Below are 57,671 nucleotides of genomic sequence, written 5' to 3' on the forward strand. Positions count from 1 at the left end.
GGAACGCGCCAAGGCGTCACGACGTCCGCCGGACGACCACGCACCGATTTTCACGCACACAGGGTGTCGCCGTCAGGCGACCGGATTACTGACCCACCACGAAAGACGACGGCGGCCCCCATCTCACGCCAATGAATCGGGGCCGCCGCCTGTCCACCTGCCAACAAACAGACCTGTGGAGGTCTCCCAGCATGACCCAACCAACCGACATCCAGCGAGACCGGCACCGGCCGTTACTACTGGACCTGTTCTCCTGCGCCGGCGGTGCTGCATGAGCGAGCACCTGCGCACCGCGCTCGAACTCGCGGCCTCTCAGATCCCGGTCCTGCCGCTACGGGCGGGCAAGGTCCCGTTCGGTAACTGCCGCCGCTGCGTGGACAACGCGTGCGGCGGTCGGCCGAACATGAAGAATCCTGGGCCGTGCACATGCCCCGGCCCCTGCCATGCGTGGGCCGCCGCCACCACCGACCCGGACGTCATCAGCTCCGGTGTCTGGCGCCGTGCATGGGTGCGGGCGACTGCAGTCGCCTACCACCCGGGCGGGGCCGGATTGACGGTCGTGGACCTGGACAACACCGACGCGATCACGTGGGCACGCGCGCACCTGCCGGCCACGCAGACCGTGCCCACCACACGTGGTGAGCACTGGCTCTACCTCGGTGCGATGCAGTCCGCCAACGCGGTCCGGCCCGGCGTGGACATCAAGTCCACCATGTCCTACGCCCGGTGGCTCGGTCCCGGCACCGGCACCGCAGCCATGCTGCCGACGCTCGTGCGCGCCCTGGTCGTGAAGGAGCCCTCCACGGTCCGGCCCGCGCCACAGGCCCTCACCGCGCCCTCGCCGTCCGGGGGCGGAGAGTGCCGTCACCGCACGCCCGCCTACCTGGAGCGTGGCATCGCCATGGCGGAGCAGCGCATCACCGAGGCCCGCAGCCAGGTACACACCACCGTCTACCGCACCTTCCTCGCGGTTCTCTCCGCCCACGGCCGGTGCGGCTGCCTCACCGACACCCACGTCGCGCGACTGTTCACCGCCGCGCACGCCAAGGGCGAAACCGTCCGTCACTGCACCGAAGCGTGGACCAACGCCCGCACCAGGTTGGGACTGTGACCATGGCCGACGACGAGAAAACCCCCGCCCGCCAGGTCATCACCGACTACGCACAGGCGCACTTCCGCTACTTCCGCACCCCCGACGGCACCGTGTACGCGCAGAGGAAAGGCCACCCCGTGGCCCGCCCGATCCGCTCCCAGGGCACCACGGGCAGCCACCGCCAGGAACTCATGGTCGGCCTGTTCAAGGACGGGCGCGGCGTGTTCAACGGGACCGCGCTCAAGGAGGCGTTGGACTTGATCGAAGCGCTCGCGCTGTCCGAGGACGTGCAGCCCGTCCACATCCGCGTCGCGCCGGGGTTCGACGGAGCGACGTGGCTGGACCTGGGCCGCGATGACGGGCAGTCCGTCCGCATCCACCCCACCGGGTGGGACATCGCCGTCCCCGACCCGCGCGAGGTGTGCTGGCGCCGCACCCAGCTCACCGGGGAACTGCCCCTGCCGGCCAAGGACACCGACGGCAAGGGCATCGACCTGCTGCTCAGGCTCTGCAACTTCGCCACCGCGGAAACCGAATGCCTGGCCATCGCCTGGCTCATCGGCTGCCTCGGGCCGTCCGTACCGGTCCCCGCGCCGTTCCTCACCGGGCCGCAGGGCGCGGGCAAGTCCACCGGTGGACGGATGCTCGTGCGGATCATCGAGGGCATGAGCGGGGACCTGCGGCGGGCCCCGAAGGATGAGGAGAACTTGATCGCGGCGGTTTCCGCCGGGTGGGTCACTGCCCTGGACAATCTCTCCCACATGACCCCGGACCTGTCCGACGCCATGTGCTGCATCGTGACCGGCGCCGAGAACGTAAAGCGCGCCCTGTTCACCGACGGGGACGTGTTCCGCGTCGGCTACCGCCGCCCTCTGCTCCTGACCGGCATCGGCGTGGGAGTCATCCGACCCGACCTCGCAGAACGGCTCCTGCCCCTGCGGCTGGAACGCCCCAAGGTCCGGCGCACCGAAGCGGAACTGTGGGCCGAGTACGCGGAAGTCCTGCCCCTCGTTCTCGGGTCTCTCCTGGACCTCACCGTGAAGGTCCGCGCGGTGGAGGCGGAGACTCCCACTGATCTGCGGATGGCGGACTTCGCGCACCTGTGCGCGCAGCTCGACGCCGCGACCGGTCTCGGAGCTCTCACCGCCTACCGGGCCAGTCTGGACGACCTGAACGACGACGTCATCGAGGGCGACCTCCTCGCGCAGACCGTGCTCAGGCACGCCGACACGATCGGCCCGGGCGCGGCGCAGCGGATGACCTCCACCGAGTGGCTGCACCTCCTCAGCGGCCTCTTCAGCAGCGACGAGCCGCGTCCCTTGCCCAAGGGCTGGCCGACCACGGGCAAGGTCCTCTCCGACCGGCTCAAGCGCCTCCAGCCGACCCTTGCCGCACGGGGTGTCCTCATCGACTCGGGGCGCACCAGCGCGGGCCGCTACCTCGAAATGACCCGCCTGGCTGGCCCGCCCCCACACGAGCAGAAGCGGGTGTTCTGACCCGCGACCACGCTCACCCGGACAAGCAAGAGGAGCACCACCGGCCAGGCGTGCTCCTCTTGCTGTTCGGCGGAACGCCGCCCGATGGTCGCGCCGCGAAGCGGCTCCTTCTTCACGCTGTACGGCGCACCGCACTACAACAGACACCCCCTCTCTTTGTCCTAAGAGGAAAGACGCTGCGTCATCTGCGTCATCCAAGCGGAGAAATGGCCCCTGACCTGCGGCTACAGCCATGACGCAGACTCCGATCCCTGCGTCATCCTGCGTCATCCTGCGTCACCCGATGACACAGCCCATGCCGCACCGATGACGCAACCCCTGACCACTGCGTCAAGCAAAACCGCAGTTCAGAAGCCCAAATGACGCTCATGACGCAATGACGCAGAAATCCGAACCTCGGACACACGCGGGCTAGCGCCCGAGCCCAACTCCCCGAAGGCAAAGACGAACTGCCCAGGAGGCACCCCGGATGAGCACCGCGATTGCCGCCCCCATCTACCGACTGCTCTACAAGCCCGAGGAGGCGGCCGAAGCGCTCGCCATCGGCCGCTCCACCGTCTACGAGCTGATGGCCGAAGGAGTCCTGAAGTACATCAAGTTGGGCCGCACACGCCGGATTCGACGGGCGGACCTTGAGGCGTACGTGGAGAGCCTCGCCCCACTGCCCAACTGACCAGAGCCCGCACCGAGGCGCCCCGAGCACTCTGCTCGGGGCGCCTCTCGCATGGAGGAGCACATGAGCCCCCGCAAGCCCAACATGGAGTCGTCCATCTACTTCGGCGCCGACGGCTGGTGGCACGGCCGCGTCACGATGGGCGTGAAGAGCAACGGCGGCCCTGATCGCCGGCACCGCCGCGCCAAGACCGAGAACGAAATCAAGCGCAAGGTCAGGGAGCTGGAGCGCCAGCGAGACCAGGGGCGCGCCCCGGCCGCAGGCCGCAAGCCGACGGTCGAGCAGTGGATGGAGACCTACCTCACCGACATCGCAAGTCTGAAGCTCAAGCCGCGCTCCCTGGATGACTACTGGTCCAAGACCCGCAACGACATCGTCCCGGGCGTCGGCAAGCATCGCATCGACAAGCTCCAGCCCGAGCACCTGGAGCGCATGTACCGGGCGCTGCTCGATGCCGGGCGCGCCCCGTCCCACGTGGTGAAGGTTCACCGCATCTTGTCCCGCGCCCTCAAGATTGCCCACCGCCGGCGCATCATCGGCGAGAACGTTGCGACGCTCGTGGACCCACCGAGCATCGACGAGACCGAGGCGAACCCCTTCACCAAGCAAGAGGCAAAGGCGTTCCTCGAAGCAGCTGCGAAGCGGCCCACCTTCATGCGGTGGATCGTGGGCGTCGGCATGGGGTTCCGGCAGGGCGAGACGCTCGGTCTGCGGTGGCCGTACGTCGACCTGGACGCGGAGCTGTTCCGCCCGGAGTGGCAACTTCAGCGCCTCACGTGGCGCCACGGCTGTGACGACCCTCGTGCCTGCGGCGCCCGCCTCCACCGCTTCGAGCCGTGCCCGCCCGACTGCACCACGCACAGGAACTACAAGCGAGGCTGCCCGAAGCCCTGCACCAAGACATGTGCCAAGCACGCGAGCGCCTGCCCGCAGCGCAAGGAGGGCGGACTCACCTTCACCCGGCCCAAGACCAAGAAGAGCCGGAACGCCGTCCCGATCCCGCCCGTCTTCATCCCGTTCCTGCGCGACCACAAGGCACAGCAGGAGGAGATGCGAGCTGCGGCCGAGGAGCTGTGGGAGGAACACCAGGTGGTGTTCTCACGGCCGGACGGGCGCCCGCTCGACCCACGGCAGGACTACGAGGAATTCAAGGAGCTGCTCGCCGAGGCCGGGATCGATGACCGCCGCCTGTACGACGGGAGCCGCCACACGGCGGGCACGATCCTGAACGAGTTGGGCGTGGACATGCCCACGATCATGGAGATCCTGCGGCACACGCAGATCAGTCAGACGAGGAGGTACGTAAAGGGCCGGTCACACCTGTCGAAGGACGCGATGCGGCGCATGGGCGAGTTCTTCGTACCCGCTCCCCCGGCGCCCGATCCGGGCCCCACTGAGACCAGAACTGAGACCCTCGACAGCCGCGCGGCCCGCTCCCGCCGCCGTCGCCGCATCCGCTGAACGAGAAAACCCCAGGTCGGAGTGGATCCGATCTGGGGTTTCAGGTGAGCCGCCTTCGGGATTCGAACCCGAGACCTACGCATTACGAGTGCGTTGCTCTGGCCAACTGAGCTAAGGCGGCAAGCTGCGGATATACCCGTTCCCGCAGGAGCAGGCTCGCATCAGCAGCGGCGCTAAGTCTACAGGGTTAATCGGGGTGCCCCTGACCGGCCCGGCGATCAGGGGCGGGGGCGGTCATCGGTCATGTGCAGCGCTTGTCGGCCGGGGGCGGCGTGCCCTCGAGGAGGTAGGTGTTGATCGCCGTGTCGATGCAGTCGCTGCCACGGCCGTACGCCGTGTGGCCGTCGCCGTCGTACGTGAGCAGCGTGCCGGAGGACAGCTGGTCCGCCAGGGACTGCGCCCACTTGTACGGGGTGGCCGGGTCGCGGGTCGTGCCGACGACCAGGATCGGGGCGGCGTCCTTCGCCTCGATGCGGTGAGGGGAGCCGGTGGCCGGGGTGGGCCAGTAGGCGCAGTTCAGGGAGGCCCAGGCGAAGCCCTTGCCGAAGACCGGGGACGCCTTCTCGAAGTCGGCGACGGCCGCATCGACCTCGTCCGGGGCCTCGAAGGCGGGCGGTGCGTCGAGGCAGTTCACGGCCGCGTTGGCGTACATCAGGTTGGTGTACGCCCCGTCGGGCTCCCGCTCGTAGTACGAGTCGGACAGCGCCAGCAGCCCGGCCCCGTTGCCGGCCATCGCCTGGGACAGGGCCTCGCGGAGCTGAGGCCAGGCGCCCTCGTCGTACATCGCGGCGATCACGCCCGTCGTGGCCAGCGACTCCGTGAGTTTGCGGCCCTCGCCGGTCGGGATCGGGTGGGCGTCGGCCTTTGCGAAGAAGGCCTTCAGCCTGTTCGCCGCGTCCTCGGTGGAGGTGGTGCCGAGCGGGCAGAGCGTCCGCTGCACGCAGTCGGCGGCGAAGGATTTGAAGGCGGTCTCGAAGCCCGCCGTCTGGTCACGGTTCACCTCGCGGGCCGGGAGCGAGGGGTCCATCGCCCCGTCCAGGACGAGCCGGCCCACGCGGTCGGGGAAGAGATCGGCGTACGTCGCGCCCAGGAACGTGCCGTACGAAGCCCCGACGTACGACAGTTTCTCGTCGCCCAGCACGGCCCGCAGGATGTCCATGTCGCGGGCCGCGTCCACGGTGGAGACGTGTGGCAGGACCGAGGCGGACCGGTTCTTGCAGCCCGCCGCGAAGCCCTTGTACGCCTTGCTCAGCTTGGTGATCTCGGCCTGGTCGTCGGGGGTCTGGTCGGTCTGCGTGTAGCTGTCCATCTGCTTGTCGTCGAGGCACTCGACGGGCTCGCTGCGGGCGACGCCGCGCGGGTCGATGGCCACCATGTCGTACCGGGCCCGGACCGGGGCGGGGTAGCCCAGGCCCGCGTACCCCTGGAGGTAGCTGACCGCCGAGCCGCCCGGCCCTCCCGGGTTGACCAGCAGCGAGCCGATCCGCTTCCCCGGCCCCGTCGCCTTCACCCGGGCGACGGCCAGGTCGACCGAGGGACCGTCCGGCTTCGCGTAGTCCAGCGGGGCCTTGAGCGTGGCGCACTGGAAGCCGGGCACACCGCAGTCCCGCCAGCGCAGCCGCTGTGTGTAGTAGGGCTTCAGGTCGTCTGCCGACGCCGTGGCCGGTGAGGACGCGACCGAGGACCCGGACGGCGCGGACGCCTCCGAGAATGAACTGCCGCTGCTACAACCCGAGATGAGCATCCCGACGGCCGCGGCGCACACGAGGGCGGAGGTCCGGAGGCGTTGCCTGGTGTCCATTCTGGGAGCCTAACCGCCGAGCGCGGATTCGTGCCCCTTAGCACCCGTATGGGCGGTTCCAGAATTCGTATGCGGTCCTTTCCCGAGCTCAGGGCCCCGGACCCGGACTCCCGGCGACTCCCGGCCCCAGGCCCCGGGCGCCGGATTCAGCCCGTGCGGAGCGCCATCGTCATCGCCTCCACCGCCAGCAGCGGTGCCACGTTCGCGTCCAGGGCCTCACGGCAGGCCAGGACCGCCTGTATCCGGCGCAGCGTCCGCTCCGGGCCTGAGCTTCGCGCGATCCGGTCGAGCGCGTCCCGCACGTCCTCGTTCGCCAGGGCGATCCCGGAGCCCAGCTGCAGCGCGAGCACATCGCGGTAGAACCCGGTCAGGTCGGTGAGCGCGAGGTCGAGGCTGTCCCGCTGGGTGCGGGTTTTGCGCCGCTTCTGCCGGTCCTCCAGCTCCTTCATCGCCCCTGCCGTGCCGCGCGGCATCCGGCCGCCCGCCGAAGCGCCCAGCGCGGCCTTGAGGTCCTCGGTCTCCTTGACGTCGACCTCCTCCGACACCTCCTTGGCGTCCTCCGCGGCGGCGTCGACCAGTTCCTGCGCGGCCTTGAGGCAGCCACCGATGTCCTCGACCCGGAGTGGGAGCTTGAGGACAGCCGCACGACGGGCGCGGGCCCGCTCGTCCGTGGCGAGCCTGCGGGCCCGGCCGATATGGCCCTGGGTGGCGCGGGCGGCGGCCGTCGCCGCCTCGGGCTCGATGCCGTCCCGCCTGATCAGGACATCCGCGACAGCGGCGACCGGCGGGGTGCGCAGGGTGAGGTGCCGGCAGCGGGAGCGGATCGTCGGGAGCACGTCCTCCAGGGACGGCGCGCACAGCAGCCAGACCGTGCGCGGGGCGGGCTCCTCGACGGCCTTCAGCAGGACGTTGCCCGCGCCCTCGGTCAGCCGGTCGGCGTCCTCCAGGACGATGACCTGCCAGCGCCCGACCGCCGGCGACAGCTGGGCACGGCGGACCAGGTCCCGGGTCTCCTTCACACCGATGGAGAGCAGATCGGTGCGGACCACCTCGACGTCCGCGTGCGTGCCGATCAAGCTGGTGTGGCAGCCGTCGCAGAATCCGCAGCCCGGCGCACCGCCCAGCGCCCGGTCCGGGCTCGTGCACTGGAGGGCGGCGGCGAACGCCCGCGCGGCGGTGGAGCGCCCCGAGCCGGGCGGGCCCGTGAACAGCCAGGCGTGCGTCATCTTGGACGCCTCGGGCAGCTGCTCCCCGGCAGCCGCCGCCGTGACCAGCGCGTCGGCGTCCCGGGCAGCGGCGGCGAGCTGCTCCTGGACACGCTCCTGGCCGACCAGGTCGTCCCACACGGCCATGCAGCCGTCACCGCCTTCCGACGTCGTCGTACGAGGTGTTGCACCGGGTTCCCATTGTGGGGCAGGGGTCCGACAGCCCCTGACCCCTGTGGACAACCCCGACTCGGCCGGGCCCGTCGGCTAACGCCTCTTCCCGTACCGGCGGCCGTCCTCGTCGTCGTCGTGCGGGCCGAGCAGTTCGTCCGCCAGAGTCGGCAGGTCGTCCAGCGGGGTCTCCTCGGCCCAGTCCGAGCGGCGCCGCAGGCGGCCCTGCTCGTCGACCTGCGGCAGCTCGCGCGTGCGGTCGTCCGCGCCCGCGGGCTGCTCGTCCCGGAAGATGCCCGGGGGCACGCGATCCGCGGGACCGCCGTCCGGACGCACCGGCGGCAGTACGGCCGTCTCGTCAGCGGCCGCCCCCGCCCTCTCGTCCCGTACCGGGGGCAGGACCGTCGTCTCCGCGGCGTCCGGAACCTGCGGGAGCACCGTCGTCTCCGCGGCGTCCGGAACCTGCGGCAGGACCGTCGTCTCGTCGTCCTGCTTCGTCATGGCGATGCGCGGGCGCGGCGTCTCCACCGTCTGCGTCACCTCGTTCGCACCCGGAGCATCCGCGCCAGGCACGTCGGTCCCGGGAACATCCGCCCCTTGCGCATCCGCCCTGGGCTCATCCGCTCCCCGCGCGTCCGCTTCCGGCGCGACCACAGGCGTGGGCACGGTCGCCTCGGCGGAGGCAGCGGCAGCCGCCGCCTCCGCAGCCCTCCGCGCCTCCTCGGCCCGCAGCAGGGCCTCCTCCGCCTTGCGCTGCTTCTCGCGGCGCCGCTCCTCGGCCTCCGCGCGCAGCCGGGCCTCTTCCTCCGCCTGGCGGCGACGGCGTTCCGCCTCCTCCTGGCGCACCTTCTCCTCGGCCTCGCGCCGACGGCGCTCCTCCTCGGCCAGCCGACGCGCCTCCTCGGCGCGCTGCCGTGCCTCCTCCGCCTGCCGTTCGGCCTCGCGCTGCCGCGCCTCCTCGAGCTCGCGGCGCTTGCGCTCCTCCTCCTCGGCACGCAGCCTGGCGAGCTGCTCCTGGCGCTCGCGCTCCAGGCGCTCCTCCTCCGCCTTCCGCGCGGCCTCTTCCTCGGCCTTGCGGCGGGCGGCCTCCTCGGCGGCCTTCCGCGCCTCCTTCTGGGCCTTCACCTCGGCCTCGGAGAGAGGCAGCATCTGGTCGAGCCGGTGCCGTACGACCGTGGCCACGGCCTCGGGGTCCTGGCCGGCGTCCACCACCAGATAGCGGGTGGGGTCGGCGGCGGCCAGGGTCAGGAACCCGGCACGCACCCGCTGATGGAACTCCGCCGGCTCGGACTCCAGCCGGTCCGGCGCCTCCGTGAAGCGCTCGCGCGCGGTCTCGGGGGAGACGTCCAGCAGCACCGTCAGATGCGGAACGAGTCCGCCCGTCGCCCATCGCGAGATACGGGCGATCTCCGTCGGAGACAGATCACGCCCGGCACCCTGATACGCGACCGACGAGTCGATGTAGCGGTCGGAGATGACGATCGCGCCACGCTCCAGCGCCGGACGTACGACCGTGTCGACGTGCTCGGCGCGGTCGGCGGCGTACAGCAGCGCCTCCGCGCGGTGGGACAGACCGGCCGACGAGACGTCGAGCAGGATGGACCGGAGCCGCTTGCCGACGGGCGTGGCACCGGGCTCGCGCGTGACGACGACCTCGTGGCCCTTGGCCCTGATCCAGTCCGCGAGCGCCTCCACCTGCGTGGACTTGCCGGCCCCGTCGCCGCCCTCGACGACGATGAAGAATCCGGTCGCGGACGACGCCTGCGCCGGGTCCGCGCCGCGGCGCACCGCGTCGGCGAGATCGCGGCGCAGCGGGACGCCGGAGCGGTCGTCCGTCTTGGCGAGGACGATCACCGCGACGGGCAGCAGCAGCGCGCCGACCAGCATGAGGGTGAAGGCGGCGCCGCCGTGCGCGAAGACGAAGTCGCCGTTGGCGAGGCGGTGCGGGCCGATGGCGGCGGCGAGCAGCGGGGCGGCGATCGCGCCGAGCGCGATGGCGACACGGACGACGGCCTGCAGATGCTCGGTGACCCGCGGCCGGCGGTACTCCTCGGTCTCCAGGTCGATCAGCGCGTGCCCGGTGTGCGCGGCGACACCGGCCGCGACTCCCGCGACGACTGCGATGAACAGCACGGTCGCCGTGTCCGGCACGAGCCCGAGCGCCAGCAGCGCGATCCCGGTGACGGCGATCGCGAGGGCGAGGAGCCGGCGGCGCGACAGCGCGGGCAGCACGGCCTGTGCTTTGCGGATCCCGAGCCCGGTGCCGCCGGTGAGCGCGAGCACGAGCAGCGCGAAGGTGGCCGGACCGCCGCCCAGGTCACGGCCGTGCAGCACGGCGACGGCCGCGGCGGCGGCGATGGCCCCGGCGACCGATGCGCAGGCCAGGACCAGCAGCGGCACCGCACCCGTACGCCCCTTGTCGAGACCGCTGCCCGTGGACGGGCGGCGCAGGCCCTCCAGCGGGGAGCGCGGGCGCGGAGTCTGCGCGTCCGGCAGCTCGACGGCGTACAGGACGGACATCGACGCGGCGAAGAGACCCGCCGCGACATACGAGCCGAGGGCGGCCTGGTGCAGTGAGAACCACTCGATGCCGGAGCCGAGCAGATTGCCGATCAGGGTGGCGACGAGCAGGGCGGCGGCCCCCGCCGGAACCACCGCGAAGGCCGTACGGAGGGAGAGCCTGCGCAGCGCGTCCTGGTGATCCGGAAGGGGGCGAACCGCAGCGCCCTCGAGGGGCGGCGGCGGCAGCAGCGCGGGCGCGGCGCTCTCGCGGGCGACCGTCCAGAACCGCTCGGCGACACCAGTGACGAAGACAGTGGCCAGGAGGTACACCAGCGCGGTGTCCGGGGTCCAGTCGATCCACAGGGGGGCGATGACGAGCAGCGCCACGCGGACACCGTCCGCACCGATCATCGTCCAGCGGCGGTCGAGGGGGCCGCTGGGCGCGGTCAGCGCGGTGAGCGCGCCGAGGAGCACGGCCCCGAAGAGCAACGTGGCGAGGACGCGGGCGCCGAACACGGCGGCGACGGCGAACGCCGCGCCCCGGTATCCCCCGCCGAAGGCCCCCTCCGTGACCGCGGCCTGCAGTGCCAGCAGGACCAGCACCAGCAACGCCAGGGCATCACCGATGCCGCCGACGAGCTGCGCTTCCCACAGGCGCCTCAGCGCGGGGACGCGCAGAAGTGACCGTACGGCGCGCTCGCGTGAGTCCGCGGCAAGGCCGTCGGGGGGTGAGGTGGGGCTCGGGGCCGTTGGCTGCTCGGCTCGCGTCATCCGCCCAGCCTATCCGGAGCGGGTGACTCCCCGGAGGCCGAGCCCGAACAAATGGGCGGCGAGAAACGAGGAGGAGGGGCCGCCTCGCGGGGCCCCTCCTCCTTCTGCTCTTCAGACGCCCGACAACTCGTCCTGCTCGTCGGGCGCGGTCCTACTCGTCCGGCGTCGCCGTCCTCTTCGCGGCAGCCGTCGCGGCGGTCTTCTTCGCAGCCGTCTTCTTGGCTGCCGCCGTCGTCGTCTTCTTCGCGGCGGTCTTCTTGGCCGTCGTCGTCTTCTTCGCAGCCGTCTTCTTGGCCGCCGTCTTCTTCGCGGGAGCCTTCTTGGCGGCCTTCTTCGCCGGACCCTTGGCACGCTTCTCGGCGAGCAGCTCGTAGCCGCGCTCCGGCGTGATCTCCTCCACGCTGTCGCCCGTCCGCAGGGTCGCGTTGGTCTCGCCGTCGGTGACGTACGGACCGAAGCGGCCGTCCTTCACCACGACCGGACGCTCGCTCACCGGGTCCGTGCCGAGCTCCTTCAGCGGCGGCTTGGCGGCGGCCCGCCCGCGCTGCTTCGGCTGGGCGTAGATCGCCAGGGCCTGTTCCAGCGTGATGGTGAAGAGCTGCTCCTCGTTCTCCAGCGAGCGCGAGTCGGTGCCCTTCTTCAGATACGGGCCGTAGCGGCCGTTCTGCGCGGTGATCTCGACGCCTTCGGCGTCCTTGCCGACGACGCGCGGCAGGGACATCAGCTTGAGCGCGTCCTCCAGGGTCACCGTGTCGAGCGACATCGACTTGAAGAGCGATGCGGTCCGCGGCTTCACGGCGTTCTTGCCGGTCTTCGGCGTGCCCTCGGGCAGGATCTCGGTCACGTACGGGCCGTAGCGGCCGTCCTTCGCGACGATCTCGTTCCCGGTGACCGGGTCCTTGCCCAGCTCGAAGTCACCGCTCGGCTTGGCCAGCAGCTCCTCCGCCAGCTCGACGGTCAGCTCGTCGGGCGCGAGGTCGGCGGGGACGTCGGCGCGCTGGTGGCCCTCCGACTCCTTCTCGCCGCGCTCCACGTACGGGCCGTAGCGGCCGACGCGCAGCACGATGTCGTTGCCGACGGGGAAGGACGAGATCTCGCGTGCGTCGATCGCACCGAGGTCGGTGACGAGCTCCTTGAGGCCACCGAGGTGGTCGCCGTCGCCGTTCCCGGCCTCGGCGGCGCCGCCCGCTCCCGTGCCCTCACCGAAGTAGAACCGCTTCAGCCACGGCACCGCCTGGGCCTCGCCCCGCGCGATGCGGTCGAGGTCGTCCTCCATCTTGGCGGTGAAGTCGTAGTCGACGAGCCGGCCGAAGTGCTTCTCCAGCAGGTTGACCACGGCGAAGGAGAGGAACGACGGGACGAGGGCGGTGCCCTTCTTGAAGACATAGCCCCGGTCGAGGATGGTCCCGATGATCGACGCGTACGTCGACGGGCGGCCGATCTCGCGCTCTTCCAGCTCCTTGACCAGCGTCGCCTCGGTGTAGCGGGCCGGCGGCTTGGTCGCGTGGCCGTCCGCCGTGATCTCCTCGGCGGTGAGCCGGTTGCCCTCGGAGACCTGCGGGAGGCGGCGCTCGCGGTCGTCGAGCTCGGCGTTCGGGTCGTCCGCGCCCTCGACGTAGGCCTTCATGAAGCCGTGGAATGTGATCGTCTTGCCGGACGCGCTGAACTCGACGTCCCGGCCGTCGGAGCCGAGGCCACCGATCTTGACGGTAACGGAGTTGCCGACCGCGTCCTTCATCTGGGAGGCGACGGTCCGCTTCCAGATCAGTTCATACAGACGGAACTGGTCGCCGGTCAGCCCGGTCTCGGCCGGCGTGCGGAAACGATCACCCGAGGGGCGGATCGCCTCGTGCGCCTCCTGCGCGTTCTTGACCTTCCCGGCGTACGTACGCGGCTTCTCCGGCAGGTAGTCGGCACCGTACAGCTGCGTAACCTGCGCCCGGGCCGCCGCGACGGCGGTCTCGGAGAGCGTGGTCGAGTCCGTACGCATATAGGTGATGAAGCCGTTCTCGTACAGCTTCTGCGCGACCTGCATCGTGGCCTTGGCCCCGAAGCCGAGCTTGCGCGAGGCCTCCTGCTGGAGGGTCGTCGTGCGGAACGGGGCGTACGGCGAGCGACGGTACGGCTTCGACTCGACCGAGCGGACCGAGAACGACGCGTTCTCGAGGGCGGCCTTGAGGGCGCGCGCCTTCTCCTCGTCGAGGTGGAGCACCTGGGCGGACTTGAGCCGGCCGTCCGGGCCGAAGTCGCGACCCTGGGCGACGCGCTTCCCGTCGACCGTGGTCAGGCGGGCGGTGAAGGCGGACGGGTCGGACGCGTCACCGGCGCGGCCGGTGGAGAACGTGCCGGTCAGGTCCCAGTACTCGGCGGAGCGGAAGGCGATGCGCTCGCGCTCGCGCTCGACGACGAGACGGGTGGCCACGGACTGGACACGGCCGGCCGACAGCCGGGGCATGACCTTCTTCCAGAGGACCGGCGAGACCTCGTAGCCGTAGAGACGGTCGAGGATGCGGCGGGTCTCCTGGGCGTCGACCATGCGCTTGTTCAGCTCGCGCGGGTTGGCGACGGCCTCGCGGATCGCGTCCTTGGTGATCTCGTGGAAGACCATCCGGTGGACGGGGACCTTGGGCTTGAGGACTTCGAGGAGGTGCCAGGCGATGGCCTCGCCCTCGCGGTCCTCATCGGTGGCGAGGTAGAGCTCGTCGGACTCGGCGAGCTGCTCCTTGAGCTTTCTGACCTGGGCCCTCTTGTCGGCATTGACGACATAGATGGGCTGGAAGTCGTGCTCGACGTCCACGCCGAGGCGACGGACCTCGCCGGTGTACTTCTCGGGGACCTCGGCGGCCCCGTTCGGGAGGTCGCGGATGTGCCCGACGCTCGCCTCGACGACATAGCCGGGGCCGAGATAGCCCTTGATCGTCTTCGCCTTGGCAGGCGACTCGACGATGACGAGTCGGCGGCCGCCCTGTGCGGTCTCGCTGGTCGGGGACAACTTCGCTCTTCTCTCCGGTCGGCGCTCGGTGGGCACATACGCGCACGGCATACGGCGTATGGGCCGCACTGCCACTGCTGTCGCTGCGGAGTGTGACGGTACAACCCGCCCCCGTGTCAAACGGCAAAAGCTCGCAACGGCCACTCGAACGGTAACCCGACTCCAGGCATTCCTGCCGCCCGGACTCCCACGCCGGTCTCAGGGCGTGCCGGTCGGAGTGTGGCCGGTTCGCGACGGCTGCGGCGGCCCGGGCGCTCCTCGGGCGGTCGTCGTCTGCTCGTCAGACGCGGCTGAAACACCAGACGCCGGCGGCGAGGAAAACGGCACCGAAGATCGCGGTGAGAGTGGCGGCAGCGGCGGGATTCACTCCCTGCGCGACCGGTGCGCGGTGCAGGACGCGTACCCCGGTCCATACCAGCAGTGCCGCTCCGAACAGCGCGAATGCCGTTCCCGCGAAGATCGCCGGCCCGCTCTCCATGCGCGTCTCCCACTCCTCGGCCTGGTCCCGGGATGCCCCCAGGGACGAGGCTGACACCTCCCGGCGTCACCCACGCGAATTCCGGGTGAACGCGACGAGGGTTCACCCGGGCGGCGCCGATGCCCGCACCCTCCGCATGTGCGGCGTGCACCACAGCGCACCGCCCTGCACGGCCCTGCATCGCAGTACGAACAATGGCCAGATTCACACAGGAAGTCTTGGCCAAGGCTTCTCCGCAAGTGCCAAGGACACGACACGAGCTGTCGGCGGACCGCACGAGCCGCGAGCGGAGGACTGTCCGCGAGCCGCCTTGGACTGCCCGCGGTCCGCCGTCGGACTGGCCGCGGTCCGCCGACGGACTGTCCGGGGCTGCCCGCGGACTAGCCGCGAGCCGACACCGGCTCCAGGAAGCCTTCCTCCACGAGGAGCCTGATCGCCTGCGGCGTACGGTCGCGCAGCAGCACCGGATCCTCCGCGACGAGCTGGGCGATCGCGTCCAGGATCCGCCCGGCACTCAGCGTGCCGTCACACACCCCGGCGAAGCCCGCGCCGACATGATCGACCTTCGTGGCGCGGCGCATCCCGCGGTTCTGCCGCAGCACGACGTGCTCGGGGTCCTCCGCGCCCGGCAGGCCGACCTGCTCCTGCATGACCTCCGGGGCGAGCACGAAGGCCTCGGCGAGCAGTGCCGCATCATCGTGCGTACGCAGATAGTCCTGACGCTCGAAGTGGGCCCGCACGGTCTCGCCGAGGGGCTGCTCGACGGGGTGCGGCCACTCCTCCACGACGATCGACGGCTCCTCCGCCCCGGACTTCCGGAGCGTGATCCAGCCGAAGCCGACCGCCTTGGTCCCGCGCGCCTCGAACTCGTCCAGCCACGCGTCGTACTGCGCCGCGTACTCCTCGGGAGCGGTGCGGTGGTCACCGCTGTCCCGGAGCCACAGCTCGGCGTACTGCGTCACGTCCTGCACCTCGCGCTGCACGATCCAGGCGTCACAGCCGCGCGGCACCCAGGAGCGCACCCGCTCCTGCCAGTCCTCCCCTTCCACGTGCTGCCAGTTGGCGAGGAACTGCGCGAACCCCCCTTCGTTCAGCCGCTCCCCCGACTGCTGAACGAGCGAGCGGCAGAGATCGTCCCCGCCCATCCCGCCGTCCCGGTACGTCAGCCGGGCGCCGGGAGAGATGACGAAGGGCGGATTGGAGACGATCAGGTCGTACGTCTCCGACTCCACCGGCGCGAAGAGCGAGCCCTCCCGCAGATCGGCCTCGGGCGCCCCCGACAGCGCGAGCGTGAGGCGGGTGAACGCCAGGGCCCGGGGATTCAGATCGGTCGCCGTGACGCGGGTCGCGTGCTGGGTGGCGTGCAGCGCCTGGATCCCGGAGCCCGTGCCGACGTCGAGGGCCGAGGACACCGGCGTACGGACGGTGATGCCGGCGAGCGTGGTGGATGCGCCGCCGACGCCGAGCACCACGCCCTCTTCGCGGCCGCTCGCCCCGCCGGCGCCGCCGACGGCGCAGCCCAGATCGGAGACGATGAACCAGTCCTGGCCCTCGGGCCCGCCGTACGGCCGGACGTCCACCGTCGCGCGTACGCCGTCGCCGTCCTTGACCACCCAGCCGTCGGCGAGCGCCTCGTCCAGCGGCAGGGCCGCGCTGGCGCGCTCGTACGGCACGGTCTGCTGTAGGAGGAACAGCCGTACGAGCGTCTCCAGCGGGGAGTCCCCGCGGGTCGCACGCAGTGCGGGGACGGTCTCGCTGCGGGCGAGCGCCGCGTAGGCGGGCGCGCCGAGCAGGTCGAGCAGTCCGTCGGCGGTGAACTCGGCGGCGAGCAGGGCGTCGCGGAGCCGGGCGGACTGGTCGGGTGCGGGGAGGCCTGCGGCAGGGCTGGTCGTACTCACGGCCCCATTCTCACCCGCGGGATACGGCGTCGGCTCCTGCCGCGCGGGGGCGGCCCCCGGGGCCTGGGCACAAGGTCACCCGGGCCACCCGGGCCGGATGCGGCCCCGGGTGACCGTGAGCGGTGAGCGTGGTCCGTGGACTGCCGGTGACTGGGGACTACTCGCCGGAGGACTTCGACGAACCGGCGGACTTGGACGGTCCGGTGGCGTTCGACGGCTCGGTCGCCGGCTTCGACGCGCCCGAGCCCGGGTTCGCGGTCGCCGTCCCGGACGGCTTCACCTTCTGGCAGCCGGGCTCCTTGGCCATCGCCTGCCCCAGCTCGCCGGACTGCAGCTTGGCCAGCGAGTCCTGGTCCATCTTCTCGATCTTGGCCAGACCGTCCGCGACCTCCTGCAGACCGTCGGCGAACTTCTGCTGGTCCTTCGGGTTGAGCGCGTCGACCTGCTTCTTCAGCGCGAGATAGGCCGCGGAGGTGGCGTTGAGTTCCTTGACGGCGTCCTGCTGCAGCTTCGCCCCGGCGTCGACCGGCGGCGTACCGGCCTTCTGCACCGCCGCGGCCAGGGCCTTGTTGGCGTCGGCGATGTCCTGGAAGGCCTTGGAGTCGGCGGCCTGGATGTCCGCGGGCTTGCCGTCGGCGGCGGTCGAGATGATCGTCTGCTGGGCGTCGGCCCTCTTCTGGATCTGCGGCTGTGCCTGGTCGCAGACCGTCTTGGCCCAGGCGTTCACCTTGTCGTCGCTGTCGTCGGCGGTGCAGCCCGACAGCGCGAGTACCAGTACAGCGCCGCCGGACAGCGCGGCCGCAAGCTTCTTGTTCACCTTCACCGGATCGGTCCCTTCCAAGGCTCTCGGCCCCGGAACATACACGCCAAGTGGACGACAATCGCATGACAGACGTCCTGTATGTAGGGTATTGCAGCCATTTGCACCAAGAGAGAGAAGGCTCTCATCACGGGCTCTCTCCGAGGTGGCGCGGACACGCGAACGGGCGGACAGCGCGTCAATCCGCTCCGCCCGCCCGTGCTTTGAGCAGGTGTTTCGCTCAGGCGTGCCGTACTCCTACGAAACGACCGCCGGGTCCGGTGACTTCGCCGTACGCTCGGCGGCGTTGCCTTCGTCACCCATGGCGATGGAACGCCGCTTCGACACGTACACGGCGCCGATGATGACCAGGATCGCGAGCGCCGCGATCACAGCCCGTACGGCCACGTTGGCATCGTCCCCGTAGCTGAACTGCACGACCGCGGGCGCGATCAGCAGGGCAACGAGGTTCATCACCTTCAGCAGCGGGTTGATCGCGGGGCCCGCGGTGTCCTTGAACGGGTCGCCGACCGTGTCGCCGATGACCGTCGCGGCGTGCGCCTCGCTGCCCTTGCCGCCGTGGTGCCCGTCCTCGACGAGCTTCTTGGCGTTGTCCCATGCGCCGCCGGAGTTGGCGAGGAAGACGGCCATCAGGGTTCCGGTGGCGATGGCGCCCGCCAGGTACGAGCCCAGCGCGCCGACGCCGAAGGTGAAGCCGACGGCGATCGGGGCCAGCACGGCGAGGAGACCGGGCGTGGCCAGTTCGCGCAGCGCGTCCTTGGTGCAGATGTCGACGACGCGTCCGTACTCCGGCTTCTCGCTGTAGTCCATGATCCCGGGGTGCTCGCGGAACTGCCGCCGCACCTCGTAGACCACCGAACCGGCCGACCGGGACACCGCGTTGATCGCCAGTCCCGAGAAGAGGAAGACGACCGCGGCACCGAGGACCAGGCCCACCAGGTTGTTGGGCTGGGAGATGTCCAGACTGAGGTTCATCTCCGCGGCCTTGGCCCCCACCTCCGCGACGGAGGTGGCGATCGCGTCGCGGTACGAGCCGAAGAGCGCGGCCGCGGCGAGAACGGCGGTGGCGATGGCGATGCCCTTGGTGATCGCCTTGGTGGTGTTGCCGACGGCGTCGAGGTCGGTGAGGACCTGCGCCCCCGCGCCCGTGACGTCGCCGGACATCTCGGCGATGCCCTGGGCGTTGTCGGAGACCGGGCCGAAGGTGTCCATGGCGACGATGACGCCGACGGTGGTGAGCAGGCCGGTGCCGGCCAGCGCCACCGCGAACAGCGCGAGCATGATCGACGTACCGCCGAGCAGGAACGCCCCGTACACACCGAGGCCGATCAACAGCGCCGTGTAGACGGCCGATTCCAGTCCGACGGAGATACCGGCGAGTACGACGGTGGCCGGGCCGGTCAGCGACGATTTGCCGATGTCGCGGACGGGCCGGCGGGTCGTCTCGGTGAAGTACCCGGTCAGCTGCTGGATCAGGGCGGCCAGCACGATGCCGATGGCGACGGCCACGAGCGCGAGGATGCGCGGGTCACCGCCGTGGGACAGGATCGCGGCCTCCGTGACACCGTCCAGCTCCGCGTACGACGACGGCAGGTACACGAACACGGCCACGGCCACCAGGGCCAGCGAGATCACCGCGGAGATGAAGAAACCGCGGTTGATGGCGGTCATCCCGCTGCGGTCGGCGCGCCGCGGGGCGACCGCGAAGATGCCGATCATCGCGGTGACCACGCCGATCGCCGGAACGATCAGCGGGAAGGCCAGGCCCAGATCTCCGAAGGCGGCCTTGCCGAGGATGAGTGCCGCGACGAGCGTGACGGCGTACGACTCGAAGAGGTCGGCGGCCATGCCCGCGCAGTCGCCGACGTTGTCACCGACGTTGTCGGCAATGGTGGCGGCGTTGCGCGGGTCGTCCTCGGGGATGCCCTGCTCGACCTTGCCGACGAGGTCGGCGCCGACGTCGGCGGCCTTGGTGAAGATGCCGCCGCCGACACGCATGAACATGGCGATGAGCGCGGCGCCGAGACCGAAGCCCTCCAGGACCTTGGGGGCGTCCGCTGCGTAGACGAGGACCACGCAGGAGGCACCGAGCAGGCCGAGGCCCACCGTGAACATGCCGACCACGCCTCCCGTTCGGAAAGCGATCTTCATGGCCTTGTGCGAGACGGTCGTCAGATCCTTTGCCGGCTCGCCCTCCGCCGGTGTCGCCTCACGCGCGGCCGCGGCCACACGCACATTGGCCCGTACGGCAAGACGCATGCCGATGTATCCGGTGGCCGCCGAGAACAGCGCACCCACCAGGAAGAACGCCGAACGTCCTGCACGCTGGGACCAGTTGTCGGCCGGCAACAACATCAACAGGAAGAACACGACGACGGCAAAAATGCCGAGTGTCCGCAACTGCCGTGCCAGGTAGGCATTTGCGCCTTCCTGTACGGCTGCCGCGATCTTCTTCATGGAATCGGTGCCCTCACCGGCCGCCAGGACCTGGCGTACCAGCAACTGGGCGACGATCAACGCGGCGAGTGCGACGCCCGCGATGACAATGACGATCATCCGGTTGTCATCGGTGAGTACCGCGGCAGCGGGTGAAGTGGGGTGGTCGGTCAGGTGTGGGTTGAAGAGCCCCGCCATTCGTCCTCCTTGACGTTCAAGCTCAAGATGTGGACGGATTGTAGGGAGCGGAACCTGATCAAAACAGGGCGCGACAAATGCAATTGACCTTCACTTGCTCCTCAGCAATAGATCGCGCCCCAGGATTCACCCCGAAAGAGGTAATGGGTCAAAAGCATTGACGCTTGATCGGTGATCTAGGGAAATGAAAAAAGGCCCTGCTCAGCAGGGCCTGTCGTATGAGCAGACGAGCACATCGGCGTCAGCGTGATGCGCCGGACCGGTCAAGCGGTCATGGGGCGATCGTGGCCGGATTCTTGGGCCAGCTCATCCGGATCACACCGCCGTCCTCGCGGGAGATGACCTCGACGTCGTCGACGAGCCCGCTGATCACCGCGAGACCCATCTGGTCCTCGCCGCCGTCACTGTCCGTGTCCTCGAGTGTCTCCGCGGTACCGGAACCGGACGCCTGTGTGTCCCCGGCCGACGAACCTCCCGGAGAAGGCACCTCGTCGCCGACCTCGATCGAGAAGGTCTTCTCCTCCTCGGTGAGCACGACCCGTACGGGGGCGGTGATGCCGTTGCTCTGGTGCAGCCCTACAGCCCGGCTGCAGGCCTCACCGACGGCGAGTCTGACCTCGTCCAGCACGGCCTCGTCCACACCGGCCCGGCGTGCCACGGCGGCGGCCACGAGACGGGCCGTCCTGACATGCTCGGGCTGGGCGCTGAAGCGCAGTTCAACGGTGGCCATGCGTCCCCCTCGGACGTACGAGCGAGCGTGCAACTCCCGGGCCCGGGCCCTGTACGCCCGGTACCCCTGCCCTTCCTCAAGGACTCTCCGGATCGCCCCGGAGCCCCCGGAGGCCTCCGGACCCTTCGAAACGGTCCGGAGCCCCTCCGGGGCCTTCCGGTCGACTCAGTCGGTCGCCGCGACGGCCTCGTCGACCGTCGTGTGGATGGGGAACACCTTGGTCAGACCAGTGATCCGGAAGATCTTGAGAATGCGCTCCTGGTTGCAGACCAGACGCAGCGAGCCTTCGTGCGCACGCACACGCTTGAGGCCGCCCACCAGGACGCCGAGGCCGGTCGAGTCGAGGAAGTCCACACCCTCCATGTCGACAACCAGGTGGTAGCTGCCGTCGTTCACCAACTCGACCAACTGCTCGCGCAGCTTGGGCGCGGTATACACATCAATCTCGCCACCGACCTCGACGACCGTACGGTCGCCACCAGGGCCGGACACATTGCGAGTCGACAGGGACAGGTCCACGGATCCTCCAGCACCTTGCTATCGAGCGGTCGCCCCTCGGGTCTCCCCGACGGAGCCAGGGGACGGATCGCCAGCCGCGATGGCATTCAATCACTTACCAGCAGCCATGCACGACGCCTTGGGACCATTGTCCGTCAGCCCAGTGACACACTCGGTGCCGATGGCCATGAATCACCGTCCCAGACGACCGCCCGAGAGCGGGGAAACCCGCCCCTCCCCCGGTACGGTCCTTGACCGGCTCACCGCGGGGGCGGGCCGGGCTGCGCGCATCACTCATACGGAGCACTTGCCCCCCAGGCCGGGCCGCCATGCAGTCTGGCCCCACCGCATCCGTGCGGAAGTGATCAACGCCATCCAGCAGGCCGGCATCCAGCACCCCTGGGCCCACCAGGCAGCCGCCGCCGAGCACGCCCTGGACGGCGAATCGGTCGTGATCGCCACGGGGACGGCCTCCGGCAAGTCGCTGGCGTATCTCGCGCCGGTGCTCAGCACGCTGCTCGACGGCTCCGAGGCGGCGAACGGGCGCGGCGCCACAGCCCTCTATCTCGCCCCGACCAAGGCCCTCGCCGCCGACCAGCGCCGCGCCGTGAAGGAGCTCGCCGCTCCGCTGGGCAACCGGGTGCGACCGGCCGTGTACGACGGGGACACGCCCGTGGAGGAGCGGGAGTGGGTCCGCCAGTACGCGAACTACGTGCTCACCAATCCGGACATGCTCCACCGCGGGATACTTCCCTCGCACCCCCGCTGGTCCTCCTTCCTGCGCACGCTGCGCTATGTCGTCATCGACGAGTGCCACACCTACCGGGGCGTTTTCGGCTCGCACGTCGCCCAGGTCCTGCGCCGCCTCCGCCGCGTCTGCGCCCGCTACGGGGCGAACCCCGTCTTCCTCCTCGCCTCCGCCACCGCCGCGGAACCCGCCGTCGCCGCCCGCCGCCTCACCGGCCTGCCCGTCACCGAGGTCTCCGACGACGCCTCGCCCCGCGGCGAGCTCGTCTTCGCCCTCTGGGAGCCGCCCCTCACGGAGCTGCACGGCGAGAAGGGCGCCCCCGTACGCCGCACCGCCACTGCCGAGACCGCCGACCTCCTCACCGATCTGACCGTCCAGGGCGTCCGTACGGTCGCGTTCGTACGCTCCCGGCGCGGCGCCGAGCTGATCTCCGTCATCGCGCAGGAGCGCCTGGCAGAGGTCGACCGCTCCCTGGCCCGCAGGGTCGCCGCCTACCGGGGCGGCTACCTGCCGGAGGAGCGTCGCGCCCTGGAGCAGGCCCTGCACTCCGGCGAGCTGCTCGGCTTGGCCGCCACCACGGCCCTGGAGCTCGGTGTGGACGTCTCCGGCCTGGACGCGGTCGTGATCGCCGGCTATCCGGGCACCCGGGCGTCGCTGTGGCAGCAGGCCGGCCGGGCCGGGCGCTCGGGGCAGGGCGCCCTCGCCGTCCTGGTCGCCCGCGACGACCCGCTGGACACCTTCCTCGTCCACCACCCCGAGGCGCTCTTCCGGCAGCCGGTCGAGTCCACCGTCCTCGACCCCGACAATCCGTACGTCCTCGCCCCGCACCTGTGCGCGGCCGCCGCTGAGCTGCCCCTGACGGAGGACGACCTGGCCCTCTTCGGCCCCGCCGTACCGGAGCTGCTGCCCCAGCTGGAGAACGCCGGACTGCTGCGCAGGCGCACCACAGGCTGGTACTGGACCCGCCGGGAGCGGGCCGCCGACCTCACCGACATCCGGGGCGAGGGCGGCCGGCCGGTGCAGATCGTCGAGGCCGCGACCGGCCGGCTGCTCGGCACGGTCGACGAGCCTGCCTCGCACGCCGCCGTCCACGAAGGCGCCGTCCACCTCCACCAGGGCCGTACGTACCTGGTGAAGCAGCTGGACCTGGAGGACTCCGTCGCCCTCGTCGAGGAGGCGAACCCGCCGTACTCCACCACCGCCCGCGACACCACCTCCATCTCCATCCTGGACACCGACACGGAGATCCCGTGGGGTGCCGGCCGCCTCTGCTACGGCTCCGTCGAGGTCACCAACCAGGTCGTCTCCTTCCTCCGCCGGAAGCTGATCACCGGCGAAGTGCTCGGCGAGACCAAGCTCGATCTGCCGCCGCGCACCCTGCGCACCCGGGCCGTGTGGTGGACGGTCACCGAGGACCAGCTGGAGGCCGCACGGGTGAACCCGGAGCAGCTGGGCGGCGCTCTCCACGCCGCCGAGCACGCCTCCATCGGGATGCTCCCGCTCTTCGCCACCTGCGATCGCTGGGACATCGGCGGGGTGTCCGTCCCACTGCACCCGGACACCCTGCTGCCCACCGTCTTCGTCTACGACGGCCACCCGGGCGGCGCGGGCTTCGCCGAGCGGGCCTTCCACACCGCCCGCGAGTGGCTGACCGCGACCCGCGAGGCCATCGCCTCCTGCGAGTGCGAGGCGGGCTGTCCGTCCTGCATCCAGTCCCCCAAGTGCGGCAACGGCAACGACCCGCTGCACAAGCGCGCCGCCGTGCGCCTGCTCACCGTCCTCCTCCGGGAGGCCCCGGGCCCGGCCCCGGCGGCCACGGCCCCTGGGACCAGCCCCGGCTCGGAAGCCCCGGACTCGGCACTCCCGGGCCCGGAGGCCACCCGGTGGGGCCCGGAGGCCACCCCGTCGGGCCCGGAGGCAGCTGGGAGTGCGCTGCCCGAATCTTCTGAGGGGGCACTGGGCCATCCGGAGGACCGGCCCGGGATCTGACCTCCGGCCTGTACGGGCCGAGCGCGGCGCCGGCCGTCACATCGGCGATCTCCCCGGTCACCGCACACCGCACCAGCGCCGTCCCCTGAGCGCGGGCCACCCGCGCCGCCGCATCGCACGCCGGCCCCGCACCCTCCAGCGCCCGGTCCGCCGCGGCGAGCGCCGCCAGGTCGGCCGCTGCGCCCGCGCGGTGGCGTGCGACGACCACCTGGCCCATGGCGAGCACCACGGCGAGGACCGCACACATCGCGCACGCGGCTATAGCCACCCATACGGTCGCCGAACCCCGGTCGCGGCTTCTGGTCATGGCGCACCGCTCCCCACCGTGTCCTCCGCGAGCGCGGCGGCTTCCGCGGTCAGGGTCAGCGCCAGCCCTCCCGGGCCGGGTGTCGGGGCCTCCACCCGGACCCGCCACAGGTCGCCTTCCCGGCCCACCGAGATCCGGGCGTCGCCCGGGGCCGCCGACCGGGCGGCGGCGAGCACGGCGTCCTCCGGCTCCGATCGTGCGGCCGCACGCGCCCCGGCCCTGGCGGCGTCCACACACTGGATCTGCGCGGACGCCGCCATCAGAGCCCACACCAGCGCCATCGTGAACACCACCAGCGCCGGAACGGCCACCGCCGCCTCCGCCGTCACGGACCCCCTGTCCAGCGGCGCCGATGTGTCCGCCGCCGCGGCCGAGGTGTCAGAACTGGGCATTGAGCGCCTTCCCGATGACCGACTCGAGCGCCGTCGCCACCGTCCCGCTCGTCACCACCTTGTAGAGGACCGCGGCGAAGGCACAGGCCGCGATCGTTCCCATCGCGTACTCCGACGTCGTCATCCCCGCGTCGCGACGCGCCCGTGTCCTGCCCAGCCAGGCCCGCGCATTCGCCTCCGCACGAGTCGCCCGGTCCTTCAGCCGCTCCAAGAACTTCATCTCAACCTCCTGAATCCGTTGGTCAATTGCTGTGTCGGTCGTCGTCTCAGTCGCCTCAGTCGCCGTGCAGCAGTCCGCTCGCCAGGCCGATCACCACCGGGGCCACCCCGATCGCCAGGAACGCGGGCAGAAAGCAGAGCCCCACCGGTGCCGTGATCAGGACCTGGGCGCGCTGGGCCCGGGCCGCGGCGCTCCTGGCACGCTCCGCCCGGAGACCTGCGGCCAGCCGGGAGACCGGCTCCGCCGCCGGCGCCCCCGAGGAACCGGCCCGCTCCAGACAGCGGGCCAGCCCGGCAGCACCCGCTATCTCGCCGAACCTCCCCCACGCCTGCGCCGGTTCGCTGCCGAGGCGCAGTTCGGCCGCGGTCTTCGCCAGGCGTGCGCCGACCGGGCCGCCCAACGACTCCCCGACCGCTTCTGCCGCCTCACGTGGTCCGGCCCCGGCCGAGACACAGGCGGCCAGCAGATCGGCGGCGAGGGGCAGTTGCTCCGCCGAGTGGTCCTCGCCCGCGGCCCTGTCCCGCGCGCGCCCCTGCCGCCACTTCCTGAGGCCGTACGCCCCCGCCGCCCCCAGCAGGCATCCCGTCACTCCGCCCGCGAGGACCCAGCCGGTGATCAACGCCCCCGCCGGAAGAGCCCACTCCCGCGCCCAGGTTCCCGCCCCGGCCACGGTCCCGGTGCCGGACTCGGCCGGCCACTTTTGACGCCGCTGCCCGTACTCCACCGCCAGCAGGGCCGCGATCCGCCCGCGCACCCGTCGCTCGCGCCGCCAGCCCGCCGCCAGGCAGCACAGCCAGGCCACGGCGGCCACCACCGGGACCGCCGCCCCCAGCCTGTGGACGAACTCACCGATCATGGCCGCTCCCCCGTCCGCACGATCCGCGCCGCCCAGCACAGCCCGGCGGCCTCCAGCAGCACGCCCACCACCAGGCATCCCACCCCGATGGGGGTGTGCAGCAGCACCCTCAGCGGACCGGCTCCCAGCGCCGAGCCGAGGCCCAGTCCGACTACCGGGAGCAGCGCCAGCACGACGACCGTCGACCACGCGCCGGCCAACTGCGCGCGCAACCCCTCCCGTTGGTCCCTCTCGGCCCGGAGCGCTGCCTCCAGCCGATCGAGACCGGAGGCCAGCCCCGCCCCGCCGTCCACCGACACCCGCCAGCAGGCCGCGAGTCCGGCCAGCCCTTCCGCGCCCGGCTCACGGGCCGCCCGTCGCAGCTCCGCGGGCACATCGCCGCCGAACCGTGCGGCAGCCAGCACCGCGGCCTCCGCCCCGCCGAGCGCCCCCGTGGCGCGGCCCGCGGTCAGCAGCGCCTGTCCGGGCTGGCGCCCCGCCCGTAGCTCACCCGCGATCCCACCGCAGAGCGCGACCACCGCATCGGCTCTGCGTTCCTGCGCCCGCCTCCGCTCCCCGGCCCGCAGCCGCCGCCCCACCAGCGGCACCGCGATCACGCCCGCGACCAGCGGCAGCACGGACTCCCCGAGCACAGCGAGCACCAACGCCGCCGGCAGACACAGCCACTCCCGCCGCAGCCGCCGCACGGCCCGCATCCACCGTGCCCGGTCCCACCGCGGGGCCAAGTCCATGGCGCCCCCACCCGCGAGCACCAGCCCGGCCCGCCGCGTCCCCTGGTGGTCCCCACCGGCCGTCATCCATGCCGCGGCGCCCGCACAGACCGCCGCACACATCGCCACCGTCGTCACCACGCCCCCCCGATCAGCGACCGCAGCCGCTCCCAGCCCCGCTCCCGCGCGAAGCCCGCCGAGCCCCACCGCAGCGCCGGTACGGTCACCACCAGTCCCGTCGGGTCCCGCTCCAGGACATGCACCTCGGCGATCCGACGCCGTCCGTCCCGGTCACGTACGAGATGGACCACCACCGTCAGCGCGGCCGCCAACTGGCTGTGCAGCGCGGCCCGGTCGAGCCCGGCCGCAGTGCCCAGAGCCTCCAGCCGGGCCGGCACATCGGTGGCCGTGTTGGCGTGGACGGTCCCGCAGCCACCGTCATGGCCCGTGTTCAACGCGGCCAGCAGATCGGTGACTTCGGCGCCGCGCACCTCGCCCACGACGAGCCGGTCGGGCCGCATCCGCAGGGCCTGGCGCACCAGGTCCCGCAGGGTGACCCGGCCCGCGCCCTCCTGGTTCGCCGGGCGGGACTCCAGCCGCACCACATGCGGGTGGTCGGGCCGCAGCTCCGCCGAGTCCTCGGCCAGCACGATCCGCTCGCGCTCACCGACGAGGCCCAGCAGTGTCGACAACAGGGTGGTCTTGCCCGAGCCCGTGCCGCCGCTGACCAGATACGAGACCCTGGCCTCGATCAGCGCCCCGAGCAGCTGGTCCCCGCCCGGCGGGACCGTCCCCGCGGCGACGAGCTCGCTCAGCGAGAAGGCGCGGGGGCGCACCACCCGCAGCGACAGACAGGTCGAGCCGACCGCGACCGGGGGCAGCACCGCATGCATACGGGTGCCGTCCGGGAGTCTGGCGTCCACCCAGGGGCGGGCGTCGTCCAGCCGCCGCCCGGCGACCGCCGCGAGGCGCTGGGCCAGTCTGCGCACCGCGGCCGTGTCGGAGAAGGTGACGTCTGTGAGCTGGAGCCCGCCGCCCCGGTCCACCCACACCCGGTCCGGTGCCGACACCAGGACGTCCGTCACTTCGGGGTCGGCGAGGAGCGGCTCCAGCGGCCCCGTCCCCACCAGCTCGCACCGCAATTCCTCCGCGGCGCCCAGCACTTCGGCGTCCCCGAGCAGCCGGCCCTGCGCGCGCAGAGCGGCCGCCACCCTGGCCGGGGTCGGCTCGGCACCGCTCTCGGCGAGCCGCTGCCGTACGGCCTCGAGCAGTGGTGCGGTCATGAGACCCCACCGCCCGCGAGTGCCTGCTCCCAGAAGGCCGAACAGAACGTGGCCAGTGGTCCGCGCGCGCCGGCACCGGGTGGAATGCCCCCGTCCAGATCGGCGGACAGCCCCGTGTCCACGGGCAGTTCGCCTGCCAGCGGCAGCCCGAGCGCGTCGGCCACCCACTGCTCGTCCAGCCCCGATGCGTACGGCCCGCGCACCACGACCCGTAGATCGCCGAGCACCATGCCCACCGTCGACGCGACACGCCTCGCCGCGGCTACCGCACGCAGCTCGCCCGGAACCACCAGCAGCCCGAGATCCAGCTGGGCCAGCGCCTCCGCCACACCCTCATCGACCCGGCGGGGCAGATCCACGACCACCACTCCGCCACGCCTGCGGGCCGCGGCCAGCACCGAGCGCATGGACTCGGGAGGCACCACCACCGAATCGCCGCGGTCCCAGCTCAGCACCCGAAGCCCATGCACCGACGGCAGGGACTCCTCGAGGGCGCCGCCCGCCACCCTGCCCTTCGACGCCGCGAAGTCCGGCCAGCGTCTGCCCTCGGCCTGCTCCCCGCCGAGGAGCACATCGAGACCACCGCCCAGCGGGTCGCCGTCCACGAGCATCGTGCGCTGCCCCGCCCGGGCAGCCGTCACGGCCAGCGCCCCGGCCAGCGTCGAGGCACCCGCGCCGCCCCTGCCGCCGATCACGCCGACCGTCAGAGCGGGCCGGCCGACGCCTTCCGCCACATCGGCGATCCGGTCGACGAGCCAGCTCTCGGCGTCGGGCAGCCGCAGCACACAGTCGGCACCGATCTCCACGGCCCGCCGCCACACCTGTGGATCGTCCTGATCCCTGCCGACGAGCAGCACCCCGGCTCTGCGCGTGGCCCCACGGCAACGGGCGGCCGCGTCGTCCCCGACCAGGACCAGCGGCGCGCTCTCCCAACTCGCCCTCTCCTCGGGCACCGCATGGTGCACCTGCGGATCGGCGCCCGCCGCGGCACACAGCCGCAGCAGATCGTCGAGCAGCTCCAGGTCCTCCGTGATGATCAGAGGCCCGCCCCGCCGCTCACCGACGGGCGAGCGCGCGCCGACCCCCGACCACCCGTCGGAGACGCCCGACGAGCCGAACCCTCCCGACGAGCCCGATGCTTCGGATGTGCCCGACGCACCGGATGTGCCCGACGTACCAGATGTGAGGAAACCCGACACGATTTCTCCCCCTCTCACCCCACTGGCGCAGTGGAGTGCCGCGAGGCCGGCGCACCGGCCCAGAACAGTGATTCCTTCGGCCCGCAAAGTTCGCGGACGGAATCACCGTGCAGCGCGCCCGAAAATCGTGTGGATCTTGCTTCAAAACTGTGGACAACTCACCACTTGTGAATATCCCGGTAGCCCATACCGGTGACTTCCCGAACGACTTCCGGAGTGCAGTCCAACGGCTACACAGAGTGACGACCCTGGGTCGCCCGCGGACAGGGCCACAGAGGCCGGAAGGAGAGGGAAACGATCATCCGGGAGGGGCGAAAACGCGTCCGGACATGCGACGACCCCCGCCGGGGGGGAGAGCGGGGGTCGTCCCCACGGCCGACTCGGGGGGGGAGGAGTCGGACCGGGTTAGCACGGTCGCGAACGATCCGTGACTTCCATGGTGTACCCGAGAGCCTTCTCAGGCAAACCCACGCGCCCCAGCTTACGCCGAATGGTGGGCGCCTATGCTCGGCGTCGTGGAAAACCACTCCTTGCCGCGCACAGCAGCCTTCTTTGACCTGGACAAGACGGTCATTGCGAAGTCGTCCACGCTGACCTTCAGCAAGTCCTTCTACCAAGGCGGACTGATCAACCGTCGCGCCGTACTGCGCACCGCGTACTCCCAGTTCGTCTTCCTCGCGGGCGGTGCGGACCACGACCAGATGGAGCGGATGCGCCAGTACCTGTCCGCCCTCTGCAAAGGCTGGAACGTCAACCAGGTCAAGGAGATCGTCGCCGAGACCCTCCACGACCTGATCGACCCGATCATCTACGACGAGGCCGCCTCCCTCATCGAGGAGCACCACGCGGCCGGGCGGGACGTCGTGATCGTCTCCACCTCCGGCGCGGAGGTCGTCGAGCCGATCGGCGAACTGCTGGGCGCCGACCGTGTCGTCGCGACCCGCATGGTCGTCGGCGACGACGGCTGCTACACGGGAGAGATCGAGTACTACGCCTACGGGCCGACCAAGGCCGAGGCGATCAAGGGGCTCGCGCAGTCCGAGGGGTACGACCTGTCGCGCTGTTACGCGTACAGCGACTCCGTCACCGACATCCCCATGCTCCAGTCCGTCGGTCATCCGTACGCGGTCAACCCCGACCGAGCGCTGCGCCGCGAGGCGGCGTCACGCGATTGGCCGATTCTCGTCTTCGACCGGCCGGTACGACTGAAGCAGCGGATCCCCGCGTTCACGATGCCGGCACGTCCTGCGCTGGTCGCGGCGGCCGCGGTGGGTGCGGCGGTCGCCACCGCCGGGCTCGTCTGGTACGCCAGCCGCCGCCGTGGCGCGAACTTTGCCCGTATTTGAGGTTAAAAGTAAAGAAGTGTAGCCAGGGGTTCCGCTCGACCGGCCGCTGGAGTACAAAGGACTTAAGGCCCGCGAGACCTGGGATATCCGAGAGGATCACCAATCACGCAAGAAAAGGCCCACGGACCTAAGTATGGACGCCGAGCACCCACGCGACGTCGACCCGTCGATTACGGGCCAGCCGCACCAGGTGACGGGCAAAGTTCCCGACCTGATGGGCAACATATCGAGGACGCTTGGTAACTGGGCGGACATGCCAGCGGCGGTACCAATTCTGGTACCGCCGCAACCCTTTGTGCGGGCACCCCTCGGTACGAGCCCCGTCTCCCGGCCATGCCTCCCGAGAGTCTCCCGGTCATGCCACACGAGAGCTTGGCCGTGCCCGGCCCGGACCCTACGCCGCACCCCGCTGCAAGGCCTCGCAGACCGCGGTCGATTCCCGTACGCCGAGTTCGACCGCGCGGCCGCAGTGGGCGATCCAAGCCGCCATCCCCTCCGGAGTTCCGGACAGATAGCCGTCGAGAGCGGTGACGTACGCCGCGCGACCGAGCTCCGCATGGCCGACTTCGGCCGGGCAGATCGACTTGGGGTCGAGTCCGCTGCCCACCAGGACGATGCGCTCGGCGGCCCGGGCCACCAGCCCGTTGGCCGAGGAGAACGGGCGCAGGGCGAGCAGTTCACCGTGCACGACCGAGGCCATCACCAGCGCAGGGGCCGAACTGCCCGCGATGATCAGCCCGGAGAGCCCCTCCAGCCGCCCGGCCACCTCGTCCGCGTCCGGCAGGGGCGCCTCGATCAGCGACTCGTCGACCTTCTCGTCCGCGAGCCGGGGACGGCCGACCGTGTCGTCCGGCGCCGCGCCGCCCGCGGCCACCAGATGCAGCCGGGCCAGCACCCGCAGCGGCGACTGCCGCCAGATGGACAGCAGCTGGCCGGACTCGGCGGTCAGCCTCAGGGCCGCACCGACGGTACGGGCCTCGTCCTCGCCGCCGAAGTCGCTGCGCCGGCGCACCTCTTCCAGCGCCCAGTCGGCACCCGAGAGCGCCGCGGAAGCACGGGCTCCGCGCAGAGCCGCCTCGGATGCGACCTCGTTGCTGCGGCGGCGCATGACCCGGTGGCCGTAGACCCGGTCGACGGCCTTGCGTACAGAGTCCACGGCATCCGCGACCCCGGGCAGGGCGCCCAGTGCGGCGAGAGGGTCAGAGGCGTTCGTACTCATAAGTAGCGAGGCTACGCGCCCCGAGGGCCGGGCCCCACGTTGGAGTGGTCTTCTTCACGCACTCCGACCACTGCACGCGTACGAGCCGCTACCTTAGGTGAACATGAAGATCGCTTTCGTAGGGAAGGGCGGCAGCGGCAAGACCACGCTGTCCTCGCTCTTCATCCGCCACCTCGCCGCACAGCAGGCCCACGTCGTCGCGGTGGACGCCGACATCAACCAGCACCTGGGCGTGGCGCTCGGTCTCGACGACGACGAGGCCGCGGCGCTTCCCGCGATGGGCGCGCACCTCACGCTCATCAAGGACTATCTGCGCGGCACGAATCCGCGGATCGCGTCCGCCGAGACAATGATCAAGACCACGCCTCCGGGCGAGGGTTCACGGCTGCTGCGGGTACGGGAGGACAATCCGGTCTACGACGCCTGCGCGCGAACCGTCCGGCTGGACGATGGCGAGATCCGGCTGATGGCGACCGGACCGTTCACCGAGGCCGATCTCGGGGTGGCCTGTTACCACTCCAAGGTCGGGGCGGTGGAGCTGTGCCTCAACCATCTCGTCGACGGCCCGGACGAGTACGTCGTGGTCGACATGACGGCCGGTTCGGACTCCTTCGCCTCCGGGATGTTCACCCGCTTCGACATGACGTTCCTCGTCGCAGAGCCGACCCGGAAGGGCGTTTCCGTCTACCGGCAGTACAAGGAGTACGCCCGGGACTTCGGCGTCTCGCTCAAGGTCGTCGGCAACAAGGTGCAGGGGCAGGACGATCTGGACTTCCTGCGCGAGCAGGTGGGCGACGACCTGCTCGTCGCGGTCGGGCACTCGGAGTGGGTGCGGGCGATGGAGAAGGGCCGTCCGGCCCGCTTCGGGCAGTTGGAGGAGCACAACCGGGCGGCGCTGCGCGCGCTGCAGGCCGAGGCCGACGCGTCGTACGGCCGCCGCGACTGGGAGCGCTACACGCGCCAGATGGTGCACTTCCATCTGAAGAACGCGCAGAGCTGGGGCAACGCGAAGACGGGCGCCGACCTGGCCTCGCAGGTCGACCCCGCCTTCGTCCTCGGGGAACCGGCCGCTGAGGTCAGCGCTCCCCAGCCGGCCTGACGCGCTCCCCCGCCGGGCCGAACGTCCCGCTCTGCGGCGGCCACACCAGGCCGGGCCACCTCGGCCCGGAGATTCCCGCAGCTGAGATCCCGGCGCCAGGCATTCCCGCAATGGCACCGCCCAGGGCGGATTTCGCCGACGCGGCGGACCCCGCGGACCCGGCGGACCCGGCGGACCCGGCGGACCCAGCAGGCTTGTCCGACTCGGCAGACTTCGCGAGCTTGGCGAGCTTGGCGGGCTTCGCGGGCTTCGCGGGCTGGGGGGTCATGAAGGCCTCCCAGCCCTGCTTCGGCGACCGGCCGACATCGAGAGTGCGCAGCTTCGCCAGGATCTGCGGGTCCTGTGCGTCGAGCCAGTCGGCGAGCTGCCGGAACGAGACGCACCGAACGTTCCGCTTCACACACACCGTCGCGATGGCCTCCTCGACGGCGCGCATGTACGTGCCGCCGTTCCAGGACTCGAAGTGGTTGCCGATGATCAGCGGGGCGCGGTTGCCTTCGTACGCCCGGTCGAAGGCCTGGACCAGGCCGTCGCGCATCTGGTCGCCCCAGTACCTGTGCATATGGGGGGCACCCTCGGTCTTCCCCGACTGGTTGATCATGAAGTTGTAGTCCATGGCGAGCGCCTCGAAGGCGCGGCCCGGGAGCGGGACCCGCTGGAGGGAGAGATCCCACAGGCCGCGCTCCTTCCTGGGCCAGACCTGGTCGCCGATACCGCTGGTGTCGTAGCGGAAGCCCAGCCGCCGCGCGGCCTTCATGAAGTTCTCGCGCCCTTCCAGGCAGGGGGTGCGGGCGCCGATGAGCTCCTTCTCGTAGTCGAAGGGAAGCGGCAGCTCCTTCTTCAGCCCTGAGTTCGTCTTCCAGTTCCTCACAAAGGACTTGGCCTGGTTGATCTCGCTCTCCCACTCCTTGACCGACCAGTTCCCGACGCCGGACTCCGGGCCGCAGAAGTGGCCGTTGAAGTGGGTGCCGATCTCGTTGCCCTCGAGCCAGGCGCCGCGCAGTTCGTGCAGGGTGTCCCTGATGCCCCGCCTGTTGTTGAAGCCGATGTCGGAGCGGCCCCGTGCGTGCTGTGGCGGGTCGTACATCGTGGCCTTCCCCTCGGGCAGCAGATACACGCCGCTGAGGAAGTAGGTCATCGTCGCGCCGTACTTCCTGCCCGCCTCGCGGAAGCGGGAGAAGAGCTTCTGGCTGTCCTCACCGGCGCCGTCCCAGGAGAACACCACGAACTGCGGGGGCTTCTGACCGGGCTTCAGACGCTCGGGCTTGGTCACCCCGGGCTGTCTTCCTGTGTAGGCGGTCGAGCCGTCACCGATGAGGCGGATCACGCGAACGGAGGCAGCGGCACCCTCCGCACCCGGTGCGCCCGGCCCGGAACCGTCGGCGGAGCAGCCGCCGAAGCCGATGACCAGCGCTGCGGCAGCGGCACCGAACGCGAACTTCCTTGTGTCGGGCTGCATCCGGCCACCCTCTTCCCTCATTTGCAGTGATTGTCTGCTTATCAGCCGATAAGACTGCAACCGCCAAATTCACACCGGTTGGGAAAGGGGGAGGGGCGACAGGCCGAGCCGAAGTGATTAATCACCGAAACGGGTGAACAGTTGCCCCATTTGCCCCGAAATTCATGCCGCAGTCTTTACTCTGCATTACGATCCATTTACCGAGAGTTGAGACTCCGCCGAGGCCGCCACAGGCGCGGCGGACCGAGGCTCCGTGCTCGACCATCCCGCCGCTGTACGCCGTGACCCACGGCCGCGACCCCCACATTCCGCGACCGCGCTGCCCCGGAGGAGACGGGAACCATGTCCGCTTGCGTCCCCTTTCGCATGAACGGCCACGACCGCGACAAGCCCGAAGATCGCGGTACGGCCTCGGCCCAGGCCGCCCCCACACCGGCCGCCCCCACCCCTGCCAGTACGACCCGCTTCCAGCGCCCGCACAGTCCGCCGGGGCAGGCACCCGAGCAGGCACCCGAGGGCCACCGACCCGACGACGACCGACCCGAGGACGACCGACCCGACGACGACCGCCCCGAAGACCAACGGCCTGAGGACCGCCGGTCCGGAGGCAGGCGCCCCGAGAGGCAGCGGCCCCGCTTCCGGATCTCCGGCGCCGATCTGTCCGCCTCGATCAGCGTCTTCCTGATCGCCCTGCCGCTGTCCCTCGGCATCGCCCTGGCCACCGGCGCACCCCTCCAGGCGGGCCTCGTGGCCGCCGCCGTCGGCGGTGTCGTCGCCGGGCTGCTCGGCGGAGCCCCGCTGCAGGTCAGCGGGCCCGCTGCCGGGCTCACCGTGGTCACGGCCGACCTGATCCAGCGATACGGCTGGCGCACCACGTGCGCCATCACCGTCCTCGCCGGCCTCGCCCAACTCGCGCTGTCCGCGCTGCGGGTGGCCCGGTCCGCCCTCGCCGTAAGCCCGGCGATCGTGCACGGCATGCTGGCCGGTATCGGTGCCACGATCGCCCTCGCACAACTCCACATCGTGCTCGGCGGCACTCCGCAGAGCTCCGCGGTCGACAACGCTCTCGGACTGCCCGGCCAGTTGGCCGACCTCCATTCCGCCGCGCTCTCCGTCAGCGTCCTGACCGTCGCCGTACTGCTCGCCTGGCCGCGTATCCCTGGGCGCACCGGCCGGCTCCTGCGGAAGACCCCGGCCGCGCTCGCCGCCGTGGGCACAGCGACCGCCCTGGCCGTGGCCGCCGGCCTCAGCCTGCCCCGTGTCGATCTCCCGTCCTGGCGCAGCCACGCCCTGCCCGAGGTACCCGAAGGGCCGGTGCTCGGCATCGCCGCCGCCGTCCTCACCATCACCCTGGTCGGCAGCGTCGAGTCCCTGCTGTCCGCGGTCGCCGTCGACAAGCTCGTCGCGGGCCGCAAGAAGCCCGCCGTCCGCATCCCACGCGCCGACCTCGACCGGGAGCTGACCGGGCAGGGCGCGGCGAACGTGGTCTCGGGCGCGCTCGGCGGGCTGCCGATCACCGGCGTCGCCGTGCGCAGCGCAGCCAATGTGTCGGCGGGCAGCGTGAGCCGTCACTCGACGATGCTGCACGGGCTCTGGATCGCGGTCGCCGCACTGCTGCTGGTGCCCGTCCTCGATCTGATCCCACTGGCCGCCCTGGCCGCGCTGGTGATGGTCGTCGGCGTCCAGATGGTCAGCATCACGCATCTGCGCAGCGTGCGACGCAACCGCGAAATGCTGGTGTACGCGGCGACCATGAGCGCCGTGGTGTTGACCGGGGTGCTGGAGGGTGTGGCCATCGGGATCGCCGTGGCGGTCGCGGTCGCGCTGCACCGGCTGACCAGGACCCGCATCACCGTGGAAGAGCGCGAGGGTGGCCACCGGATCCGGGTGCGGGGTCAGTTGACGTTTCTGGCCGTGCCACGGCTGAGCCGGGTGCTGGGGCAGGTGCCCCATGACGCCGATGCCGTCGTGGAGCTGGACGGCTCCTTCATGGACCACGCGGCCTTCGAGGCGCTGCACGACTGGCAGGCGGCCCATGAGGCGCAGGGCGGGACGGTCGCCTTCACCGGCCGGTCCGGAGGCCGGATCGCCGAGCCGGCCTCCGAGTCGCACGCCTGCTGCCGGCCCTGGACGCCCTGGCGGAACCACCACTGCGGAGAGCACCCCGCCGCTGCCGCGCCCGAGCAGTCGCCGGTGCCGCCCAAGCACCAACTGGCCAGCGGGCTCAGTTCCTTCCAGCGCAACACCGCCCCGCTGGTGCGGGACGAGCTCGCGCGGCTGGCACGCGAGGGCCAGCGCCCCTCCCAGCTGTTCCTCACCTGCGCCGACTCCCGCCTCGTCACGAGCATGATCACGGCGAGCGGTCCGGGCGATCTGTTCACCGTGCGGAACGTGGGCAATCTCGTGCCCCTGCCGAGCAAGGAGCGCGGGGACGACTCGGTCGCGGCGGCGATCGAGTACGCCGTGGACGTGCTGCAGGTGGACTCGATCACCGTCTGCGGCCACTCCGGCTGCGGGGCGATGCAGGCCCTGATGGCCGGTCCGCCGGACGGTGCGGGCGCGCGGACGCCGCTGTGGCGCTGGCTACGGCACGGGCGGCCCAGCCTCGAGCGGATGACGTCGCGGCACCACTCCTGGGCCAGGATCTCCGGCCGACTGCCCGCCGATGCGGTGGAGCAGCTGTGCCTCACCAATGTGGTCCAGCAGCTGGAGCATCTGCGCGCGCACGAGGCCGTGGCGCGGCGGCTCGCCGAGGGCACGCTGCAGCTGCACGGGATGTACTTCCACGTGGGGGAGGCCCAGGCCTATCTGCTGGCGGGCGGCGAGGAGACCGACCGTATCGACGAGGTCTTCGACCGGGTAACCGCCGTACCGCCGGCGCTGGAGGACACGCACGCCTGACCGGGCGCGCCCTGAACCATTCGGGCGCGGCATACGTGAGAACGTGTGGCCCCTCCTCCCCACCGCCCGGGGACGAGGGGCCATCCGTTCCAGATAGGTCTAAACCAATTTCCGGAAGGCTCTTGTCACCCGGGCATCTGGCTGATGAGCTATGGCCTGGGACACATAGGCACATAGGACGCCCTGGGAAAGGGAGATGTCGTGAGCAACGAAAGCCTGGCCAACCTGCTCAAGGAGGAGCGGCGGTTCGCGCCGCCTGCCGAGCTGGCCGCGAACGCCAACGTGACGGCCGAGGCGTACGAGCAGGCCGAGGCGGACAGGCTTGGCTTCTGGGCCGAGCAGGCTCGGCGGCTCACCTGGGCCACCGAGCCGACCGAGACACTCGACTGGTCGAACCCGCCCTTCGCCAAGTGGTTCGCCGACGGCAAGCTCAACGTGGCGTACAACTGCGTGGATCGTCACGTCGAGGCGGGCCACGGCGACCGCGTCGCGATCCACTTCGAGGGCGAGCCGGGCGACCACCGGGCCCTCACCTACGCCGAGCTCAAGGACGAGGTCTCCAAGGCGGCCAACGCCCTCACCGAGCTGGGCGTCACCAAGGGCGACCGGGTGGCCGTGTATCTGCCCATGATCCCCGAGGCCGTCATTTCGATGCTCGCCTGCGCCCGGATCGGCGCCGCGCACTCGGTGGTCTTCGGCGGCTTCTCCGCGGACGCCATCGCCACCCGCATCGCGGACGCCGACGCCAAGCTCGTCATCACTGCGGACGGCGGCTACCGGCGCGGCAAGCCGGCCGCCCTCAAGCCGGCCGTCGACGAGGCCATCAACCGCGTGGACCGCGTGCAGCACGTGCTGGTCGTGCGCCGCACCGGCCAGGACGTGGCGTGGACCGAGGGACGTGACGTGTGGTGGGACGACATCGTCTCCCGCCAGTCGGCCGAGCACACGCCGGAGGCGTTCGACGCGGAGCACCCGCTCTTCATCCTCTACACGTCCGGTACGACGGGTAAGCCGAAGGGCATCCTCCACACCTCGGGCGGCTATCTCACCCAGGCGGCCTACACCCACCAAGCCGTCTTCGACCTCAAGCCCGAGACCGACGTCTACTGGTGCACCGCCGACATCGGCTGGGTGACCGGCCACTCGTACATCACGTACGGACCGCTGGCCAACGGCGCGACGCAGGTGATGTACGAGGGCACGCCCGACACCCCGCACCAGGGCCGGTTCTGGGAGATCGTGCAGAAGTACGGCGTCACGATCCTCTACACCGCGCCGACCGCGATCCGTACGTTCATGAAGTGGGGAGACGACATCCCCGCCAAGTTCGACCTCTCCAGCCTGCGCATCCTCGGCTCGGTCGGTGAGCCGATCAACCCGGAGGCCTGGATCTGGTACCGGGAGCACATCGGAGCCGGGAAGACCCCGATCGTCGACACCTGGTGGCAGACCGAGACCGGGGCGATGATGATCTCCCCGCTGCCGGGCGTCACCGAGACCAAGCCGGGCTCCGCCCAGCGCCCCCTGCCCGGTATCTCCGCGACCGTCGTCGACGACGAGGCCCGGGAGGTGCCGAACGGCGGCGGTGGCTATCTGGTCCTGACCGAGCCGTGGCCGTCGATGCTGCGCACCATCTGGGGCGACGACCAGCGCTTCATCGACACCTACTGGTCCCGCTTCGAGGGGAAGTACTTCGCGGGCGACGGCGCCAAGAAGGACGACGACGGCGACATCTGGCTGCTGGGCCGGGTCGACGACGTCATGCTCGTCTCCGGGCACAACATCTCGACCACCGAGGTCGAGTCCGCGCTCGTCTCCCACCCGAAGGTCGCCGAGGCCGCGGTCGTCGGCGCGGCGGACGAGACGACCGGCCAGGCGATCGTGGCGTTCGTGATCCTGCGCGGCACGGCGAGCGAGGACGAGGGGCTCGTCGCGGAGCTGCGCAACCACGTGGGCGCAACGCTCGGCCCGATCGCCAAGCCCAAGCGGATCCTGCCGGTGGCCGAGCTGCCGAAGACCCGCTCCGGCAAGATCATGCGCCGGCTGCTGCGCGATGTCGCGGAGAACCGTCAGCTCGGCGATGTCACCACCCTCACCGACTCCTCGGTGATGGACCTCATCCAGTCCAAGCTGCCGACCGCGGCCTCGGAGGACTGACTGGCCCCCCGGTCCCACCGGCCTGAGGTCCCGGCTCCGGCCGACCCCGGGCCGGCCAGGCACCGGTCCTGCCGTTCCGGAATGAGACAGGTCGTCAACAGGGCACCCGGCCATACACCGGGTGCCCTGTTTGTCGTCTTTGCCTCTAAAGTGAAGGTCGCCGGGTCGCCTTGCGCTCTTAGGTAAGCTAAGGACCGCGTCAAGAGCGTGACAAGAAGAACTCAGGTGAGCCGGGAAGTCTGGTCGGCATGTGCTGTGCCCTGCCCGAACGACCGGAGGTTCTCGCCCGTGGCCGCGCCAACTCCCCCGACCCGTAAGTTCCTCGGCCGTCCGTCTCTCCCCGAGCGGACCTTCGTGGCGGATGCGCTGCGCACCGAGACCGTCGGTGGCGTACTGCTCCTGGTCGCCGCGGTCGTCGCCCTCATCTGGGCGAACACCCCGCTGGGCGCCAGCTACGAGGCCGTAAGCGACTTCCACATAGGCCCGGCCGCGCTCGGTCTCGACCTCTCCCTCCAGCACTGGGCCGCCGACGGCCTGCTCGCCATCTTCTTCTTCGTCGCCGGTATCGAGCTCAAGCGTGAGCTGGTCGCCGGTGAGCTGCGCGACCCCAAGGCCGCGGCACTCCCCGTCATCGCCGCGGTCTGCGGCATGGCCGCACCGGCGCTCGTGTACGCCCTGGTCAACGCCACGGGCGGCGGCTCCATGGACGGCTGGGCGGTGCCCACCGCCACCGACATCGCCTTCGCGCTCGCCGTCCTCGCGGTCATCGGCACATCGCTCCCGTCCGCGATCCGGGCCTTCCTGCTCACCCTCGCCGTCGTCGACGACCTCTTCGCGATCCTGATCATCGCGATCTTCTTCACCGACGACCTGAACTTCGCCGCGCTCGGCGGGGCGGTCGTCGGCCTGGGTGTCTTCTGGCTGCTGCTGCGCAAGCGCGTCCGCGGCTGGTACGTGTACATCCCGCTGGCCCTCGTCATCTGGGGCCTGATGTACAACAGCGGCATCCACGCCACCATCGCCGGTGTCGCGATGGGCCTGATGCTGCGCTGCCACCACGAGAAGGGCGAGGAGCACTCTCCCGGTGAGCACATCGAGCACCTCGTACGGCCCATCTCGGCCGGACTCGCCGTGCCGCTGTTCGCGCTGTTCTCGGCCGGGGTGAGCGTCTCCGCCAACTCGCTCCACGACGTCTTCAGCAGGCCGGAGCCCCTGGGCGTCGTCCTCGGTCTGGTCGTCGGAAAGACCATCGGCATCTTCGGCGGCACCTGGCTCGCCGCCCGCTTCACCAAGGCCGAGCTCAACGACGATCTGGCCTGGCCGGACGTGTTCGCCGTCGCCGCGCTCGCGGGGATCGGCTTCACCGTCTCCCTCCTCATCGGCGAACTGGCCTTCGCGGAAAACGCCACCCTGATGGGGGAGGTCAAGGCCGCGGTCCTGATGGGCTCGCTGATCGCCGCCGTGTTCGCCGGTGCGCTGCTCAAGCTGCGCGTACGCAAGTACCAGGCGCTGTACGAGGAGGAGGAGCGCGACGAGGACCTCGACGGCATCCCCGACATCTACGAGCAGGACAATCCGGATTACCACCTTCGGATGGCCGCGATCTACGAGGCGAAGGCCGCGGAGCACCGGCGCAAGGCGGAACTCGCGGGTGCATCGCGCAGTGACGGCGACAGTCCGGCATGATCTGACTTCTGATCCGAAGCAGAGATGAGGGAGTCAGCGATGAGCGACCCCGGCAGGAGCGCGGCCCGCGCCACCGACGCCGTCGAAGCCGCAGGCGACACGGTCGGACCGGTGCGGCTGGCCGACACCGACCGGAGCATCGGCCAACTGGTCGCATTGGCGACCGCGGAGATGTCCGCACTGGTGCACGACGAGATCGCGCTGGCCAAGGCGGAGATCCGGCAGGACGTCAAGCGCGGTGTGACGGGCGGCGTGTCCGGCACGATCGCGGGTGTGCTGCTGCTGTTCTCGGTGCCGCTGTTCAGCTTCGCCGCGGCGTACGGCATCCACAATCTGGGCCTCGGGCTCGCGTGGTCGTTCCTGATCGTGGCCGGGGCTTTCGTGCTGCTGGCAGCGCTGGCCGGGCTGCTCGCGAGGTCCAAGTTCATGAAGGTCAAGCCGCCGGAGAAGTCGATCGCCTCGGCGAAGCAGACCGCGGCCGTGCTGCAGAACGTCAAGCCGCATCCCCGTCAGGGCCAGGACTCGGCCGCCGTTGTGGCACGCTCATCTGCATGACGGCCCCTGATACGAGCCCCGGCGCCGGCGGAAACGGCCATAACACCGCCCACGGCACCGGCGCCGGCAACGGCAGCCCCGTACGCATCGATGGTCCCTGGACCCACCGCGACGTGGCGGCCAATGGTGCGCGCTTCCATATCGCGGAGCTCGGCGAAGGGCCACTGGTATTGCTGCTGCATGGTTTCCCGCAGTTCTGGTGGACGTGGCGGCACCAGCTGACCGCGCTCGCGGACGCGGGGTTCCGGGCTGTGGCGATGGACCTGCGGGGCGTGGGAGGCAGCGACCGGACGCCGCGGGGCTACGACCCCGCGAACCTCGCGCTCGACATCACCGGCGTCGTCCGTTCCCTCGGCGAGCCGGACGCGGCGCTGGTCGGCCATGACCTGGGCGGGTACCTCGCCTGGACGGCGGCCGTGATGCGCCCCAAGCTGGTGCGCCGGCTCGCGGTCTCCTCGATGCCGCATCCGCGCCGCTGGCGGTCGTCGATGCTCGCCGACTACGCGCAGAGCCGTGCCGGTTCGTACGTCTGGGGCTTCCAACGGCCGTGGCTGCCGGAGCGTCAGCTCGTCGCGGACGACGCGGCGCTGGTGGGCAAGCTCATCCGGGACTGGTCCGGTCCGCGGCCGCCCGAGGACGACGCGCTCGAAGTGTACCGCCGGGCGATGTGCATTCCGTCGACCGCTCACTGCTCGATCGAGCCGTACCGGTGGATGGTGCGGTCGATGGCCCGTCCTGACGGCATCCAGTTCAACCGCCGCATGAAGCGCCCGGTGCGGGTGCCGACGCTGCATCTGCACGGCTCGCTCGACCCGGCGATGCGCACACGCAGCGCGGCGGGCTCGGGCGAGTACGTCGAGGCGCCCTACCGCTGGCGCCTCTTCGACGGACTCGGCCACTTCCCCCATGAAGAGGACCCGGCGGCCTTCTCCAACGAGCTCATCAACTGGCTGAAAGACCCCGAACCCGACCGCTGACCCCACGCCGGCAGCCCCCGCCGACCGACACGCCGGGTGCCACAGCCGACTGCCGGGGGTCCGGGGGTCGCCCCCCGGGAAAGCACAGCCCCCATGAAGAGGACCCGGCGGCCTTCTCCAACGAGCTCATCAACTGGCTGAAAGACCCCGAACCCGACCGCTGACCCCCGCGTCGGCGGCCGCACCCGCGCCCCGTCGCCGCGCCGGCGGGCGAGCACGGTCGGCCGGGTCGGCCGGGCCGGGAGGCGTACCCCGGGAAGGCAGGGAACGTCCGTTCTGCGAACGGGCATTGCCTCGCGCATAGGCCAATTGGCGGGCCCCGATGCGGTTACCGACCTTGGGGCACGGGCACACGTCGGGGTATGGGCTGGACGCACGACTACGGTGACACAGCACGCAACTCCCGCTCGGCCTCCGCGCCGATCAGCCAGGAGAGGGGCGGCCCACAGGCACAGGGCCACGATCCCCGGCTAGGGATCCCCCGTATCCTCCGTCGCAGGGCGCGCTGGGTCTCGGCGCGGCTGCGCCATACGCGCGGCTGACGGGGCTCGGCGGCGCACCTGCCGCCTCGCGTACGGATCTACGGCCCCGCGGCGTACCTACGGCGTCACGGCGCGCCTACCGCCTCACAGCGCGCAGCCCCGGCTGTCGACCTGCTGGTTGGCGGTGGCACCGAGCGTGATGTCGTCGCGGATCTCATCTGCCGTCAGCGCATAGCCGGTGTTGGCGTCGTCGAGCGAACGGGCGAAGATCACTCCGTACACGTCGCCGTCAGGGGTGAGCAGCGGTCCGCCCGAGTTGCCCTGGCGGACCGTCGCGAACAGCGAGTAGACGTCGCGGCGCACCTCGCCGCTGCGGTAGATGTCGGGGCCGTTGGCGTCGATACGGCCGCGGACGCGCGCGGAGCGTACGTCGTACGAACCGTTCTCCGGGAAGCCCGCGACGATCGCGCTGTCACCCGTGCGGGCGTCGGAACCGGCGAACCGCAGCGGCGGCGCCTCGAGGTCCGGGACGTCCAGGACGGCGATGTCGCGCTGCCAGTCGTAGAGGACGACCGTCGCGTCGTACCGCCTGCCCTCACCGCCTATCTGGACGGTGGGCTCGTCGACCCCTCCGACGACGTGCGCGTTGGTCATGACGCGGCGCGGGGCGAAGACGAAGCCGGTGCCTTCGAGGACCTTGTTGCAGCTCGGGGCCGTGCCGACGACCTTGACGATGGAGCGCTGGGCGCGGGTCGTGACCGGGCTGTTGGCGAGCGCCGGGTCGGGCGGGCGGACCTCGGTGATGGGTTCGTTTGCGAACGGGCTGAAGACCTGCGGGAGGCCGTTCTGCGCGAGGGCCGCGGAGAAGTCGGTGAACCAGGTGGACGCCTGAGTGGGCATCACCCGGGAGACGCCGAGGAGGACCTTGGAGTTGCGGACCTCCTTGCCGAGCGTCGGCAGGGACGTGCCCGCGAGGGCGGAGCCGATCAGCCAGGCGACGAGCAGCATCGCGACGACGTTGACGAGGGCGCCGCCCGTGGCGTCGAGAGCGCGGGCGGGTGACCACGTGATGTAACGGCGGAGCTTGTTGCCCAGGTGCGTGGTGAAGGCCTGGCCGACGGACGCGAAGACGATCACGATCACGACGGCGACGACTGCGGCGGTCGTGGAGACCTCGGCCTCGTCGGTCAGCTGGTCCCAGAGCAGCGGGAGCAGATAAACGGCGACGAGTCCGCCGCCGAGGAAACCGACCACCGACAGGATGCCGACGACGAAGCCCTGGCGGTATCCGATGATCGCGAACCATACGGCCGCGACCAGCAACAGGATGTCCAGCACGTTCACCGTCAATAGCCTCGCAGTTTCGTCGTCCGGCACTCCGTCCGGCGGAGGTCGTGTCCCCGGGGGGCGGGGTCGGGTATCCCGGGGCTACGCGGCGGAGCCGCAAGTCTCGCAGTCCCGGGGGTGACACGTGGTCAACCGTCTCATGACCGCCAGTCGAGCGGGACCTGCTTCGCACGGTCCCACGGCCGTTCCCAGCCGGCGAAGTGCAGGATGCGGTCGATAACGCCGGCGGTAAAACCCCAGACCAGAGCCGATTCGACCAGGAATGCCGGGCCGCGGTGACCGCTCGGGTGGACGGTCGTCGCACGATTCTCCGGGTCCGTGAGATCCGCCACGGGCACGGTGAAGACCCGGGCGGTCTCGGCCGGGTCGACCGCGGCGACCGGACTGCGGTCGCGCCACCAGCCGAGGACGGGGGTCACGACGAAGCCGCTCACCGGGATGTAGAGGCGGGGCAGCACGCCGAAGATCTGGACGCCGGACGGATCGAGGCCGGTCTCCTCCTCGGCCTCACGGAGGGCTGCGCGGAGCGGGCCGGTGGTGGCGGGATCGCCGTCCTCGGGGTCCAGGGCGCCACCGGGGAAGCACGGCTGGCCGGCGTGCGAGCGGAGGCTGCTCGCACGCTCCATGAGCAGCAGGTCCGGGCCGTGAGGACCGTCTCCGAAGAGGATGAGCACGGCGGACTGCCGGCCGCCGCCGCTCTCGGGCGGCAGAAACCGGCTGAGCTGCTCCGGCGCCACGGTCCTCGCGGCACGCTCGACCGGCTCGAGCCAGTCGGGCAAGCCGTCGCTCGTCACGGCCAGCTCGCCGTCGTACATCTCATCCGTGCGTGTCATGGGCACCCCCGTCGTGTGCAACGCGTTCGGTGACCGGGATCGTTCCATCCTGTCCGGTAACACGCCGGTCCGAAGCCTCCGGGACACGCCGTCACGAGGCCCCCAGAGGCGGCGCCGGCTTGCCCGGGTAGTCCGGCGGGGGGTTCAGGCGCTGGCCCGGATAGCCGCCCATCTCGTACTTGAGGAGCTTCTTCGCCTTCTCCGGGTCGGTCTCGCCCTCGCCGTAGGACGGGCACAGATGCGCGATCGGGCAGGCGCCGCAGGCGGGTCTGCGGGCGTGGCAGATCCGGCGGCCGTGGAAGATCACCCGGTGGGAGAGCATCGTCCATTCGCTCTTGGGGAAGATCGCGGCGATCTCGGCCTCGATCTTGACCGGGTCGTCCTGGGTGGTCCATTTCCAGCGTCGGGCAAGCCGCATGAAGTGGGTGTCGACAGTGATCCCGGGGACCCCGAACGCGTTCCCCAGCACCACGAACGCCGTCTTGCGACCCACGCCCGGGAGCGTGACCAGGTCCTCCAGGCGGCCCGGCACTTCGCCGCCGAAGTTGTCCCGGAGGGCCGTGGAAAGGCCGATCAGGGACTTCGCCTTGGCACGGAAGAAGCCGGTGGGCCGGATGACCTCCTCCAGCTCGTCGGGGACGGCCGCGGCCATGTCCTCGGGAGTCGGGTACTTCGCGAAGAGTGCGGGTGTCGTCTGATTGACCCGCAGATCGGTCGTCTGGGCGGACAGGACCGTCGCCACGAGCAGCTGGAAGGGGTTCCGGAAGTCGAGCTCTGGGTGGGCGTACGGATAGACCTCGGCCAGCTCGCGGTTGATCCTGCGGGCGCGGCGCACCATCGCCAGACGCGATTCCGGCTTCGCCACGGACTTCGGAGACTTCCCATTTGCCCCTTTTGCGGCCTTTATTGGCGCAGGTGAAACCTGTTCGCCCACAGCGGAATTCTGCTCCCCTGACACTGTTCCGGCCCCCTTGGCCTGCGCTCTCACCGGCGAATTGGACACCCGGCCAGCCTAAGGGCCACCACCGACATCCGCCCCGGGCCCGGCCGATCGCCACCCGATTCAGGCCCTGCCGCACAACCGGACACGCCGGTGCGTCAAACTTGTGTTGGACCCTTGTGATCGATCGCACTGTTTTGCTGTGCGGCATCATGGGGACCACCGTCCCCTGAGCAGGTCGACAAGGAGAGAACTCGTGGACGACGTTCTGCGGCGCGCCCCGCTCTTCGCGGCGCTCGATGATGAGCAGGCCGCGGAGCTCCGCGCCTCGATGAGTGAAGTGACGCTCGCCCGCGGCGACGCGCTCTTCCACGAGGGCGACCCCGGCGACCGCCTTTACGTGGTCACGGAAGGCAAGGTCAAGCTCCACCGCACCTCCCCCGACGGCCGCGAGAACATGCTGGCCGTGCTCGGCCCCGGTGAGCTGATCGGCGAGCTGTCGCTGTTCGACCCGGGCCCGCGGACGGCCACCGCGACCGCGCTCACCGAGGTCAAGCTCCTCGGCCTCGGCCACGGCGACCTCCAGCCCTGGCTGAACGCGCGACCCGAGGTGGCAACGGCCCTGCTGCGCGCCGTCGCCCGCCGGCTCCGCAAGACCAACGACCAGATGTCCGACCTGGTCTTCTCCGATGTGCCGGGCCGTGTCGCCCGTGCGCTCCTCGACCTGTCGCGCCGCTTCGGCGTGCAGTCGGAGGAGGGCATCCACGTGGTGCACGACCTCACCCAGGAGGAGTTGGCACAGCTCGTCGGCGCCTCCCGCGAGACCGTCAACAAGGCGCTGGCCGACTTCGCCCAGCGCGGCTGGCTCCGGCTGGAGGCCCGTGCGGTGATCCTGCTGGACGTGGAGCGCCTCGCGAAGCGTTCCCGCTAGTCGCCGGTCGTCGGCACGCGCACGAGCGCGTACCGGCACGCACGAACACCTACCGATTCGCCGAAGGGGCCGCCCGGCAGACAGCCGGGCGGCCCCTTCGCGTACGCCCCTCCGCGTGGGGCCTTCGCCTGCGTACGATCAGCGCTTGCTGCCGTCCACGATCAGCGGGTTCCCGCTGACGCCGCCGCACGGCACGGCGTACACCGGGTTCTTCGCCGCCGCCTCCTTGTAGGCGTCGATGCACTGGTTCAAGAGGACCTTGTCCGTCAGCGACTCGTTGAGGATCTTGTTCGCCTTGGCGATGCCCTCCGCCTCGATGCGCCGCCGCTCGGCCTCGGCCTTCGCGGTGCGCGCCGCCTCCGTCGCGCGCTCCGTCGCCTGCTGCTGCTGGATCTTGCGGTCGATCTGGTCCTGCAGCCGGTCGGACGGCTTCACGTTGCGCAGGTTCACCGTCGTCACATCGATGCCGCGTGGGGCCAGCCGCTCCTTGATGAGCCCGCCGATCTCGGTGTTGATCTTCTCGCGGGCCGAGGTGTAGCCCTGCTCGCTCGTGTGGCGGGCGAAGACGTTGCGGATGATCTCCCGGCTGTCCGGGTAGACCAGCCGCTGCTGAATGGCGTCCTCACTGCCGGCGAGCTTGTAGAGCTCCACCGCCTTCGACGGGGTCACCGCCCACTTGACCGTGACCTCCACGTACATGACGCCGCCCTGGCTGGAGCGGACCTCGACGACGTCCTTGTCGGAGAGGTTGAGATCGACCGGGCGGGTCGAGAACGTCGTGACGCTCGTGAAGGGCGACTTCATGTGCATGCCGGAGGTCATGGGCGAGCCGACCTTGCCGAAGGCGACCGGGACGCCGACCTCGTACGCGCTGACCACGTGGACCATGCTGGCGATGCCCGCGAAGAGGCCGGCGATCAGCGCCGCGCCGGCGCCGATCTTGAGACCCCGCATGTCGCCGCCGCGGGCGACGAGGAACATCACCACGGCGGCGATGACGAGCAGGATGGACAGGACGAACACAGCTTCCCCCCAAGTGCGAAACGCTGAAAGTAAGCGGAGCGTAAGACACGCGGAGCGAGCCTCCCGGGGCGGGGTGGATCTCACGACGCCCCCAGCGGATCTCGCGGCGTCCCAGGGGCCCCGGGGTGCGCAGAACGCCGGGGAGGGGCAGGACCGCAGAAGCCCCGGAGGCCCTGGATGAGCGCGGCCCCGGAATCCCTAGATGAGGCCGTGCTCCCGCAGGTACTCCAGCTGTGCGCGTACGGACAACTCCGCCGCGGGCCACAGCGACCTGTCCACGTCCGCGTACACATGCGCCACGACCTCGGCCGCCGTGCCGTGCCCGTTCTCGACGGCGGTCTCGACCTGGGCGAGGCGGGTGGCGCGGTGGGCGAGGTAGTACTCGACGGCGCCCTGGGCGTCCTCCAGGACCGGGCCGTGGCCCGGGAGCACCGTGTGGACGCCGTCGTCGACGGTGAGCGAGCGCAGGCGGCGCAGCGAGTCGAGGTAGTCGCCGAGGCGGCCGTCGGGGTGCGCGACGACGGTCGTACCGCGGCCGAGGATGGTGTCGCCGGTGAGCACGGCCCGGTCGGCGGGCAGATGGAAGCAGAGCGAGTCGGCGGTGTGGCCGGGGGTTGGGACGACCCTCAGCTCCAGGCCGCCCACCCGGATCACGTTTCCCGCCGCGAGGCCCTCGTCGCCGAGGCGCAGCGCCGGGTCGAGGGCGCGGACCTTGGTGCCGGTCAGCTCGGCGAAGCGGCTCGCGCCCTCCGCGTGGTCCGGGTGCCCGTGCGTGAGCAGGGTCAGGGCTATCCGCTTCCCGGCCTTCTCGGCGGTCGCGACGACATTCCGGAGGTGTACGTCGTCGAGGGGACCCGGGTCGATGACGACGGCGAGCTCGGAGTCCGGCTCGGACACGATCCAGGTGTTGGTGCCGTCCAGGGTCATCGGGGACGGGTTGGGCGCCAGGACGTTGACCGCCCGCGCCGTGGCAGGCCCGGACTCGACGGCTCCGCGCGGCTGCCCGGGGAGGGCTGAGGCGTAGCTCATCGGGGGCCTCCCTCCGGTCCCGTCGGGATGTGCTTGGTGAACTCGTCGTGTCCGGGCCAGCTGAGCACCAGCTCGCCCTCCTCCAAGCGTGCCTGGGCGAGGACCGGGGTGAGGTCCTGTCCCCCTGCCGCGGCGAGGGCGTCCGCGGCGGCCTCGTACCGTCCGAGGACCCGGAGGGTGGCGATCGTCGGCGGCATCATCAGCAGCTCGCCCTTGTCGTACCCGGCGGCCGCCTCCTCCGGCCTGATCCACACCGTGCGGTCGGCCTCCGTCGACGCGTTCCTGGTCCGCTGTCCCTCGGGGAGCGCGGCGACGAAGAACCAGGTGTCGAAGCGGCGCGGCTCGAACTCCGGGGTGATCCAGCGGGCCCACGCGCCCAGCAGGTCCGAGCGCAGCACCAGACCCCGGCGGTCCAGGAACTCCGCGAACGAGAGCTCCCGGTCGACCAGGGCCGCCCGGTCCGCCTCCCAGTCGTCGCCCGTCGTGTCCCCGACCACCGAGTCCGCGGTCTCGCCGGCGAGCAGGACGCCCGCCTCCTCGTACGTCTCACGGACCGCCGCACAGACGATGGCCTGCGCGGACGCCTCGTCCTCGACCCCGAGCCGTGCCGTCCACTCGGCCAGCGGCGGGCCCGACCACCGGACCGGCCTGGAGTCCCGCTCGTCCACGCCGCCGCCGGGGTAGACGTACGCACCTCCGGCGAAGGCCATGGAGGCACGGCGGCGCAGCATGTGCACCGCGGGGCCCTGCGGGGTGTCCTTGAGCAGCATCACGGTCGCCGCCCGCCTGGGGGCGACGGCGGTGAGCTCGCCGGCTGCGAGCGCCCGGATCCGGTCGGGCCATTCCGGTGGGTACCACTGACCATTGGACATGGGCGGATGCTATGCGTTCCCGCCTGGATGTTCGAGGGGGGCCGGTGCCCGGTCCAGGCCACGGCCGATCCCGAAAACGCGAGTACGGCCCCGGGCCCGCCGTCGAAGGGGGGCTCGGGGCCGTATACGTACTGACCGGCTGTTCAGCCGACCGGCGGCTCAGTCCTGGACGAGCTCCACCTGGATCTCGATCTCGACCGGAGCGTCCAGCGGCAGCACAGCGACGCCCACCGCGCTGCGCGCGTGCACGCCCTTGTCGCCGAGCACGGCGCCGAGCAGCTCGCTCGCGCCGTTGATGACGCCCGGCTGGCCGGTGAAGTCGGACGCCGACGCGACGAAGCCGACGACCTTCACCACGCGCGCGATACGGTCCAGATCACCGGCGACCGACTTCACGGCGGCCAGCGCGTTCAGCGCGCAGGTGGCGGCCAGCTGCTTGGCCTCATCGGCGGTCACCTCGCCGCCCACCTTGCCGGTGACCGGAAGCTTGCCCTCCACCATCGGGAGCTGTCCCGCGGTGTAGACGTACGGGCCGGACTGCACGGCCGGCTGGTACGCGGCCAGTGGCGGCACGACCTCCGGCAGCGTCAGACCGAGTTCGGCGAGCTTCGCCTCGACGGCGCCACTCACGACTTCTCCCGCTTCAGGTACGCCACGAGCTGCTCGGGGTTGTTCGGTCCGGGGACGACCTGGACGAGCTCCCAGCCGTCCTCGCCCCAGGTGTCCAGAATCTGCTTGGTCGCGTGCACGAGAAGGGGCACGGTCGCGTATTCCCACTTGGTCATGGAGCCGACTGTAGCCGCACGGACCGGCTGCCTCATGCGTAGCCCACCGGCCGCCTCGCGCACAGCCCGCGGGCGGCCTCGCGCGCAGGCCAAAGGCAGCCTCGTGCGTAGCCTGCACAGCGACTGGTTAGACGCCTCACGGCCCCAGGCCGTCAAGTGGGCGACAGCGACGTCTGTGCAGCTTTGCCGGCTGTTCGATTACCGATGCAAGGGGGAGTGGCTCTCCGAAAGCGTCGGGTGTTTAGGGTCGAGTCCATGACGAGGACCACGCCGCCGCGACCGCGTGATGTCGAGGCGCTCTTCCCGGAGCTCGCCGCGTACCGGGACACCACCACCCGGCTGCACCCGCGACCGGGGAACCCGGACGTCTCGGCCAGTTCCGTGGGCGGGCCGATGCTGTGGCCGGCGGACGAGCCGTGGCCGGTGTGCACCGAGGCCCACAGCCGCGGGCGCGGTCGGCGCCCCGCGGACATCCACCGGGAGCGCGAGGTCCTGGCCTGCGCGTGGGCCCGCGAACCGCTCTCGGGCCCCACAGAGGAAGAACGGCAGCTCCTGAATGAGCTGTGCCGTGAGCACCAGATCCCAGGCGTCTCCGACACCGAGCCGCTGCCGCTGATCGGCCTGGCGCAGCTGTACCAGCGGGACGTCCCCGACCTACCAGCCGGCCCGGACGGCTGCGACCTGCTCCAGGTGTTCTGGTGTCCTTTCCACGCGCACGGCCCGAGCCGGTACGACCTGCTGCTTCACCTGCGCTGGCGCAGGTCGGCGGAAGTCGGCGAGGTGCTGGCCTCGCCGCCGCAGCCGAAGGTCGTCGGCTCCAAGGGTTACCTGCCCGAGCCCTGCGTGCTGCACCCGGAGCAGGTGGTCACCTATCCGTTCGCGGGTCTCTTGCCCGAGGACCTGTCCACCCGGATCGACGCCTGGGAGGAGGCCCTTGAGGAGGAGGCCGAGCAGCAGGAGGACGAGGACGCAGACGAGCCGATTGGCTACCAGTACGACCTGTCCATCCCGCCAGGTTGGCGTGTCGGCGGTTTCGCGTCCTGGCACACGACCGACCCGTCCCCAATGGACTGCCTGACCTGCGCGACGCCCATGGAACTGCTGCTGACCATAGACAGCTCCGAGTGGGACGGCGGTAGCGAAAGCTGGAAACCGCTGGAAGAAGGAGACCTGCCCGCGCACCGGTTCGCCACGCCCACCAAGGTCATCGTGGGCCGCGCTGGTGAGCTCAACGTCTTCGCGTGCCCCGCCGATCCCGAACACCCGCACCGCTGGAGTATCCAGTAGGCCAATCTGGCCCTCGGTTCACCTCCGTGCTCGATGCGGTCGCATCCTTACCGGATCCCGTGATCGAGCTCATGGCCATGGCCAACGGCGGTGTGCCGCCGACTATGGGCTACGCGGCGGCCGATCCGGCGACCTCCAACGGGAGCGGAAATGCGAGGGTCTCGTCGTAGCGCTCGCCGTGCTGCAGGCAGTGATACATCTGGCCGACCATGCGATTGAACAGGCTGCGCAAGGCCGACGCGTGCCAGTCGCCGTGCTTGTCTCGTCGTCGACGATAGTGATCCTTGGCCCCCGGCGACGCGGTCAGGGCAGCGAAGTCCCACAGATAGCCGGCGTGGTTGAGCCGATCGTTCTTCACTCGTCGCCGGGTGATGCTGGACTTCTTGCCCGAGGCTCTGGTGATCGGCGAAGAGCCTGCATACGCCTTCAGGCCTCGGGCGTCTGCGAACCGGGTGTGGTCGTCCCCGATCTCGGCCAGCACCCGGGCGCCGAGCTGAACGCCGAGTCCTGGGAAGCTGAGGAGGATTTCAGCGTCCGGGTGCTGCGGGAACGCCTCTCCCACCGCCTTCGCCAGGTCGTCGGCGGCGGCGCAGGAGGCTTCCAGCTGACCCAGTAGGGCCAGCATCTGCTTGCCAAGTGCCTCCTCGACCAGCGGCAACTGGCGGGCCCAGTCGACGCGCAAGGCTTCCCGGAGCCGCTCAGTATCGGCGTCGATGCCACGCTTGCGGCCGGCGCGCTTGAGGGCAGCACTGATCTGCGTACGAGTCAGTCGCGCCGCTCTGGCGGGCGTGGGTGCCAGCTTGAGGAGCTCGCGGGCCTCAGGTCGGCATAGGCCGTTGGTCCAGGTGGCGAAGGCGTCCAAAGCAGCCGGGTAGTACTCACGCAGCAGGGACCGGAGCTGGTTGGCCATCTGCTGCCGGTTCCACGTCGCGTCCTGCTGGGCCCGGGCCAGGACCGCGATGGCGCGAGCCAGATCGCTGTCGTCGGGCAGAGGCCGGTGCATCGCCATGTCGGTCCGCAGGATGTTCGCCAACACCAGGGCGTCGCCAGGGTCGGACTTTTTGCGCGAGACGGAGTGCCGGTCGCGGTAATCGAAGAAGGCCTGTGTCAGGAACCCGGCACTGCCGACGAAGGCGGGATCGCCCACGTGCTGTGCGGCAGCCATCGGGTTGATCGCGAAGACCTGCCGCTTGCCCTGCCGCAGCACCGCGACCAGCAGACCGCGGGAAGTTTCGATGGCGACCGGGATCGGCTCGTCCTCGCTGTCGCCGTACTCGGCGAGCAGGTCCAGCAGAATCTTGTAGCCGGCCGCATCGTCGGTGATGTGCCGCTTGGCCACTAACTGGCCGCTGTCGTCGACCAGGGCCACGTCATGCGTCTTCTCGGCCCAGTCGATGCCGCAGTAGATCAAGGTTGTTCCCTCCCCTAGGTGCGGGTGTTTGCGCCGGTCACGAGCGCATGCGGGCCACGCGACGCCCTAATTCCAGGCCTCAACCACTTGGGATTGGGCCGACGCCTCACTAGCCGTGTTCGTGGCACCAGCGCACGGCACGGGCCTCGGGTCTATGCGAGAGCTCAGACAGCTCGGCCGTATCGAGAGGTCACCATGCAGCGGGCTCGTCCCACCAACACCAACGAGGGATCACGGCATCGGATGTTGACGCTCGACGGCTCCGAGCGATGCCGCTCTAACAGAAGGCATCAAAACCGACCCAACAAAGGCATTCCGCCTGGCACCCACGAACCTCAGCACCCTTCACCTGTGGCGGTGGCCACGAGGACGCCGGGCGCCACCGCTCTAACCAGAGGCATCTGGGCCTGCCGCGCAATAGGCATCCGCCCGGCATCCACGAGACCCACCACGATGAGCGCAAGGCCCGCCCGCACGCTCTAACCAGAGGCTTCACAAGCCCAGCTCGAAGAAGGCGTAACGGACCTCACTACTCGAACACCCCGGTGATCCCACCCGGAGCCACCGGAGTGCTTAGCAAGGAATTAGGCTCGAAGACGTGAGCAGGCTTCAGGTCGTCAGCGGCAAGGGCGGTACCGGTAAGACGACGGTCGCCGCGGCCCTTGCGCTCGCCCTCGCGACCGAGGGGAAGCGCACTCTCCTCGTCGAGGTCGAGGGCAGGCAAGGAATCGCACAGCTCTTCGAGACGGAGGCGCTGCCGTACGAGGAACGCAAAATCGCCGTCGCCCCGGGCGGCGGCGAGGTCTTCGCGCTCGCCATCGACGCGGAACGGGCGCTTCTCGACTACCTCCAGATGTTCTACAAGCTGGGCTCGGCGGGCCGGGCGCTCAAGAAGCTCGGCGCGATCGACTTCGCGACCACGATCGCGCCCGGCGTACGGGACGTGCTGCTGACCGGCAAGGCCTGCGAGGCCGTGCGGCGCCGCGACAAGAAGGGGCAGTACGCCTACGACTACGTCGTGATGGACGCCCCGCCCACGGGCCGGATCACGCGCTTCCTGAACGTCAACGACGAGGTGGCGGGCCTGGCGAAGATCGGCCCGATACACAATCAGGCCCAGGCCGTGATGCGGGTCCTCAAGTCCCCGGAGACGGCGGTCCATCTGGTGACCCTGCTGGAGGAGATGCCGGTCCAGGAGACCGCGGACGGCGTCGCCGAGCTGCGCGACGCGGACCTCCCCACCGGCAAGGTGCTCGTGAACATGGTGCGGCCGCACATCCTCGACGAGGAGGCGGTACGGACCGCGGCGACGACCGGACGCCGCAAGGACATCGCCAAGTCGCTGAACACGGCGGGCGTGAGCGGGGCGGCCAGGCTGGTCGGCCCGCTGCTGGCGCAGGCCGCCGAGCACGCTCAGCGCGTGGAGCTGGAGCGCGAGCAGCGCGCCGTGCTGGCCGGGCTCGATCTGCCGACGTACGAACTCCCCCTGCTGAGCGAGGGGATCGATCTGGCCGGGCTGTACCAGCTGGCGACCGAACTGCGGAAGCTCGGTGTGAACGGGGAGAACGGATAACGCATGACACCGTCCATGACGCAGGGCATCGCGGGCATCGCGCTGCAGGACACACCGCTGCTGGACATCGATCCGCTGCTCGACGACCCGGGCACGCGCATCATCGTGTGCTGCGGCGCGGGCGGCGTCGGCAAGACGACGACCGCGGCGGCCCTGGGAGTACGCGCGGCGGAGCGCGGCCGCAAGGCGGTCGTCCTCACCATCGATCCGGCGCGCAGGCTGGCCCAGTCGATGGGCATCGATCTGCTCGACAACACCCCGCGCCGGGTGGACGGCATCAAGGGCGACGGCGAGCTGCACGCCATGATGCTCGACATGAAGCGCACGTTCGACGAGATCGTCGAGACGCATGCGGATCCGGCGCGGGCCCGCGCGATTCTGGAGAACCCCTTCTACCAGTCCCTGTCGGCCGGCTTCGCGGGCACGCAGGAGTACATGGCGATGGAGAAGCTGGGGCAGCTGAGGGCGCGCGACGAGTGGGACCTGATCGTGGTGGACACGCCGCCGTCACGGTCGGCGCTGGACTTCCTGGACGCGCCGAAGCGGCTCGGGTCCTTCCTGGACGGCAAGTTCATCAGGCTGCTGATGGCCCCGGCGAAGATGGGCGGCCGGGCCGGGATGAAGTTCCTGAATGTCGGCATGTCGATGATGACCGGCACGCTCGGGAAGCTGCTGGGCGGTCAGTTGCTGCGTGACGTACAGACCTTTGTGGCTGCCATGGACACGATGTTCGGCGGCTTCCGCACGCGGGCGGATGCCACGTACCGGCTGCTGCAGGCGCCCGGCACGGCGTTCCTCGTGGTCGCCGCCCCGGAGCGGGACGCGCTGCGCGAGGCGGCGTACTTCGTGGAGCGGCTGGCGGCGGAGGAGATGCCGCTGGCCGGGCTGGTGCTCAACCGTGTCCATGGCAGCGGCGCCGCCCGGCTGTCGGCCGAGCGGGCGCTCGCCGCCGCGGAAAATCTTGAGGAGGACCGCATTGTGGATCAGGAGGCCGGGAAGGCTGGTCCTCGTGACTCCACGGGCTCCTCTCCCGACTCTCCCGCCGTGGAGTCTGCGCCCGACGTCGCCGACACACCTGACGCACTCGACGCCTCCGACGCCTCCTTGGCGCACACCACACCACAGCTGACTGCGGGTCTGCTCCGGCTGCATGCCGAACGGATGCAGGTGCTCGCGCGCGAGCAGCGCACGCGCGACCGCTTCACGGCGCTCCACCCCGAGGTGGCGGTGGCCGAAGTGGCCGCCCTGCCGGGCGACGTGCACGACCTCGCGGGACTTCGGGCCATCGGTGACCGGCTCGCGACCGGCGGTTCCCCGGTCGGAGCTGCATAGGCACGTACGTCAGGCGGCGTCCAGGCGGTCGTGCTGCCGTGCGCGGGCGCACCAGCGTGACGCACGGTCGGCGTACGCGAGGAACGCAGCCGGGACCGCACCGTGTACCGCGCATCGCACACGTCGTGTCGCGCGCCCGGTACCTCGGGCTCCGCATTTCGGACCCCGTGCTGCGGACCGTGCCGCCTACCGCTCGCCGCTAGCCCACTGCCGCGTACGTCTCGTACGTCTCGTCGTCCTCCAGGCCCACGGGCAGGATGCCCGCGCTCCGCTCGTACTCGGTACGCGCGGTCTCGAGCAGCCGGCGCCAGGAGGTGACGGTGGGACGCCTGCGCAGCAATGCGCGCCGCTCCCGCTCGGTCATGCCACCCCATACGCCGAACTCGACGCGATTGTCGAGCGCGTCGGCCAGGCACTCGGTCCGCACCGGACATCCGGTGCACACCGCCTTGGCCCTGTTCTGCGCCGCTCCTTGTACGAACAGTTCATCCGGATCGGTAGTGCGGCAGGCTGCCTGCGCACTCCAGTCGGTTACCCAGCCCATGCCGGCGCCGTCCTCTCCCGAATCGAGGCTCCCCCACGGCGGCAGCGGCATATTCACCGCTGCCAGTTGAGGACGTTACGGAAGGTGGGCACAGCGCAACACCCCCTTCGGGCCCAATCTTGAATGGCCCGAACGGACTATGCGTACGCGGCAGATCACCCAGGGGAGTGAGCTGAGGGCATATGTAATAAATCCGACCAATGGGGGCAGTCGAATCCGGGCGACGGGGAGATCGCCGCCTCGGCATCTCTCAGGAAAGCCTGAGGGTGTGACGGGGATGTGGCGGGGCATTGATACGCAACCGCACTGCTGTGACAGTTGGGAGCAGCTTAGGCCAAGGCATATACGCCTGTCCGGCGAATGAGAACCTCCGGCACCTCCCGAAGCCGCCGTCAGTCCCCGGGGACCGGACCTCCGTTCACGGCCCCCTGCCGGAGCCTGCAGCGGATGCGGCCCTGGGCAAGGCTCCACGGCAGGTCACGCGACCCACTCTCGCCGAGCACCGCGTTCGCGCAATGACCCACGGTGAGGCCTCGCCGGCCAGGCTGCCGCCGGATGTCACGGCTTGGTACTCGAACGTCCTGAGGAGCCCCTGCTCCTGGGGAACGCCGTCAGCAACGGATTAGGCTGCCCCCATGGCAAACAAGCGCTCGGGCGGTGGTCTGACCGGGACCCAGCAGGCCGCCAAGTTCCTCGGTGTCAGTGTGCTCGCGGGAGCGGTGATGGCGGGTATCGCCCTGCCCGCCGCCGGTGCACTGGGACTCGCGGCCAAGGGCACGGTCGAGGGGTTCGACGAGATCCCGTCCAACCTCAAGACGCCCCCGCTCAGTCAGCGCACGACGATCCTGGACTCCGAGGGCGGTCAGATCGCGACCGTCTACTCCCGGGACCGTACGGTCGTCCCGCTCAAGGACATCTCGCCGTACATGCAGAAGGCGATCGTCGCGATCGAGGAC

At 70.7% G+C, this 57,671-nt stretch carries 46 protein-coding genes, 1 tRNA gene and 1 pseudogene (1 of these 48 running past the window's edge); 18 read left to right on the plus strand and 30 right to left on the minus strand.

The genetic code is table 11. From position 1 onward, the window contains the following. Positions 1 to 271: 271 nt before the first annotated feature. From ACFV9O_RS11805 to ACFV9O_RS11820, 4 genes are all read left to right on the plus strand, one after another. A complete protein-coding gene (locus ACFV9O_RS11805) occupies positions 272 to 1,111 on the plus strand; it encodes a bifunctional DNA primase/polymerase (RefSeq protein WP_385415717.1) in 840 nt (279 codons plus the stop codon). A 2-nt stretch (positions 1,112 to 1,113) separates the two neighbouring features. Then, positions 1,114 to 2,589 carry an ATP-binding protein gene (locus ACFV9O_RS11810; RefSeq protein WP_385415720.1) on the plus strand — a complete coding sequence of 492 codons (1,476 nt, stop codon included), beginning with the start codon at positions 1,114 to 1,116 and terminating at the stop codon, positions 2,587 to 2,589. A gap of 469 nt (positions 2,590 to 3,058) precedes the next feature. Next, positions 3,059 to 3,262 (plus strand): helix-turn-helix domain-containing protein, encoded by a 204-nt coding sequence (locus tag ACFV9O_RS11815; protein WP_385415723.1) that lies wholly within the window; start codon positions 3,059 to 3,061, stop codon positions 3,260 to 3,262. A 63-nt stretch (positions 3,263 to 3,325) separates the two neighbouring features. Beyond that, on the plus strand, positions 3,326 to 4,723 hold the full coding sequence (locus tag ACFV9O_RS11820) for a tyrosine-type recombinase/integrase (protein ID WP_385415726.1): 1,398 nt from the start codon (positions 3,326 to 3,328) through the stop codon (positions 4,721 to 4,723). 47 nt (positions 4,724 to 4,770) lie between these two features. Here ACFV9O_RS11820 and ACFV9O_RS11825 read toward each other — a convergent pair. The 11 genes from ACFV9O_RS11825 to ACFV9O_RS11875 all read right to left on the minus strand — a co-directional run bounded on the left by ACFV9O_RS11825 (position 4,771) and on the right by ACFV9O_RS11875 (position 21,244). Continuing rightward, positions 4,771 to 4,844: transfer RNA gene (locus ACFV9O_RS11825), tRNA-Thr, on the minus strand. Positions 4,845 to 4,964: 120 nt separating this feature from the next. After that, on the minus strand, positions 4,965 to 6,524 hold the full coding sequence (locus ACFV9O_RS11830; protein WP_385415728.1) for an alpha/beta hydrolase: 1,560 nt from the start codon (positions 6,522 to 6,524) through the stop codon (positions 4,965 to 4,967). Between the two features lie 146 nt (positions 6,525 to 6,670). After that, positions 6,671 to 7,876 (minus strand): DNA polymerase III subunit delta', encoded by a 1,206-nt coding sequence (locus ACFV9O_RS11835; protein WP_385415731.1) that lies wholly within the window; start codon positions 7,874 to 7,876, stop codon positions 6,671 to 6,673. A 120-nt stretch (positions 7,877 to 7,996) separates the two neighbouring features. Beyond that, entirely contained in the window at positions 7,997 to 11,173 is a 3,177-nt protein-coding gene (gene tmk / locus ACFV9O_RS11840; RefSeq protein WP_385415734.1) for a dTMP kinase, read from the minus strand. 151 nt (positions 11,174 to 11,324) lie between these two features. After that, a complete protein-coding gene (topA, locus tag ACFV9O_RS11845; RefSeq protein ID WP_385415738.1) occupies positions 11,325 to 14,165 on the minus strand; it encodes a type I DNA topoisomerase in 2,841 nt (946 codons plus the stop codon). Between the two features lie 280 nt (positions 14,166 to 14,445). Next, on the minus strand, positions 14,446 to 14,643 hold the full coding sequence (locus ACFV9O_RS11850; protein ID WP_385415741.1) for a hypothetical protein: 198 nt from the start codon (positions 14,641 to 14,643) through the stop codon (positions 14,446 to 14,448). A 380-nt stretch (positions 14,644 to 15,023) separates the two neighbouring features. After that, positions 15,024 to 16,541 (minus strand): methyltransferase, encoded by a 1,518-nt coding sequence (locus tag ACFV9O_RS11855; protein ID WP_385415744.1) that lies wholly within the window; start codon positions 16,539 to 16,541, stop codon positions 15,024 to 15,026. A gap of 157 nt (positions 16,542 to 16,698) precedes the next feature. Further along, positions 16,699 to 17,358, minus strand: a complete 660-nt coding sequence (locus ACFV9O_RS11860; RefSeq protein WP_385416006.1) for a small secreted protein — start codon at positions 17,356 to 17,358, stop codon at positions 16,699 to 16,701. Positions 17,359 to 17,598: 240 nt separating this feature from the next. Beyond that, complete coding sequence (locus tag ACFV9O_RS11865) at positions 17,599 to 19,995, minus strand: sodium-translocating pyrophosphatase (RefSeq protein ID WP_385415746.1); 2,397 nt, start codon at positions 19,993 to 19,995, stop codon at positions 17,599 to 17,601. A gap of 271 nt (positions 19,996 to 20,266) precedes the next feature. Then, positions 20,267 to 20,725 carry an ATP-binding protein gene (locus ACFV9O_RS11870; RefSeq protein ID WP_385415749.1) on the minus strand — a complete coding sequence of 153 codons (459 nt, stop codon included), beginning with the start codon at positions 20,723 to 20,725 and terminating at the stop codon, positions 20,267 to 20,269. Between the two features lie 165 nt (positions 20,726 to 20,890). After that, positions 20,891 to 21,244 carry an STAS domain-containing protein gene (locus ACFV9O_RS11875; RefSeq protein WP_003967428.1) on the minus strand — a complete coding sequence of 118 codons (354 nt, stop codon included), beginning with the start codon at positions 21,242 to 21,244 and terminating at the stop codon, positions 20,891 to 20,893. Between the two features lie 79 nt (positions 21,245 to 21,323). Between ACFV9O_RS11875 and ACFV9O_RS11880 the strand changes: the two genes are divergently transcribed. Then, a complete protein-coding gene (locus ACFV9O_RS11880; protein ID WP_385415752.1) occupies positions 21,324 to 23,960 on the plus strand; it encodes a DEAD/DEAH box helicase in 2,637 nt (878 codons plus the stop codon). 40 nt (positions 23,961 to 24,000) lie between these two features. Here ACFV9O_RS11880 and ACFV9O_RS11885 read toward each other — a convergent pair. The 7 genes and pseudogenes from ACFV9O_RS11885 to ssd form a co-directional block, all read right to left on the minus strand. Then, a pseudogene (locus tag ACFV9O_RS11885) lies at positions 24,001 to 24,267 on the minus strand (Rv3654c family TadE-like protein); the annotation flags it as partial. Beyond that, positions 24,264 to 24,659, minus strand: a complete 396-nt coding sequence (locus ACFV9O_RS11890) for a TadE family type IV pilus minor pilin (RefSeq protein WP_385415755.1) — start codon at positions 24,657 to 24,659, stop codon at positions 24,264 to 24,266. The gene ACFV9O_RS11890 and the pseudogene ACFV9O_RS11885, both read right to left, overlap by 4 nt. Beyond that, entirely contained in the window at positions 24,646 to 24,879 is a 234-nt protein-coding gene (locus tag ACFV9O_RS11895; protein ID WP_385415758.1) for a DUF4244 domain-containing protein, read from the minus strand. Before ACFV9O_RS11895 ends, ACFV9O_RS11890 begins: the two co-directional genes overlap by 14 nt. 55 nt (positions 24,880 to 24,934) lie before the next feature. After that, a complete protein-coding gene (locus ACFV9O_RS11900; RefSeq protein ID WP_385415760.1) occupies positions 24,935 to 25,735 on the minus strand; it encodes a type II secretion system F family protein in 801 nt (266 codons plus the stop codon). Then, positions 25,732 to 26,568 (minus strand): type II secretion system F family protein, encoded by an 837-nt coding sequence (locus tag ACFV9O_RS11905; RefSeq protein WP_385416009.1) that lies wholly within the window; start codon positions 26,566 to 26,568, stop codon positions 25,732 to 25,734. The genes ACFV9O_RS11900 and ACFV9O_RS11905 overlap by 4 nt, the downstream gene beginning before the upstream one ends. Before the next feature lie 11 nt (positions 26,569 to 26,579). Next, positions 26,580 to 27,728, minus strand: coding sequence for a TadA family conjugal transfer-associated ATPase (locus ACFV9O_RS11910; RefSeq protein ID WP_385415763.1), 1,149 nt, complete (start codon positions 27,726 to 27,728; stop codon positions 26,580 to 26,582). Next, positions 27,725 to 28,762, minus strand: a complete 1,038-nt coding sequence (gene ssd, locus ACFV9O_RS11915; RefSeq protein WP_385416011.1) for a septum site-determining protein Ssd — start codon at positions 28,760 to 28,762, stop codon at positions 27,725 to 27,727. Before ssd ends, ACFV9O_RS11910 begins: the two co-directional genes overlap by 4 nt. Before the next feature lie 668 nt (positions 28,763 to 29,430). Here ssd and ACFV9O_RS11920 point away from each other — a divergent pair. Beyond that, positions 29,431 to 30,273: an HAD family hydrolase gene (locus tag ACFV9O_RS11920; RefSeq protein ID WP_385415766.1), complete on the plus strand. Its 843-nt coding sequence runs from the start codon at positions 29,431 to 29,433 to the stop codon at positions 30,271 to 30,273. Positions 30,274 to 30,667: 394 nt separating this feature from the next. Here ACFV9O_RS11920 and ACFV9O_RS11925 read toward each other — a convergent pair whose 3' ends face one another. Continuing rightward, positions 30,668 to 31,492, minus strand: coding sequence for an oxidoreductase (locus ACFV9O_RS11925; RefSeq protein WP_385415768.1), 825 nt, complete (start codon positions 31,490 to 31,492; stop codon positions 30,668 to 30,670). Positions 31,493 to 31,595: 103 nt separating this feature from the next. Here ACFV9O_RS11925 and ACFV9O_RS11930 point away from each other — a divergent pair, with 103 nt between their 5' ends. Then, positions 31,596 to 32,591, plus strand: a complete 996-nt coding sequence (locus tag ACFV9O_RS11930) for an ATP-binding protein (RefSeq protein ID WP_385415770.1) — start codon at positions 31,596 to 31,598, stop codon at positions 32,589 to 32,591. On the opposite strand, the gene ACFV9O_RS11935 is transcribed toward ACFV9O_RS11930, so the two are convergent. Then, positions 32,569 to 34,050 carry a hypothetical protein gene (locus ACFV9O_RS11935; protein ID WP_385415772.1) on the minus strand — a complete coding sequence of 494 codons (1,482 nt, stop codon included), beginning with the start codon at positions 34,048 to 34,050 and terminating at the stop codon, positions 32,569 to 32,571. The two genes, ACFV9O_RS11930 and ACFV9O_RS11935, sit on opposite strands and share 23 nt — an antisense overlap. A 342-nt stretch (positions 34,051 to 34,392) precedes the next feature. Here ACFV9O_RS11935 and ACFV9O_RS11940 point away from each other — a divergent pair, with 342 nt between their 5' ends. The 6 genes from ACFV9O_RS11940 to ACFV9O_RS11965 all read left to right on the plus strand — a co-directional run bounded on the left by ACFV9O_RS11940 (position 34,393) and on the right by ACFV9O_RS11965 (position 42,868). Continuing rightward, positions 34,393 to 36,951: a bifunctional SulP family inorganic anion transporter/carbonic anhydrase gene (locus ACFV9O_RS11940; protein ID WP_385415774.1), complete on the plus strand. Its 2,559-nt coding sequence runs from the start codon at positions 34,393 to 34,395 to the stop codon at positions 36,949 to 36,951. Between the two features lie 201 nt (positions 36,952 to 37,152). Next, a complete protein-coding gene (gene acs, locus ACFV9O_RS11945) occupies positions 37,153 to 39,108 on the plus strand; it encodes an acetate--CoA ligase (RefSeq protein WP_385415777.1) in 1,956 nt (651 codons plus the stop codon). A 288-nt stretch (positions 39,109 to 39,396) separates the two neighbouring features. Continuing rightward, positions 39,397 to 40,794 (plus strand): Na+/H+ antiporter NhaA, encoded by a 1,398-nt coding sequence (nhaA, locus tag ACFV9O_RS11950; protein ID WP_385415779.1) that lies wholly within the window; start codon positions 39,397 to 39,399, stop codon positions 40,792 to 40,794. Between the two features lie 39 nt (positions 40,795 to 40,833). After that, the gene (locus ACFV9O_RS11955; protein ID WP_385415782.1) at positions 40,834 to 41,349 is read left to right on the plus strand and encodes a phage holin family protein; all 516 of its coding nucleotides are present in this window, start codon (positions 40,834 to 40,836) and stop codon (positions 41,347 to 41,349) included. Continuing rightward, a complete protein-coding gene (locus ACFV9O_RS11960) occupies positions 41,346 to 42,326 on the plus strand; it encodes an alpha/beta fold hydrolase (RefSeq protein WP_385415786.1) in 981 nt (326 codons plus the stop codon). Before ACFV9O_RS11955 ends, ACFV9O_RS11960 begins: the two co-directional genes overlap by 4 nt. A 362-nt stretch (positions 42,327 to 42,688) precedes the next feature. Further along, the gene (locus ACFV9O_RS11965) at positions 42,689 to 42,868 is read left to right on the plus strand and encodes a hypothetical protein (RefSeq protein WP_385415789.1); all 180 of its coding nucleotides are present in this window, start codon (positions 42,689 to 42,691) and stop codon (positions 42,866 to 42,868) included. An 84-nt stretch (positions 42,869 to 42,952) separates the two neighbouring features. On the opposite strand, the gene ACFV9O_RS11970 is transcribed toward ACFV9O_RS11965, so the two are convergent. The 3 genes from ACFV9O_RS11970 to nth form a co-directional block, all read right to left on the minus strand. Continuing rightward, the gene (locus tag ACFV9O_RS11970) at positions 42,953 to 44,152 is read right to left on the minus strand and encodes a MarP family serine protease (protein ID WP_385415793.1); all 1,200 of its coding nucleotides are present in this window, start codon (positions 44,150 to 44,152) and stop codon (positions 42,953 to 42,955) included. Positions 44,153 to 44,292: 140 nt separating this feature from the next. Next, positions 44,293 to 44,988, minus strand: a complete 696-nt coding sequence (locus ACFV9O_RS11975) for an NUDIX hydrolase (RefSeq protein WP_385415796.1) — start codon at positions 44,986 to 44,988, stop codon at positions 44,293 to 44,295. A 91-nt stretch (positions 44,989 to 45,079) separates the two neighbouring features. Next, a complete protein-coding gene (nth, locus tag ACFV9O_RS11980; RefSeq protein ID WP_385415799.1) occupies positions 45,080 to 45,946 on the minus strand; it encodes an endonuclease III in 867 nt (288 codons plus the stop codon). A 238-nt stretch (positions 45,947 to 46,184) separates the two neighbouring features. Between nth and ACFV9O_RS11985 the strand changes: the two genes are divergently transcribed. Next, positions 46,185 to 46,859: a Crp/Fnr family transcriptional regulator gene (locus ACFV9O_RS11985; protein ID WP_017947815.1), complete on the plus strand. Its 675-nt coding sequence runs from the start codon at positions 46,185 to 46,187 to the stop codon at positions 46,857 to 46,859. A gap of 138 nt (positions 46,860 to 46,997) precedes the next feature. Here the strand turns inward: ACFV9O_RS11985 and ACFV9O_RS11990 are convergent, their stop codons facing one another. The 5 genes from ACFV9O_RS11990 to ACFV9O_RS12010 all read right to left on the minus strand — a co-directional run bounded on the left by ACFV9O_RS11990 (position 46,998) and on the right by ACFV9O_RS12010 (position 50,568). Further along, the gene (locus ACFV9O_RS11990) at positions 46,998 to 47,882 is read right to left on the minus strand and encodes a prohibitin family protein (protein WP_385415801.1); all 885 of its coding nucleotides are present in this window, start codon (positions 47,880 to 47,882) and stop codon (positions 46,998 to 47,000) included. Positions 47,883 to 48,080: 198 nt separating this feature from the next. Continuing rightward, positions 48,081 to 48,911 carry an MBL fold metallo-hydrolase gene (locus ACFV9O_RS11995; RefSeq protein ID WP_385415804.1) on the minus strand — a complete coding sequence of 277 codons (831 nt, stop codon included), beginning with the start codon at positions 48,909 to 48,911 and terminating at the stop codon, positions 48,081 to 48,083. Further along, complete coding sequence (locus ACFV9O_RS12000; protein WP_385415806.1) at positions 48,908 to 49,783, minus strand: NUDIX hydrolase; 876 nt, start codon at positions 49,781 to 49,783, stop codon at positions 48,908 to 48,910. Before ACFV9O_RS12000 ends, ACFV9O_RS11995 begins: the two co-directional genes overlap by 4 nt. Positions 49,784 to 49,942: 159 nt before the next feature. Next, positions 49,943 to 50,413, minus strand: coding sequence for a RidA family protein (locus ACFV9O_RS12005; protein WP_385415809.1), 471 nt, complete (start codon positions 50,411 to 50,413; stop codon positions 49,943 to 49,945). Then, positions 50,410 to 50,568 carry a DUF4177 domain-containing protein gene (locus tag ACFV9O_RS12010; RefSeq protein ID WP_017947820.1) on the minus strand — a complete coding sequence of 53 codons (159 nt, stop codon included), beginning with the start codon at positions 50,566 to 50,568 and terminating at the stop codon, positions 50,410 to 50,412. Before ACFV9O_RS12010 ends, ACFV9O_RS12005 begins: the two co-directional genes overlap by 4 nt. Positions 50,569 to 50,823: 255 nt before the next feature. Between ACFV9O_RS12010 and ACFV9O_RS12015 the strand changes: the two genes are divergently transcribed. After that, a complete protein-coding gene (locus ACFV9O_RS12015) occupies positions 50,824 to 51,855 on the plus strand; it encodes a hypothetical protein (RefSeq protein WP_385415812.1) in 1,032 nt (343 codons plus the stop codon). A 109-nt stretch (positions 51,856 to 51,964) separates the two neighbouring features. On the opposite strand, the gene ACFV9O_RS12020 is transcribed toward ACFV9O_RS12015, so the two are convergent. Beyond that, positions 51,965 to 53,266, minus strand: coding sequence for an IS110 family transposase (locus tag ACFV9O_RS12020; protein ID WP_385415815.1), 1,302 nt, complete (start codon positions 53,264 to 53,266; stop codon positions 51,965 to 51,967). 598 nt (positions 53,267 to 53,864) lie between these two features. Here ACFV9O_RS12020 and ACFV9O_RS12025 point away from each other — a divergent pair. Together ACFV9O_RS12025 and ACFV9O_RS12030 are read left to right on the plus strand one after the other, a co-directional pair. Continuing rightward, entirely contained in the window at positions 53,865 to 54,839 is a 975-nt protein-coding gene (locus ACFV9O_RS12025) for an ArsA family ATPase (protein WP_385415818.1), read from the plus strand. 3 nt (positions 54,840 to 54,842) lie between these two features. Continuing rightward, complete coding sequence (locus ACFV9O_RS12030; protein ID WP_385415820.1) at positions 54,843 to 56,171, plus strand: ArsA family ATPase; 1,329 nt, start codon at positions 54,843 to 54,845, stop codon at positions 56,169 to 56,171. Between the two features lie 199 nt (positions 56,172 to 56,370). On the opposite strand, the gene ACFV9O_RS12035 is transcribed toward ACFV9O_RS12030, so the two are convergent. Continuing rightward, positions 56,371 to 56,715 carry a WhiB family transcriptional regulator gene (locus ACFV9O_RS12035; protein ID WP_266381103.1) on the minus strand — a complete coding sequence of 115 codons (345 nt, stop codon included), beginning with the start codon at positions 56,713 to 56,715 and terminating at the stop codon, positions 56,371 to 56,373. A gap of 635 nt (positions 56,716 to 57,350) precedes the next feature. Between ACFV9O_RS12035 and ACFV9O_RS12040 the strand changes: the two genes are divergently transcribed. Further along, positions 57,351 to 57,671, plus strand: the 5' portion of a protein-coding gene (locus tag ACFV9O_RS12040) for a transglycosylase domain-containing protein (RefSeq protein ID WP_385415823.1). The gene runs 1,935 nt beyond the window's last position; only the first 321 of its 2,256 coding nucleotides appear in the window; it begins with the start codon at positions 57,351 to 57,353; its stop codon lies beyond the right edge, outside the window.

The sequence above is a fragment of the Streptomyces sp. NPDC059909 genome (assembly GCF_042730885.1).
GTDB lineage: Bacteria > Actinomycetota > Actinomycetes > Streptomycetales > Streptomycetaceae > Streptomyces.

Bases quoted from the DNA above. Each gene is read 5' to 3' on its own strand.
- ACFV9O_RS11805 (WP_385415717.1), top strand. From the start codon at position 272: ATGAGCGAGCACCTGCGCACCGCGCTCGAACTCGCGGCCTCTCAGATC.
- ACFV9O_RS11810 (WP_385415720.1), top strand. From the start codon at position 1,114: ATGGCCGACGACGAGAAAACCCCCGCCCGCCAGGTCATCACCGACTAC.
- ACFV9O_RS11815 (WP_385415723.1), top strand. From the start codon at position 3,059: ATGAGCACCGCGATTGCCGCCCCCATCTACCGACTGCTCTACAAGCCC.
- ACFV9O_RS11820 (WP_385415726.1), top strand. From the start codon at position 3,326: ATGAGCCCCCGCAAGCCCAACATGGAGTCGTCCATCTACTTCGGCGCC.
- ACFV9O_RS11830 (WP_385415728.1), bottom strand. From the start codon at position 6,524: ATGGACACCAGGCAACGCCTCCGGACCTCCGCCCTCGTGTGCGCCGCG.
- ACFV9O_RS11835 (WP_385415731.1), bottom strand. From the start codon at position 7,876: ATGGCCGTGTGGGACGACCTGGTCGGCCAGGAGCGTGTCCAGGAGCAG.
- tmk (WP_385415734.1), bottom strand. From the start codon at position 11,173: ATGACGCGAGCCGAGCAGCCAACGGCCCCGAGCCCCACCTCACCCCCC.
- ACFV9O_RS11850 (WP_385415741.1), bottom strand. From the start codon at position 14,643: ATGGAGAGCGGGCCGGCGATCTTCGCGGGAACGGCATTCGCGCTGTTC.
- ACFV9O_RS11865 (WP_385415746.1), bottom strand. From the start codon at position 19,995: ATGGCGGGGCTCTTCAACCCACACCTGACCGACCACCCCACTTCACCC.
- ACFV9O_RS11870 (WP_385415749.1), bottom strand. From the start codon at position 20,725: ATGGCCACCGTTGAACTGCGCTTCAGCGCCCAGCCCGAGCATGTCAGG.
- ACFV9O_RS11880 (WP_385415752.1), top strand. From the start codon at position 21,324: ATGGCATTCAATCACTTACCAGCAGCCATGCACGACGCCTTGGGACCA.
- ACFV9O_RS11890 (WP_385415755.1), bottom strand. From the start codon at position 24,659: ATGCCCAGTTCTGACACCTCGGCCGCGGCGGCGGACACATCGGCGCCG.
- ACFV9O_RS11895 (WP_385415758.1), bottom strand. From the start codon at position 24,879: ATGAAGTTCTTGGAGCGGCTGAAGGACCGGGCGACTCGTGCGGAGGCG.
- ACFV9O_RS11900 (WP_385415760.1), bottom strand. From the start codon at position 25,735: ATGATCGGTGAGTTCGTCCACAGGCTGGGGGCGGCGGTCCCGGTGGTG.
- ACFV9O_RS11905 (WP_385416009.1), bottom strand. From the start codon at position 26,568: ATGTGTGCGGCGGTCTGTGCGGGCGCCGCGGCATGGATGACGGCCGGT.
- ACFV9O_RS11910 (WP_385415763.1), bottom strand. From the start codon at position 27,728: ATGACCGCACCACTGCTCGAGGCCGTACGGCAGCGGCTCGCCGAGAGC.
- ACFV9O_RS11920 (WP_385415766.1), top strand. From the start codon at position 29,431: ATGCTCGGCGTCGTGGAAAACCACTCCTTGCCGCGCACAGCAGCCTTC.
- ACFV9O_RS11925 (WP_385415768.1), bottom strand. From the start codon at position 31,492: ATGAGTACGAACGCCTCTGACCCTCTCGCCGCACTGGGCGCCCTGCCC.
- ACFV9O_RS11930 (WP_385415770.1), top strand. From the start codon at position 31,596: ATGAAGATCGCTTTCGTAGGGAAGGGCGGCAGCGGCAAGACCACGCTG.
- ACFV9O_RS11935 (WP_385415772.1), bottom strand. From the start codon at position 34,050: ATGCAGCCCGACACAAGGAAGTTCGCGTTCGGTGCCGCTGCCGCAGCG.
- ACFV9O_RS11940 (WP_385415774.1), top strand. From the start codon at position 34,393: ATGTCCGCTTGCGTCCCCTTTCGCATGAACGGCCACGACCGCGACAAG.
- ACFV9O_RS11955 (WP_385415782.1), top strand. From the start codon at position 40,834: ATGAGCGACCCCGGCAGGAGCGCGGCCCGCGCCACCGACGCCGTCGAA.
- ACFV9O_RS11960 (WP_385415786.1), top strand. From the start codon at position 41,346: ATGACGGCCCCTGATACGAGCCCCGGCGCCGGCGGAAACGGCCATAAC.
- ACFV9O_RS11965 (WP_385415789.1), top strand. From the start codon at position 42,689: ATGGGCTGGACGCACGACTACGGTGACACAGCACGCAACTCCCGCTCG.
- ACFV9O_RS11975 (WP_385415796.1), bottom strand. From the start codon at position 44,988: ATGACACGCACGGATGAGATGTACGACGGCGAGCTGGCCGTGACGAGC.
- ACFV9O_RS11995 (WP_385415804.1), bottom strand. From the start codon at position 48,911: ATGAGCTACGCCTCAGCCCTCCCCGGGCAGCCGCGCGGAGCCGTCGAG.
- ACFV9O_RS12000 (WP_385415806.1), bottom strand. From the start codon at position 49,783: ATGTCCAATGGTCAGTGGTACCCACCGGAATGGCCCGACCGGATCCGG.
- ACFV9O_RS12010 (WP_017947820.1), bottom strand. From the start codon at position 50,568: ATGACCAAGTGGGAATACGCGACCGTGCCCCTTCTCGTGCACGCGACC.
- ACFV9O_RS12015 (WP_385415812.1), top strand. From the start codon at position 50,824: ATGACGAGGACCACGCCGCCGCGACCGCGTGATGTCGAGGCGCTCTTC.
- ACFV9O_RS12030 (WP_385415820.1), top strand. From the start codon at position 54,843: ATGACACCGTCCATGACGCAGGGCATCGCGGGCATCGCGCTGCAGGAC.
- ACFV9O_RS12035 (WP_266381103.1), bottom strand. From the start codon at position 56,715: ATGGGCTGGGTAACCGACTGGAGTGCGCAGGCAGCCTGCCGCACTACC.